This window comes from Sphingopyxis sp. OAS728, from assembly GCF_014873485.1.
In the GTDB taxonomy this organism is placed as follows: domain Bacteria; phylum Pseudomonadota; class Alphaproteobacteria; order Sphingomonadales; family Sphingomonadaceae; genus Sphingopyxis.
Map to the genome: position 1 here is coordinate 1 of NZ_JADBDT010000001.1, position 56,696 is coordinate 56,696.

The following is a 56,696-nucleotide window of genomic DNA, read 5'->3' on the forward strand; positions in this document are numbered from 1 at the left end:
GAAAGCCGGGGCCCAGAATTCCAACACTAACCTTGCGCTTTTCCGCACTGGGCCCCGGCTTTCGCCGGGGTGCACGGGAGGCAGCTTCCCACCCCTAAGCCGGCATCAGCGGATAAGCGCGGCGCGCGCATATTGCCTCTGGACCGCCCGGCGCCGCACCGCCTATAGGCCTCGCCAGCATTTTCGCCCCGGCCGGGGCAGCGGAAGGATCATCCAAGATGAGCGTAACGACGGTTCCATTGCGTCCGGTGAGCAAGGGCGGCCTGTGGCTGATGTGGTTCGGCCTCGCGGCGTTGCTGGTCGCGGGCGCGGCCTTTGCGTGGCACATGACCCCGCGCATCGGGTTCGAAGTCGTCAAGGAAGGCACGGGGCCGAGCCCGACCAAGGCCGACGTCGTGCTGGTGAAATATGAAGGCAAGCTCGACGACGGCACCGTCTTCGACGCGAACGAACAGGCGCCGATGCAGGTCGCGCAGGTCGTCCCGGGCTTCTCCGAAGCGCTGACCCGCATGAAGAAGGGCGGCGAGTACAAGATCACCATCCCGGCGCAGCTCGGTTATGGCGACCGCGCGGTCGGGCCGATCCCGGCGGGCAGCACGCTGCATTTCGACGTGACCTTGCTCGACTTCCGTTCGGAGGCCGAGGTTCGCGCGATGCAGCAGCAGATGCAGCAACAGCAGCAGATGATGCAGCAGCAACAGATGCAGGGCGGCCCGGGTGGCCCCGGCGGCCCGCCTCCGGGTATGCCGCCGCAGTAAGCCAGCGGACTTAGCGAAACAAATGCGGCGGTGGGCTCAGTTGCCCGCCGCCGTTTTCGTTTTGTCGGCGTTGCGTTCGGCCTCGCGTTCGAGCGCGACCTTGATCATCGCGACGATCGGGTCGGCGAGGAACAGGCCCATCAGGCCGAGCAGCGCGCCGAACAATATCTGCGCGCCAAGGACGAGCGCGGGGGCGAGGTCGACGGTCTTTTTCGCGACCATCGGGACGATCAGATAGCCGTCGACGGTCTGGACGATGAAATAGATGGCGATCGCCCAGAGCCCGGTATCGGTTCCGGCGGAAAAGCCGACAAGGACGAGCAGCACGCCCGACACGATCGCGCCGATATTGGGGATGAAGGCGAGCAGGCCGGTGAGCAGGCCCATCAGCGCGGCCATCGGGATGCCGACCGCCATGCAGGCGAGCCAAGTCCCGATGCCTTCAACCAGCATGCCGAGCAGGCGCCCCGCCATCAGGCGGCGCAATGTGAAGCCCATGCGCGCGGTGGTGATGTAGAAATTCTCGCGGCTCTTCATCGGCAGCATCCACGCGACGCCGCGTTCGTAAAGCCGCGGCTCGATCGCGATGAAGATGCCGAGGACGAGGATCATGACGAGGCTGGTGAGCCCGCCGAGTACCGTGCCGACCGCGGCAGTGACCCGGCCGACCGTGCCGGCGATGTTATCGGTGATCGTCTTGGTATCGAGCTGGAGATTGCCCATTCCATGCTCGCTCGCCCATGCGGCGATACGCTCGATCTGCGCCATCACGACGGTTTGCAGGGTCGCGGCCTGATCGGCGATCTGCGAGCCCGCGAACATGACGGTCCAGACGAGGAAGGCGAGCAACGACAGGCAGACGATGAGCAGGCGCCAGCCGCGCGCGATCGGCAACACACGGCCGAGCAGGCGTGTCCCGCCGTCGAGCATCGACGCCATCACGATGCCGGCGAAGATCAGCAGGATCGGCTGGATGAGGACGATGCACAGGCCGATGAGCAATGCGAGGCCGATCCACACGCCCGCCTTCAGCAGTTCGGCGCGGACGAGCTGGCTGCGGATTTCGGTGGGGCCGGGGGCTTCCTTGTGCGCCTCGGCCTTTGTGGCGGCGCTGGCGGCGGCTCGCGTTGCTGCCGGTTTTCGTGTCGCCGCCATGTCTTGTTCCCCGTTGTCTTAGCTGCCCTGACGTTCGGGGCGCAGGTCGGTTCCCGCGCGTCCCGAACGCAAGGCGTTAAACCAGCTCAATGGGTTATACCACTCGGCGGTTCCATCGGTCGAAAAACTGATGATCTCGGCGCGACCGGCGATCGCGTCGAAGGGGACGGGGCCGCCGAGCCCCTTCTGGTTCGTGTCGACGCGGCTGTCGGCGCTGCCGTCGCGGTTGTCGCCCATCAGGAAAACATGATCGGCGGGCACGGTGACCGGGCCATAATTGTCGGTCGTGTAGCCGGGCCCCATGTCGATCGTGTCGAATGTCGCGCCGCCGGGAAGTGTTTCGCGTACGATGGGAAGCTCCAGCACTTCCTTTCCATCGGCGCCGCGGTTTACGAAACGGAACAGGCTGCTGTCGGGGCCGGGGGTGTTGAGATCGACCGGGATCGCCAGCATCGGCTGGACTTCGCGCTTCACCGGCTTGCCGTTGATGCTGAGTTCGCCGTTGGTGAGCTCGATCGTATCGCCGGGCAGGCCGATCACGCGCTTGATATAGTCGATCCGCGTCACCGGATGTTCGAGCACGACGATATCGCCGCGTTCGGGCAGCTTGCCGAACAGGCGGCCTTCGACCTTGGGCGCGAGGTGGAAGCTCACGGAAGAATAGGACCAGCCATAGGGATATTTGCTGACGATCAGCCGGTCGCCATTGCGCAGCACCGGCATCATCGAATCGGAGGGGATGTAGAAGGGCTTGGCGACGCAGCTGTGGATGCCGAGCACGAGGAGAAGGATCACCACGACATCGCGGATCAGCTTGCCCCAGCTTTCGTCACCCTTTGCCTTGGTCTTGGCCATGCGATTTCAGTCCTTGATTGCTTCGATGATGACAAAGGCCTGCGCCCACGGATGGTCGTCGGTCAGCGTCAAATGGATATGTGCGGTGTGGCCGGCGGGGATCATCTGCGCGAGCCGTTCGGCGGCGCCGCCGGTCAATGCGAGCGTCGGGGCACCTGAGGGCGCGTTGACGACGCCGATGTCCTTCATGAACACGCCGCGCTTGAAGCCGGTGCCGACGGCTTTCGAGAAAGCTTCCTTCGCGGCGAAACGCTTGGCGTAGGTCCCGGCGCGGGTGAAGGGGCGCCGCGCGGCCTTGGCGCGTTCGACCTCGGTGAACACCCGATTTTCGAAGCGTTCGCCAAAGCGGTCGAGCGACGCCTGGATACGCTCTATATTACAGAGGTCGGAACCCAGCCCGATGATCACAGCGCGCCTCGCGCCTCGTCCATCAGCGCGCGCATCCGGCGCACGGCCGGGTCGAGCCCGGTGAAGATCGCCTCGCCGATCAGATAATGGCCGATGTTGAGCTCGGCGAGCTGCGGGATCGCGGCGACCGGCACGACATTTTCATAAGTGAGACCGTGGCCGGCATGCGGCTCGATGCCATTCTTCCACGCGAGCGCGGCGGCGTCGGCGAGGCGGCGGAGTTCGGCGGCGCGTTCCTCGCCCTCGACATGGGCATAGCGCCCGGTGTGGAATTCGACGACGGGCGCGCGGAGGCGCATTGCGGCCTCGATCTGGCGGGCGTCGGGTTCGATGAAGAGGCTGACGCGGATGCCCGCGTCGTTGAGGCGCGCCACGATCGGTGCGAGATGATTATGCTGTCCTGCCGCATCGAGTCCGCCCTCGGTCGTGCGCTCCTCGCGCTTTTCGGGGACGATGCACGCGGCGTGCGGTTTGTGGCGGAGCGCGATTTCGAGCATCTCGTCGGTCGCCGCCATTTCGAGGTTCAGCGGCAGGTCGGTCGCCGCCTGGATGCGCTTGAGATCGTCGTCGCGGATATGGCGGCGATCCTCGCGCAGATGCGCGGTGATGCCGTCACCGCCGACTGCCGCGACGATCTCGGCCGCGCGCACCGGATCGGGATGCTCGCCCCCGCGCGCGTTGCGGATCGTCGCGACATGGTCGATGTTGACGCCGAGCCGCAGGCGGGAGGGCGAGGCGCCGGTCAAGCCGCCTTGCTCCGGCTGCCGGGCTTCGCCGCTTCGGTTCCTGCCAGCTCTGGCGGCAGCTCGTCCTCGGCATAGGTCGGGAAGTTGATCGCGACGAGCGGATAGAAGGGGACGCCAAGTTCGACATTGCCCGCCGAGCGGTCGACGAGCGCGGCTTCGGCGATCACATCGCCGCCCGCGGCGCGGACCGCCTCCATCGCTTCGCGCGACGACAGGCCGGTGGTCACGACATCCTCGACCATGAGCACTTTCGCGCCCGGATCGATCGTGAAGCCGCGGCGGAGTTCGAAGGTGCCCGTCGGACGTTCGACGAAAATCGCAGGCTTGCCGAGCGCGCGGCCCATTTCATGGCCGATGATGACCCCGCCCATCGCGGGCGACACGACGACATCGATCGCCTGCTTCAGGTCGCGCGGCAGCTTGGCCGCGAGCGCGACGGCGAGGCGTCCGGCGCGCTCGGTATCCATGAGCACGCGCGCGCACTGCAGATAATATTCGCTGTGGCGGCCCGAGGAGAGCAGGAAATGGCCCTGCAGCAGGGCGTCGGCGGCGCGGAACTCGGCCAGGATTTCGTCATCGGTCATGGGAGATTTATTCTTTTGTCCTGTGCTTCGCCCGTGATGGGCGAGCGGGTTTGAGCGGCGAAGATTATCCAGCCGCAAAATAGTGTTAGAGATGCTTGAGGCAAGCGGCAAGCGGGTCTATAGCGCCCGCGAGATTCAGCCTGTCCGATGGCTGCGTGGACCTGTGTCCAGCAGTGGGGAAAGGCCGGCTGGGGCATCAATAAGAACAACAGGCAACGGGCGGCACTATCCTTATGAAGAGCTTGAAAACCCTTGTAATTGCGGCGGCTTTGTCGCTCGGCGCGATGGGCGCCGGCCATGCGCAGGCACCTGCTGCGGCTCCGGCCGAAGCACCTGCCGCAACGGCTCCGGCGAATCCGGCTCCGGCTGCCGCCGATGCGGCTGCTCCGGCAGCGGCGCCGGTCGCGACGACCGCAGCGGCTCCGGCTGGCGATGCGACCTATGTCCCGATGAAGCCGACCCCCGGGGTTGGCCAGCCGGTCGACGCAGGCATCGATTTCCAGCCGCAGGTCAGCCCGGTCGGCGAACAGGCTTACTGGTTCAACCATGTGATCCTGCTGCCCGTCATCACGGTGATCACGCTGATCGTCCTCGGTCTCCTGCTCTGGGTCGTGTTCCGCTTCCGCGCCAAGGCGAACCCGGTGCCGTCGAAGACGACGCACAACACCTTCATCGAAATCATCTGGACCGCCATCCCGGTGCTGATCCTCGCGGTGATCGCGGTTCCGTCGATCCGGCTGCTGGCCCAGCAATATGAGCCGCCGAAGAAGGACGCGCTGACGATCAAGGTCACGGGTTACCAGTGGTATTGGGGCTATGCCTATCCCGACCAGGGCATTGGCGAATATGTCTCGAAGATCCTGCCCGAGAAGGATGCCGTCGCGCGCGGCGAGCCCTATCACCTCGCCGTCGACAACCGCATGGTCGTTCCCGTCGGCCGTCAGGTGAAGCTGATCATCACCGGCGCCGACGTGATCCACAGCTTCGCGGTTCCGGCCTTCTGGACCAAGATGGACGCGGTCCCCGGCCGCGCCAACGAAACGACGTTCACCGCGAACAAGGTCGGCGTCTATTACGGCCAGTGCTCGGAACTCTGCGGCGTCGATCATGGCTATATGCCGATCGCCGTCGAAGTGCTCCCGGTCGACAAGTGGGAAGCCTGGGTCCGCTCGAAGGGCGGAAACCCGAAGGGCCCCGAGGCCGCCGCGCCTGCCGCCGCTGCTCCGGCACCTGCCGCCGCCGCTCCGGCTGCCGCACCTGCCGCGACGCCGGCTGCTGCCACGACCGAAGCTGCACCGGCAGCGGCGCCCGCCGCCGCGCCGGCCGCCAAGAATTAATAAGGGGTCCGACAGATGACCGATATCGCAGCGACTGCACCCGCGCACGGCCACGACCATGCGCACGATCATGACCATGATCACGACACGCCCGGCTTCTTTGTCCGCTGGTTCATGTCGACGAACCACAAGGACATCGGCACCCTCTACCTGATCTTCGCGATCGTCGCCGGCATCGTCGGCGGCGCGCTTTCGGGCATGATGCGCCTCGAGCTCGCGCATCCCGGCATCCAGTATCTGGGCAGCTGGGCGCAGGCGCTCGGCGGTGCGCAGGATCTGACCGCCGCCAAGCATTTCTGGAACGTGATGATCACCGCGCACGGCCTGATCATGGTGTTCTTCATGGTCATGCCGGCGATGATCGGCGGTTTCGGCAACTGGTTCGTGCCGCTGATGATCGGCGCGCCCGACATGGCGTTCCCGCGCATGAACAACGTGTCCTTCTGGCTGACGGCGGTTGCGTTCGTCATGCTCGTCGGATCGATGTTCGTTCCGGGCGGCAGCGGCAATGGCGCCGGCACGGGCTGGACGGTCTACGCTCCGCTGTCGACCAGCGGGTCGGTCGGCCCCGCAGTCGACATGGCGATCTTCTCGCTCCACCTTGCGGGTGCGGCGTCGATCCTCGGTGCGATCAACTTCATCACCACCATCTTCAACATGCGCGCGCCGGGCATGACCCTGCACAAGATGCCGCTGTTCGTGTGGTCGGTGCTGGTCACCGCCTTCCTTCTGCTGCTCGCGCTGCCGGTTCTGGCCGCGGCGATCACGATGCTGTTGACCGACCGCAACTTCGGCACGACCTTCTATGATGCGGCCGGCGGCGGCGACCCCGTCCTCTACCAGCATCTCTTCTGGTTCTTCGGTCACCCCGAAGTGTACATCATGATCCTGCCGGGCTTCGGCATCGTCAGCCAGATCATCTCGACCTTCAGCCGCAAGCCGGTGTTCGGTTATCTCGGCATGGCGTACGCCATGGTCGCGATCGGCGTCGTCGGCTTCATCGTGTGGGCGCACCACATGTTCACGGTCGGCATGAGCGTGAACCTGAAGATGTACTTCACCGCGGCAACGATGGTGATCGCGGTCCCGACGGGCATCAAGATCTTCAGCTGGATCGCCACCATGTGGGGCGGTTCGATGAGCTTCAAGACCCCGATGGTCTGGTCGCTCGGCTTCATCTTCATGTTCACCGTGGGCGGCGTGACCGGCGTCGTGCTCGCCAATGGCGGCGTCGACACCAACCTGCACGACACCTATTATGTCGTCGCGCACTTCCACTATGTGCTGTCGCTGGGCGCGGTCTTCTCGCTCTTCGCCGGCTTCTATTACTGGTTCCCGAAGATGTCGGGCCGGATGTACAGCGAGGCCCTCGGCCAGCTGCACTTCTGGATCTTCTTCATCGGCGTGAACGTCATGTTCTTCCCCCAGCACTTCCTGGGTCAGCAGGGCATGCCGCGCCGTTACCCCGACTATGCGGAAGCCTATGCGCATTGGCACCTGATCTCGTCCTACGGCTATGTGATCATGGGCGTCGGCATGCTCTTCTTCTTCGCGAACATCCTCTACTCGCTGTTCGCCGGCAAGAAGGCCGCCGACAATCCGTGGGGCGAAGGCGCGACGACGCTCGAATGGACGCTGTCGAGCCCGCCGCCGTTCCACCAGTTCAACGAACTGCCGCGTATCGCCTGATCGGTTTCGCCCCCTGCTGACATAAGGCAGGGGGCGTTTCCCTGATGGCTGGAGTGACCATGGCGCAGAGCCTGACCCACGGCGAAACGGCACTACCCGCCGATTGGCGCGACCTGTTCGCGCTGACGAAGCCGCGCGTCATGTCGCTGGTGGTGTTCACCGCGCTGTGCGGGCTGCTGGCGGCGCCGGTTAGTGTACCTCCCGTACTCGCTTTCTCGTCGATCCTCGCGATCGCGCTGGGGGCAGGGGCTTCGGGCGCGCTTAATCAATGGTATGAGGCGGGGCTCGACGCCAAGATGAAGCGGACCGCGGGCCGGCCGCTTCCCGCCGGGCGCCTCGACCCGCAGACTGCGTTGCAGTTCGGCGTCGGGCTCGCGGCTTTCTCGCTGTTCCTGATGCTGTTTGCGTCGAACTGGCAGGCGACGTTGCTGCTCGCCGTCTCGATCCTTTTCTATGTTTTCGTCTATACGATGTGGCTGAAGCCGCGGACGCCGCAGAATATCGTCATCGGCGGTGCGGCGGGTGCGTTTCCGCCGCTGATCGGCTGGGTCGCGGCGACGGGTTCGATCGCGCCGCTTCCGGTGCTGCTTTTCCTGCTGATCTTTCTGTGGACGCCGCCGCATTTCTGGGCGCTCGCGCTGTTCGTGCGGTCGGATTATGCCGCCGCGGGCATCCCGATGATGCCGGTCGTCGCGGGCGAGAAATCGACGCGGCGCCAGATTCTCTTTTACGCCGTCATCATGGCGGTCGGTGCCATCGCGCCCTGGCCGCTCAGCTATACCGGCGCGCTCTATGGCTGGACCGCGACGATCCTGTCGCTGGTCTTCGTGCTGATGTCGATCCAGGTCGGCACGCGCACGACGGGCGAGGGCGATATGATGCGCCCCGAAAAGCGCCTGTTCGCTTATTCGATCGCCTATCTCTTCATATTGTTCGGCGCGGTTGTCGCCGACCATTGGTGGCCGCTATGACCGACGAACCGACACAGGAACCCTTCGACGAGGCCGAATATCGCCGCCGTCAGCGCAGCCGCGCGAACATGATGGCGTGGATGCTCGGCGCCCTCGCGGTCCTGTTCTTCTTCATCACCATCGCAAAGATGCAGATTTTCTCGTGATCGGGCGCATGTCCCCGAACGCGAAGACCGCGAGTTTCGCTGCGCTGATCGCGCTCGCGATGACGGGTCTCGGGTTCGCGGCGGTGCCGCTCTACGATCTCTTCTGCCGCGTCACCGGCTTCGGCGGCACGACGCAGCGTTATGACCCGGTCGCCGCGGCGGCCGAGCCGCAGATATTGTCGGACACGATCTCGGTCCGCTTCGACGCCAATGTTTCGCCGAACCTGCCGTGGAAATTCTATCCCGAGCATCCGACCGATACGGTGAGCATCGGCGCGCGCGACATGGCGATCTTTATCGCCGAGAATAATTCGGCGCATCCGGTCGTGGGAACCGCCAGCTTCAACGTCACCCCCGATCAGGCGGGCAAATATTTTACCAAGATCCAGTGCTTCTGCTTCACCCAGCAACGGTTGGAGCCGGGGCAGCAGATGCGCATGCCGGTGCTGTTCTTCGTCGATCCGAAGATCAAGGACGACCCCGACGCGCGCGACGTGCAGGAAATCACCCTCAGCTACACCTTCCACCCTGTAGACGAGGGTAAAAAGGCGAGCTAAGGCCGCGAACAAGAGTCTAACAAGACCGGCAGACGATGGGGAATCGTCGTGCTGGGGCTGCTAAAAACGGGAAACACGCCATGTCCGGTGCGAAACATCATGACTACCACCTCGTAAATCCCAGCGTCTGGCCGCTCATCGGCTCGGTCGCGGCACTCGTGATGTTCTTCGGGCTCGTGATGGCGATGCACGCCGATCATTTCGGCGGCGTCGGCAAGTGGGTCCTCGGCCTCGGTTTCATGGGCGTGATTGCCACCTTCTTCAGCTGGTGGTCGGACGTCATCAACGAAGCGCATGCCGGCGACCATACCCCGGTCGTCCAGTTGCACCTGCGCTATGGCATGATCCTGTTCATCGCCTCGGAAGTCATGTTCTTCGTTGGCTGGTTCTGGGCTTGGTTCGACTTCTCGCTGTTCCCGGTGCCGATCGAATATGCCGAGGGCGCGGTCACGTCGCTCTTCGGGCAGGATGGCGCCGCCGCGATCACCATGTGGCCGCCGAAGGGCATCGAAGTCATCGACGCCTTCTCGCTGCCTTTGCTCAACACGCTGATCCTGCTCTGCTCGGGCACGACGATCACCTGGGCGCATCATTCGCTGATCCACGGCGACCGCGAAGGCCTCAAGAAGGGCCTGTGGCTGACGATCATCCTCGGCGCGATCTTCTCGGCGATCCAGGCCTATGAATATGCGCACGCGCCGTTCGGCTTCGGACAGAGCAACTATAGCTCGGCCTTCTACATGGCGACCGGCTTCCACGGTTTCCACGTGCTCGTCGGAACGATCTTCCTGATCGTCTGCCTCGTCCGCACCTACAAGGGTCACTTCACCCCGACGCAGCACTTCGGTTTCGAAGCCGCTGCCTGGTACTGGCACTTCGTCGACGTCGTGTGGCTGTTCCTCTTCATCATCGTCTATGTCTGGGGCGGCTGGGGCGCGCCGGTCGCCGCGCACTAAATTGCCGGCAGGCGACAACATCAAAAAGGGGCAGCCGCCGGTCTGGCGCGCTGCCCTTTTTGGTCTCTGCCCCGAATGCGGTGCGTCGACGCTGTTCGACGGGCCGGTGAAATTCGAGGAACGGTGCCGCGTCTGCGCGCTCGATTACAGTCGATATAATGTCGGCGACGGGCCTGCGGCTTTCCTGACGCTGATCATCGGGGCGTTGCTTATCGCGATTGCGCTGACACTCGATGCCGTCGTGCGCCCGCCTTTATGGGTGCATGTGATCCTGTGGGTGCCGCTGACTGCTGCCGCGGTCGTCTATGGCTTGCGCGTCGGCAAGGCCGCGCTGCTCGCGAGCGAGCATCAGCGGAAGGCGGCGGAGGGCCGCAAGGTGGAGGACAAAAATGACTGACCCCGCCGAATCCGTAGCTCCTGTGCGGCGCTGGCCGCTGATCCCGACGATCCTGGTGCTCGCCGCGGTTGCGACGATGATCGCGCTCGGCGTCTGGCAGCTCCAGCGCAAGAGCGAGAAGGAAGCGCTGATCGCGCTGTTCCAGCGCAACATGGCGATGTCGTCGCTGGTCGCCTATCCCGAGCTGCCGCCCGTTCCCGACGCTTTCCTGTATCGCAAGAGCAGCGTTGTCTGCCTCGAACCCGTACGCTGGGATCCGCGCAGCGGCACCGACCGCAAGGGCAAGTCGGGGATCCGCATGATCGCCGACTGCCGTACCGGCGCCGAAGGGCCCGGCGTGCTGGTCGATGTCGGCATCGGCGACGATTTCGCGCCGCCCAAATGGATGGGCGGAACGGTGCAGGGAACGATCGTTCCCGGGCCCGAACAGCCGACGGTGATGGAGCGCGTTATGGGCAAGGCCGTACCCGCGCGCGCGATGCTCATCGCCGACCAGCCCGCGGCGGGATTGCGCGCCAGCGCGGTGCCATCGGCCGACGATACGCCGAACAATCATCTTGCCTATGCCTTCCAATGGTTTTTCTTCGCGATCGTGGCGCTGATTATCTACGTCCTCGCGGTCCGCCGCCGCTTGCAGCCGTGACGACGCGCCGCTAGGCGCTGTGTCCGTCATGGAATATATCAGCACCCGCGGCTCTGCGCCGACCCTCGACTTTCGTGCAGCGACACTCGCCGGCCTTGCCAGCGACGGCGGCCTCTATGTGCCGGCGAAATGGCCGCGGATGTCGGCCGACGAAATCCGCGCGCTCGCGGGGCTCGACTATGCCGAGACTGCGGTGCGGATCATGCGGCCCTTCGTCGAGGGTGTGCTGACCGAGGACGAGATGCGCACCCTGTGCCGCGCCGCCTATGGCCGTTTCAGCCACGACGCAGTGACGCCGCTCGTCCAGCTCGATCATCGCCACTGGCTGCTCGAACTGTTTCACGGCCCGACGCTCGCGTTCAAGGACGTCGCGCTGCAACTGCTCGGCGAGCTGTTCGAGAAATTCCTCGCCGGCGGCGATACGAATATCACGATCGTCGGTGCGACCTCGGGCGACACCGGGTCGGCGGCGATCGAGGCGGTCGCGGGCCGCGAGCATATCCGCATCTTCATGCTCCACCCCGAGGGGCGCGTCAGCGACGTCCAGCGGCGCCAGATGACGACGGTGCTCGCGCCGAACGTGCATAATATCGCGATCGACGGCAGCTTCGACGATGCGCAGGCGATGGTGAAGCGATTGTTCGGCGACGCGGAAGCGCGTGAGCAAGTCACGCTGTCGGCCGTGAACAGCATCAACTGGGCGCGGCTGATGGCGCAGGTCGTCTATTATTTCTATGCTGCGGTGCGCCTCGGCGGTCCCGACCGCCCGGTCGCCTTCTCGGTACCGACGGGCAATTTCGGCGATGTGTTCGCGGGCTATGTTGCGGCGCAGATGGGGCTGCCGATCGCGAAGCTGGTCGTCGCGACCAACGTCAACGACATCCTCCACCGCGCACTGACGAGCGGGGACTATAGCGCGGGGACCGTTACGCCGACCGCGACGCCGAGCATGGACATTCAGGTCAGCAGCAATTTCGAACGGCTGCTCTTCGACCTCGCGGGCCGCGATGGTGCTGCGATCACCGGCATGATGGGCGAGTTCGATCGCAATCGCGCGATGACCATCCCCGCCGATATGCTGGCGGGCGCCAAAGACCTGTTTTCGAGCGCGAGCATCGACGGCGACACGATGGCGCTCGCGCTGCGCTGGGCGCAGGAAAAGGGCGGGCAGATCATCGATCCGCACAGCGCGGTCGGCCTCGCGGCCGCGCGTGCGCTCGAGATCGATGCCGATATTCCCGTCGTCACGCTCGCAACCGCGCATCCGGCGAAGTTCCGCGAAGCCGTCGAGCGTGCGACCGGGGTGCGTCCGCCACTGCCCGCACGGCTCGGCAATCTGTTCGACCGCGAAGAACGTTACGAGCGCCTGCCCGGCGATTATGATGCGGTGAAGGCCTTTGTCCTGGCGGAAGCGGCGCGTGGCTGATCTCCTGCCCCTCGTCACGCTGGTCGGTGAGGCGTGGGACGATTATGGGCTCGTCGACAGCGGGAACGGGCGCAAGCTCGAGCGTTATGGCCGCTATCGCTTCATCCGCCCCGAGCCGCAGGCGATGTGGGCGCCCGCACTGCCCGAGAGCGAGTGGGAAAAGGCCGACGGCGAATTCATTCCCGCTTCGGACGACGATGGTGGCGGGCGCTGGTATTATAACAAGCCCGTTCCGGCCGAAGGCTGGCCGCTTGGCTGGCGCGAAACGCGCTTCACCGCGCAGTGCACGCCGTTTCGCCACCTCGGCTTTTTTCCCGACATGGCGCCGGTGTGGGACTGGCTGCGCGAACGCGTCGCCGACAAGGCCGATCCCGCGTTCCTGAACCTGTTCGGCTATACGGGTGTGGGCAGTCAGGCGCTCGCCGCGGTCGGCGCATCGGTGACGCATGTCGACGCGTCGAAAAAGTCGGTGGGGCAGGCGCGCGAGAATGCCGCGCTCGCCGGAATGGCCGACAAGCCCGTCCGCTGGATCCTTGACGATGCGGGCAAGTTCACCGCGCGCGAGGTCCGGCGCGAGAAGCGCTATGACGCGATCCTGCTCGATCCGCCCAAGTTCGGCCGTGGTCCGACCGGCGAGCGCTGGCAAATCGAGGAGGGGCTTGCACCGTTGCTGGCCGACTGCCGCCAGCTGCTCGACGAAGACAGCCGCGCGCTGTTTTTGACCGTTTATGCCGTGCGCATGTCGGCGCTCGCGATCGGCGAACTCTTGGCGCAGCTTTTTGCTGACCTCCCGGGCAAGGTGGAGTGCGGCGAGCTTGCCGTGCGCGAAGAAGCGCGGGGATTGCTGCTGCCGACCGCGATTTTCGCGCGCTGGAGCCGCTGACGCCGTCGTCGGGCACTTTTGCTGCATACGTTTGCTGCGCAAAAAAGCGCAACATTGTGACCCAAATGCCACGGTCGATGCGTTGACAATGATAACGTTCCCATTTAGATAACGTTCACATTAAGCGAATGCCGCCATTAAAAGAGCGGCTGATCTGGGAGGAATGGGGATGCGGGCGTCTCAAAAGCAGTGGCTTGCCAAGTTTCTGGTCGGTACGTCGGCGCTGTCCTTGATGGGCATGGCGCAGGCGGCGGGTGCGCAGGAAGCGCCGGCCGAGGGTGAAGTGAACGGCGACGAGATCGTCGTCACCGGCATCCGTGCCAGCCTTGAAGCGTCCGCGGCGATCAAGCGCGAGGCGCAGGGCGTCGTCGATGCGATTTCGGCCGAGGACATCGGCAAATTCCCCGACACCAACCTCGCCGAATCGCTACAGCGCATCACCGGCGTGTCGATCGACCGCCAGAATGGCGAAGGGTCGCTGGTCACGGTCCGCGGCTTCGGACCCGAGTTCAATCTGGTGACCGTCAATGGTCGCCAGGTGCCGACGGCGGTGATCGGTGATGGCGGCAGCGCCCCGTCGTCGCGTTCGTTCGACTTCGCCAACCTCGCCTCCGAAGGCATTGCGGCGGTCGAAGTTTACAAGAGCGGGCGCGCCACGATCGAGTCGGGCGGGATCGGGTCGAGCATCAACATCCGCACCCCGCGCCCCCTCGACAATCCGGGCATGCGCGGCAGCCTTTCGGTCAAGGGCGTGTACGACACGTCGCGCAACTCCGGTGATACGATCACACCCGAAGTGTCGGGCATTTTCAGCACGACCTTTGCGGACGATACGATCGGCATCATGGTCGCGGGTTCGTACCAGAAGCGTAAGTCGAGCACGAACACCGCGAACGTCGGCTGGCGCGACGGTTATCTCGGCAACGAGAACAACTGGGGCTCGCTGGCTAATCCGACCCGCATCGTCAACGGGGTCGAGGAGCCCGATCCGCGCTACCAGAATATCATCAACCGGCCCGAAGCGGGCGATGTCTATCAGGTGCCGCAAAACGCATCCTATGACCTCAACGACATCAATCGCGAACGCATCAATGGTCAGGCGGTGCTGCAATTCCGTCCGAGCGACGCCTTTACCGCGACGGTCGACTATATCTATTCGCGCAACACCGTCGAAACGCGGAACAGCAATGTCGGCGTGTGGTTCAACCACGACGATACGTCGAGCGCCTGGACCGACGGTCCGGTCGCCGGCCCGCTCTTCTACAGCGAGCGTTTCGGGGCGCCCTCGGGCGTTCCCGGGCCGAACGCGCTCTACGGGGGCAAGGACCTCTCGTACAGCGGCGCGCTGATCGAAAACCGGGCCGAGAATAACTCGCTCGGCGTCAATCTGGAATGGAAGGGCCCGGGCGGCGTCACGTTCGAGCTCGACGGGCATCATTCGACCGCCGAGGTCAATCCGGTCAACCGGTTCGGGTCGAGCATGTCGCTGGGCAACGCCGTTTTCGGTGTCCAGACCCAGACGATCAATTTCGAGAACGACCTGCCGATCATTTCCTATGGCATGTACCCCGGCATCGATCCGCTGAACGCGTCGCTGATCACCCCGACGGGCAACGCGTTCCGCAACGCCTATTTCCGGAACCGGATCAACCAGCTTCAGCTGCGCGGTCAATATGACCATGACGGCGGCTTCCTCGACAGCATCGATTTCGGCGTATCCTATGTCGACAGCAAGGTGCGCTCGGCATTCGGCACGATCCAGAATGACGACACATGGGGCGGCGCAGGGCCGGCATCGAGCATTCCCGACGACATTTTCACGCTGGTGACGCTTCCCGACAAATTCCCTGGTCTCGCCCAGGACGGGATGATCCAGAGCTTCTACAGCTTCGATTTCGAGCGCATGGCCGATCTGGTCGAGCAGAATTTCCAGACATGCAGCAATCCCGCGACGGGATCGGCGCAGCCGGGAACCTGCCTTGCAAACTTCAACACAGATCGGCGCATTACCGAAAAGACGCTGGCTCCCTATCTGCAGGTGGCGACTGTTTTCGACCTGTTCGAGAACCCGGCGCATCTGGTCGCGGGCATTCGCTACGAGACGACCGATATCGCCTCGGCCGCGCTGGTGCCGGTGCCGGTGACGACGACCTGGGTCGGCGACAATGAGTTCAACGTCGTCTTTTCCGGGGAAAGCGATTTTACGCGGTTCAAGGGGTCCTATGACAATTGGCTGCCGGCGGTCGATTTCGACATCTCGCCGATGGAGGACATCAAGCTTCGCGCATCCTACAGCCATACGATCACGCGCCCCGACTATGCGAGCATGCAGGGCGGGCGGACGATCGACACGCTGTTCCGGGTCGGCGGCGGCACTGGCGCGCAGGGCAATCCGGGGCTGGTCCCGTACAAGTCGAAGAATATCGACCTGTCGGCGGAGTGGTATTACGCGCCCGACTCCTATCTGTCGGTGGGCTATTTCCACAAGGATGTGAAAAACTTCATTTCCTCGACGCGGATCGATTCGAACGCCTTCGGGCTGACGACGCCGGTCGGTGGGCCGCGCTGGAATGCCGCGATCGCCGCGATCGGGTCGAGCGCGACCGCGTCGCAAATCCGGCAGTATATCTTTCAGAATTTCCCCCAAACGACGACCATCACGGGGGGCGGGGGCGGCCAGCCATTTACCGGCATCATCAATGCCGCACCGGGCGATCCGCTGGTCAATTTCGAGATCGCGACACCGATCAACAGTGATCAGAAGGCTTCGATCAATGGCTGGGAGTTTGCGGTCCAGCACAGCTTCTGGGATACGGGCTTTGGCGTGATCCTGAACTATACGATCGTCAACGGCGACGCGACGTACGACAATACCCAGCCATCGTCGGTGCCGCAGTTCGCGCTGACCGGCCTCAGCGACAGCGCCAACGCCGTGGCCTTCTATGACAAAAATGGCCTCCAGGCGCGTGTCGCATGGAACTGGCGCGACGAATTCCTCGCCGGAACGGGGCCCAACCCCTTCTACACCGAGGAATATTGGCAGATCGACGCGAGTGCGAGCTACGAGTTCATCCCGGGCTTCACAGCGTTCGTCGAGGCGATCAACCTGACCGGTGAGGGGCGCCGCGGGCACCTTCGTCACAAGAACAACGTCACCTTCGTGCAGCCGGGCTTCGCCCGCTACGCGGCAGGGGTCAGGTTCAGCTTCTAAGGCGGGTGGGCACTTCCGCCGGGTCGCAGGCAAAAGGGTCGCGTCCTCCCCGGGCGCGGCTCTTTTGCGTGACGAGGGCGGTTTCACGGCCTAGGATCGACGGCAATGAATAGCGCGATCGAGAGGATTGTCATCGTGGGCGGCGGCACCGCCGGCTGGCTCGCCGCGTCGCGGCTGGCGAGCTCGCGCCGGGCCAAAGCGGGACGGCTTTCGGTTACCTTGATCGAGGCGCCCGACATCCCGACGATCGGCGTTGGCGAGGGAACCTGGCCGACGATGCGCGCGACGCTGGCGGCGATCGGGATCGGCGAGGCCGAATTCCTTGCCGCGTGCGACGGATCATTCAAACAGGGATCGCGGTTCGACGGCTGGGTGACGGGCGCTGCAGGTGACCGCTATCTGCACCCGTTCACCGCGCCCCCCGCCGCACCGACGACCGAGCTGCTCGCCGCATGGCAGGCGGGGGCGCCTGACCTGCCGTTCGCGGCGGCGATGACCGCACAGGCGCATGTGTGCGATCTCGATCTTGCGCCGCGGCAACGCGCGATGCCCGACTATCAGGGCGCGGCGAATTACGCCTATCACCTCGATGCAGGGAAGTTTGCGGCATTGCTCGCGTCGCACGCGGTGCAAAAGCTCGGCGTGCGGCATGTCTCGGATCATGTCGTTGCGGTGGCGCGCGATGCCGGGGGCGGCATCGCCTCGGTCGCGACGCGAAATAATGGCGATATCGCGGGCGACCTGTTCATCGATTGCAGCGGCCATGCGTCGCTGTTGATCGGCAATCATCTGGGCGTCGAGTGGATCGACCGCAGCGACACATTGTTCAACGATCGCGCGCTAGCGGCGCAGGTGCCGGTCGTGCCCGGCAGTCCGATCGCGTCGCAGACGGTGTTGACCGCGCACGCGGCGGGCTGGATATGGGATATCGGATTACCGGGCCGGCGCGGCATCGGCTGCGTCTATGCCAGCCACTTCATGGACGATGACGCAGCAGAGGTAACGTTGCGCAGCTATATCGCGCGCGTCCTGCCCGACGCGCCCGAGGTGCCGGTCCGCCGCCTGACCTTCCCGACAGGGCACCGCGCGCGGTTCTGGGAAGGCAATTGCATCGCGATCGGCCTGTCGGCGGGGTTCATCGAGCCGCTCGAGGCGTCGGCGATCGTGATGATCGAATTGTCGCTGAACGCCCTCATTGACAATTTTCCGGCGAGCCGCGCGGCGATGCCCATTCACGCCGACCGCTTCAACGAACTGTTTCGCTATCGCTGGGATCGCATCGTCGAGTTCCTCAAGCTCCATTATGCACTCAGCCGCCGCGAGGAGCCCTATTGGATCGCGCAGCGCGATCCGTCGCATGTACCGCCGCGGCTTGTCGAGATGCTGCAACTGTGGCGCGACCAGCCGCCGTCGGCGTGGGATTTCCCGCGCGTCGACGAGATTTTCTCGGCCGAAAGCCACCAATATATCCTCTATGGCATGGGCCATCCGGTGCCGACCGATCTGCCGTCAGGCGAACGCGCCGCGGCGTTGCTCGCCGAGAACCGGCAGCGGGCCCGCTCGCTCGCCGCGGCATTGCCCGCCAATCGCGATTATCTCGACGCGCTTCGCCCCGATGCCAATGCCGCGGCCGCGCGATAGGAAAGGAATTTGATGACCCGCCACGCCGTCCTCGACAACAAGACCCACCGCGACCTGCGCATAAGGACCGATGCCGGCGCGGAGCTGGGCGACGACATCATGGCGACGCTGACGGTGCCGAGCGAGTTCCGGCGCGTGCAGGCGCATTTCCCGATCCTGTTCCGCCGCGAAACCGGGCGCGAGGAGTTCACCGCGCTGGCGATGTTCGGGTTCCAGAATGGCGAAAATCTGTTCCTCGACGGTGATCGCTGGGATGCCCGCTATCGCCCGCACTCGGTTTCGATCCAGCCGTTCCTGATCGGACGTCCGGCGGGCGGCGACGGTCCGGGACAGATCCATATCGACATGGATCACCCGCGCATCGCGGCAGCGAGCGAGGGCATCCGGCTGTTCGATGCCGAGGGCGCGGCGACGCCCTATCTCGACGAGATCGCCGAGCGGCTTGGCGACCTCGACGAAGGCTATCGCGAGAGCGGCGCCTTTTATGACGCGCTGCTCGCGTACGACCTACTCGAGCCGTTCAGCCTCGAAGTCACGCTCGACGACGGATCGCTGCATTCGCTCGTCGGGTTCCACATCATCGACGAGGCGAAGCTGCGCGCGCTCGATGGCGAGGCGCTGGGTAGCCTGCATGCGGCAGGGCATTTGATGCCGATGTTCATGGCGCTGGCGTCGCTTTCGCAGCTGTCGGTGCTCGTCGCGCGCAAGAACCGCAGGCTGGGCGGTGGCTGAAGCCGACCCCGCCATTTACGACCGCTTGGCGCCCGTGGCCGAGCGCGAATGGAATAAGGGGGCGGGGCTCGACGCGTTGCTGGAAGGCGCGCGCGAGCCCTTTGTCCTGCGCGGCCTCGCCGCCGATTGGCCGCTGGTCGAAGCGGGCAAGGCCAGCGCGCAGGAGGCCCGCCGCTATCTGCTCGACCGCGCGCGCGATCGGCCGTTCAAGGTGTCGATCGGTCCGCCGGGGCACGACGGGCGCCTGTTCTACGACTCCGATATGGAGATGAATTTCCGCGTCGGCACGGGCAAGCTCGCCGACATCTTCGCGGGGATCGACAAGGCCGAGGAACTGGGTGAAAGCCGCACCGTCTATCTGGCGTCGATCGATATTCCTTCGCATTTCGACGGGCTCGACGAGGCGAACGCGATCGACCTCGGCGACCGCGACCCGATCAAGAGCATCTGGATCGGCACGCGCACGCAGATTGCCGCGCATAACGACTTTCCCGACAATCTGGCGTGCTGCGCGGTCGGACGCCGCCGTTTCACACTGTTTCCGCCGCACCAGTTCCGCAACCTCTATCTGGGGCCCATCGACAACACTCCCGCGGGCCGCGTCGTCAGCATGGTCGATTTCGATGCCCCCGACCTCGCCGCGCATCCGCGTTTCGTCGATGCGATGGCCGAGGCGCAGACGGCCCTGCTTGAACCTGGCGATGCGATCTTCATCCCGTCGATGTGGTGGCACCATGTCGAGGGGCTCGAAGCGTTCAATATATTGGTCAATTACTGGTGGCGCCGGACACCCGATTGGCTTGGCCAGCCGCAGGCGGCGCTCAACCATGCGATCCTCGCGATCCGCGACCTGCCGCCCGAAGACAAGGCGATCTGGCGCGAGCAGTTCGACCATTATGTTTTCGATAATGACGCGAGCGTCACCGACCATATTCCCGAAACCGCGCGCAGCATCCTCGCCCCGCTCACGTCCGAGACGGCAGGGCGGCTGCGCGCCTTTTTGCTGAGGGCTTTGAGTAAATGAGCGACAAGAAACAGGTCCAGCGCGTCGTCATCGCGGGCGGCGGCACCGCCGGCTGGATGATGGCGGCGGCGATTGCGCGCACGATGGGCCCGACCGTCGACCTGACGCTGGTCGAATCCGAGCAGATCGGCACGATCGGCGTCGGCGAGTCCACCATCCCGCCGCTCGTCAATTTCAACCGCATCCTCGGCATTCCCGAACCCGAGTTCATGCGCGCGACCCAGGCGACCTTCAAGCTCGGCATATTGTTCGACAATTGGAAGCACGACGGCGACAGCTATTTCCACAGCTTTGGCCTCAGCGGGAAGGATCACTGGTCGGCGGGTTTCCAGCATTTCTGGCTCAACGCACGCGAACGCGGGCACGAACAGCCGTATAGCGACTACTGCCTCGAACTCGTCGCTGGGATGGAGGGCAAGTTCGCGCACCTGCCCGAAGAGCGCATGAATTACGCCTATCATGTCGATGCGACGCTTTACGGGCGCTTCCTACGCAAGCTGGCAGAGGCCGACGGTTGCAAGCGCGTCGAAGGGAAGATCGCGCGCGTCGAACTGAATAGCGAAACGGGCGATATCGCGGCGCTGCATCTCGACGGCGACCGGCGGATCGAGGGCGACATGTTCGTCGACTGCACCGGCTTTCGCGGGCTGCTGATCGACGGCGCGCTCCATGCGGGGTTCGAGGACTGGAGCCACTGGCTGCCCAACGACAGCGCGATTGCGGTGCAGTCGAAACATCTCGGGCCGCCGCAACCCTATACGCAGGCGATTGCGCACGATGCGGGATGGCAATGGCGCATCCCGCTGCAACATCGCATGGGTGCGGGGATCGTCTATTCGAGCGGCTACCTGTCGCGCGACGAAGCCTATGACCGGTTGATGAGCAGCGTCGGCGAGCCGCTGATCGAACCCTTCGACATCAAGTTCAAAGGCGGCGTGCGGCGCAAGCAATGGTTCCGCAACTGCGTCGCGGTCGGGCTGGCGGGCGGCTTCGTCGAGCCGCTCGAGGCGACGACGGTGCACCTGATCCAGCGCGCGGTGCTGCGCTTTATCCGCCTGATGCCGAACGGCCGCGTCAGCGAACGCGACGCGCAGGAATTCAACGACCAGCAGCGGCTCGACATCGAACAGATCCGCGACTTCGTCGTGCTGCATTACAAGGCGACCAACCGCCGCGACAGCCCGTTCTGGCGCCATGTCGCGAACATGCCGATCCCGGATTCGCTCGAGCAGAAGATCGAGCTGTTCCGCGAAACCGGCCGCGTGTTCCGCAAATATGAGGAATTGTTCGCCGAGAATAGCTGGGTGCAGGTGATGATGGGGCAGGGGATCGAACCGCAAACCTATCACCCGATCGCGGAAAAGCTGCGCGACGACGAGGTCGAGCGGCTGTTCCAGTCGATCCGCGACAATATTGCGCAGACGGTTTCGACGTTGCCCGAGCATCACGCCTATGTCGCACGCTATTGCGGCGCCGAGGAACCCAAGGCGGCATGATCCGCTCTGCGGCGATCCTGATGCTGGCGACGGCGTTCGGCGGCAGTGCGGCGGCGCAGCAGCCGGCCGAGGACGGTTGGCGGCTCGCCTGGGCCGACGAGTTCGACGGCGCGGCGATCGACCTCAGCAAATGGGATTTCGACGTCGATTGCTGGGGCGGCGGCAACAACGAACGGCAATGCTATACCGACAAGCGCAGCAATGCCGCAGTCGCGGACGGCAAGCTGGTCATCACGGCGCGCAAGGAGCAGGCGACCGGCCCGGCGTTCCCGCTGTCGCAGCGCGGCGATCCCGCCAAGGCGAAGGCCGAGGCGAGCCGCAACTTCACCTCCGCGCGCCTCGTCACGCGCGGCAAGGCGGCGTGGACCTATGGGAAGATCGAGGTGCGCGCGAAGTTGCCGCAGGGGCAGGGGACATGGCCCGCGATCTGGATGCTGCCCGAAACGAGCCACTATGGCACCTGGGCGGCCTCGGGCGAGATCGACATTTTGGAGGCGGTCAACCTTGGCGTGCGCTGCGAAGCCTGCGCGGGTGGGATCGAGAACCGCATTCTCGGCACGCTCCATTTCGGAGGACAGTGGCCCGCCAACAAGCATAAGGGCGACGAGACCGCGCTACCCGCGCCGCTCGACGGTTTCCATATCTTCGGCATCGTCTGGGAGAAGGGCAAGATCGTCTGGACGGTCGATGGCAAGCCCTATGCGACGCGCGTCGCGAGCGAATGGAGCAGCAGCGGATCGAGCGATCCCGCTGCACCGTTCGACCGCCCCTTTCACCTGATCCTGAACCTCGCGGTCGGCGGCGGGCTGGCCGAAGATCGCGGGCTGAAGGGCGTGGATGAAAGCGGATATCCGAAAAAGATGGAAATAGACTGGGTTCGCGTCTGGCAATGCGACGGCGAAGCCGTTAGCGGTTGCAGAAACACGGGGGATCAGACGAAATAATGGGGCGTCGGCGGCAGTCGGTAACGATCAAGCATGTTGCAGCCGACGCGGGCGTGTCGCTGCAGACGGTGAGCCGCGTCATCAACAATGAGCCCAACGTCCGCCCCGAAATGAAGGAACGGGTACAGGCGTCGATCGACAAGCTGGGCTATGTCCCGTCGATCGCCGCGCAGCGGATGAGCGGGTCGCGGTCGTACCTGATCCTTGCGATCAACGATCGCGAGCGCACGATTGCGGACTGGCGCGGGCGGCAGGGGGTCGACTGGGTCGACCAGATGCTGCTCGGCGGGATGCTGAAATGCGCCGAATATGGCTATCGCATGATTTTCGAACTCGTCGACACGCACAACGACCATGTCGAACGCGAACTCGGCGCGGCGATCGCCGCGTTGCAGCCCGATGGCGTGATCCTGACCCCGCCGCATTCGGACAATCCACTGATCGTCGGGCTGCTCGACGAGCAGAAGATACCCTTTGCGCGCATCGGTTCGCGCGGAGGCCCGGCGGGCATCGCGCTGACGATGGACGATGAAGGGTCGGCGCGGCGCGCGACGCGGCACCTGATCGACCTCGGCCATGAACGCATTGGCTTCATCGCCGGCTCGCACGAATATAGCCTCAGCCGCTGGCGCATCGACGGTTGGGAAGCCGAGATGGCGTCCGCGGGTTTGACGACTGACGGGCTGCTTGCCGAAGGTGATTTTACCTATGGCTCGGGCGCTGTCGCGGCGCGCAAGCTGCTGGGTGGCGCGAACCCTCCGACCGCGATCATCGCAAGCAGCGACCAGATGGCACTCGCGACGCTCGAGGTTGCGCGCGAGATGGATTTCGACGTGCCCGGCCAATTGTCGATCGTCAGTTTCGACAACACCCCGGTCGTCCGCTTTACGCAGCCTGCGTTAACCGCGGTCGACCAGCCGGTCGCCGAAACCGCGTCGCGCGCGGTCGAACTGATCATCGCGGCGCAGCGCGGCGCCCCGCGCCAGGCCGAACCGACGCGCGTGCAGGGCGGCCTCGTCGCGCGCGGCTCGACCGCAGCGCCGCCCGTCGCCGTCCATGGTTGAAGCGGGCGCGGCACGCCGCCAGTCCACGGGTTTCCTGCTGCTCTATGCGCTGGCTTCGGCCGGCGGCGCGATGGCCTATGTGCCCTTCCTCACGATCTGGCTGCCGGGCCGGATGACGCAATTGGCGGGCACGGCGGATGTGCAGATGCTCGGCTATGTCACCTTCTTCGGCGCGATCGCGGCGAGCCTCGGGGGCATCGGCTTTGGCTGGCTCAGCGACCGCACCGGCAACCGGCGCGGCTGGGTCCTGACCGGGCTGGCGCTGACCATCGCCTTGCTGCTCATGGTGCCGCTGGCGCACGACATCTGGACCTTGGTCGCGCTCATCGTCGGGTGGCAGCTGACGCTCAACATGATGCTCGGGCCGCTCGCGGCGTGGGCAGGCGATTGTGTCCCCGATGAGCAGAAGGGGCTGCTCGGCGGGCTGCTCGCCTTTTCACCCGCGCTCGGCGCCTGGTCGGGGTGGCTTGTCACCTGGCCTGGGCTGGTGTCGGCGGAGCAGCGGCTCGTGGTCATTGCGCTGCTAGTGGCAAGCGCCGTCCTGCCGGTGTTGCTGCTTGGCCGCCCGCGCGCGTTTCCCGATCTCACTGCACCCCCGCCTGCGCGCGCCTCCGGAGAACGGCCACAGCGTCCGACCGGCCCAGCGGTGCGGATGTGGCTCGCGCGTTTGCTCGTCCAGATCGCCGAGGCGGCACTGTTCGCCTATCTCTATTTCTGGTTCCGTTCGATCGACCCCGGCATGCACGATAATGAGAAGGCGCGCATTTTCGGGCTCGCGCTGACGCTGGCCGTGCCCATCGCGCTGCTCAGCGGGCGCTGGGCCGACCGCAACGACCGGCCCTTTCTCCCGCTCGTCGCCAGCGCGGCGGTCTCGGGCATCGGGATGATCGGAATGGCGTTTGCGGCGGGGCTCGACGCCGCAAAGGCGAGCTACCTTGTCTTCGGTGTTGCGACGACGGTGTTCCTGTCGCTCCATAGCAGCCAGACGCTGCGGATCCTGCCGCGCTCGGACCGGCGCGGGCGCGACCTTGGCATCTTCAACCTCACCAATACCGTGCCCTCGCTGATCATGCCCTGGCTGACGATCTCGCTCGTCCCCGGCTTTGGTTTCGACGCGCTTTTCCTGCTGCTCGCAGGGCTCACCGGCATCGCCGTTCTCCTGCTCGCGACGATGCCGCGATCGCACGCGGCCGCCTGAAAACAGAGCGCTTGATTTCATCCATCCACTATGCGAGAGCGAAGTTTGATAACGTTCACATTGAGGGATGGGAGAGACGATGCGCCGACAGGCAATGGTTATGGCGACCGCGCTGCTTTTGGCAGGAACCGCGGGCGCCGCCGCACAAACCACCGGTTCCGACGCGGCCGCGGTTCATCCCGAACTATGGCCGGCAGCGAAAAGCCCGGCGACGATCACCGACGCGGCGACCGAAAAGCGCATCGACGCGCTGATCAAGAAGATGACGGTCGAGCAGAAGGTTGGCCAGCTGATCCAGGGCGACATCAGCACGATCACGCCCAAGGATCTCGAAACCTATCCGCTCGGGTCGATCCTCGCGGGCGGCAACAGTGGGCCGAACGGCAATGAACGCTCGACCGCCGCCGACTGGGCGAAGCTGGTCGGCGATTTTCGCGCGGTGTCGCTGCGTCCGCAAGCGAATGGTGTCGCGATCCCGATCATCTTTGGCGTCGATGCCGTCCACGGGCATAATAATATCCCGGGCGCGACGCTGTTTCCGCACAATATCGGCCTCGGCGCCGCGCGCGATCCCGAGCTGATCCAGCGCATCGGTGCGGTCACCGCCGCCGAAATCGCCGGCAGCGGGATCGAATGGACCTTTGCCCCGACGCTGGCGGTGCCGCAGGATCTGCGCTGGGGCCGCAGCTATGAAGGCTATGCGTCGGACCCGAAGCTGATCGCAGACTATGCGAAGGCGATGGTGCTCGGTCTGCAAGGCCCGCTGGTCGCGGGCAAGACGGTCGGTCCGCAACATGTCGCAGCGACCGCGAAGCATTTCCTTGCCGACGGCGGCACGTTCGAGGGCAAGGACCAGGGCGATGCCAAGGTCGACGAAAAGACCCTGATCGCGAAGCATGCGATGGGGTATCCCGCCGCGATCGACGCCGGCGCGCTGACCGTGATGGCGAGCTTCTCGAGCTGGCAGGGCGTCAAGCATCACGGCAACAAGGGGCTGCTCACCGACGCGCTCAAGGACAGGATGGGCTTTGCGGGCTTCGTCGTCGGCGACTGGAACGGGCATGGGCAGGTCGCGGGATGCAGCGTCACCGATTGCGCGCAGTCGATCAACGCCGGGCTCGACATGTTCATGGCGCCCGACAGCTGGAAGGGGCTTTACGAGACCACGCTGAAACATGCGAAGGACGGCACGATTTCGGCGGCGCGGCTCGACGATGCGGTGCGGCGTATTTTGCGCGTGAAATACAAGCTCGGCCTGTTTCCTGAAGGGCATGTCGACCGCAGCGTGGTGAAGGCGGTCGGCACGCCCGAGCATCTCGCCATCGCGCGCGAAGCGGTCGCGAAGTCGCTCGTGCTGCTCAAGAACAATGGCAGCGTGCTGCCGATCAAGCCGGGCGCCCGCGTGCTCGTGACCGGGCCTGCGGCCGACAGCATGGCGATCCAGTCGGGCGGCTGGACGATCAGCTGGCAGGGGACCGACGTCACCCACGCCGACTTCCCCAATGGCCAGACGATCTGGGAAGCGCTCAACAAGTCGGTGCGCGATGCGGGTGGTGTTGCGACGCTATCCGAGGGCGGGGTGTTTAAGGAGAAGCCCGACGTCGCGATCGTCGTGTTCGGCGAAAATCCCTATGCTGAATTCCAGGGCGATGTTGCGACGCTCGACTATCAGCCGACCGAGGCCACCGATCTCGCGACGCTCAAGAAGCTGAAGGCCGCGGGCATTCCGGTGGTCGCGCTGTTCCTGTCGGGGCGGCCGATGTTCACCAACCCCGAAATCAACGCTTCCGATGCGTTCGTTGCAGGCTGGCTGCCGGGGTCGCAGGGCGTGGGTGTCGCCGACGTGCTCGTCGCGGGCAAGGACGGCAAGACGCCGCGCGCCTTCACTGGCACCCTGCCTTTCGCCTGGCCCGCCGATGCGCGCTCGCCCGTTGAAAAGCCACAGTTCGCGGTCGGTTATGGCTTGAAATATGGTGCTACCACCACCGTTCCGCAGCTGTCCGAAGAATTGGGCGTCGACATCGCCGCAGCGTTGAATGTCGAGAATTTCTTCTCGGGTGGCCGCGCACGCGCGCCGTGGGTGCTCTCGATCACCGACGCGGGCGGCAAGCGCCCGGTCGAATCCGGGCCGATCACGAGCCCCGGCGGCATGATCGCGGCGCGATCGGTCGATGTGCGCGCGCAGGAGGACGGCAAGTCCTTCACCTGGACTGGTCCGGCGACACTCGAATTGACCGGCCCCTATGCGGACCTGTCGCGCCAGCTCAACAACAGCTTCGCGCTGCGCGTCGACTGGCGGATCGATGCGGCCGGCGGCGCGCCAGTCAGCCTTGCGCTCGGCGGCAAGGCGTTCGACATCTCGGCATTGGTCAAAGCCGCGCCGAAGGGACAGGTGTCGACGATCAAGGTGCCGCTGCGCTGCTTCGCCGACGCGGGCGCCAATCTGAAGCAGGTCGATTATGCCGTCTCGATCGCCGGCGACAAGGGCTTCGCGGCCACGCTGCTGAATACGAATGTCGAGGCTGTTGGAGAGAATCTGCCTTGCCCGCCCGCGGCCAAATAACCAAACCCGCAAACGGGTTGGCTCGATAAAAATATAGGGAGAGAGACATGGCATTGGCTCCGAACGTCGCGACGGGCGTAGATCCGAACGCGATCGAACAGCCGGGCAGGGGCGGCGGTGGCACGAAACTGGTGCTGATCCTCGCGTTCGCAGTGTTTTTCCTGCTTGGCGGGGTGACGAACATCAACGACCTTCTAGTCGGCAAGTTCAAGCCGATGTTCCACCTGACGCATGCCGAAGCGAACCTCGTGCAGATGGCGTTTTTCATCGCTTATGGGGCCTTTTCGATCCCGGCCGGCATCGTCATGTCGAAGCTCGGCTATATCCGCACCTTCGTGCTCGGCTTCATCATTGTGGCGGCCGCGGCTTTCCTCTTTATCCCGGCTTCGGCTGCGGCGTCCTATCCCGGTTTCCTTGCCGCGCTCTTTTGCATCGGTGCGGGGATTACGGTGCTGCAGGTCGCGATGAATCCGGTGATCACGACGCTGGGCCCGGTCGAAACCTCGCACAGCCGGCTGACCTTCGCGCAGGCGTTCAATTCGATCGGCGTGTTCCTGATGGTCTATGGCGGGGCGACCTTCCTGCTAGGCGATTCGACGCCGATCGATCCCGAGACTTCGACCGAGGCGCAGATCCAGGCGTATCGCGTTGCCGAGGGCGCATCGATCGGCACCGCCTATATGTGGCTCGGGGTGCTGATGCTGGTGATCGCGGCGATATTCTGGATGTACCGGTCGGCGATCGACCATGCGAAGACCGACGATGTGAAGCTGGAGGGCACCTGGGGCCTGTTGACCCATAACCGCCGCGTCCAGTTCGGCGCTCTTTGCATCTTCGTCTATGTCGGCGCCGAAGTGGCGATCGGCTCGAACCTCATGGCCTATCTCGCCGAGCCGAGCGTGATGGGGCTGGGGCTCCAGGCGGCGGGCAAGCTCGTCGCGATGTACTGGCTCGGTGCGCTCGTCGGCCGCTTGCTCGGCGGTTTCATCCTGCGACTGGCCAAACCGGGACGCGTGCTCGCGACCTTTGCGGCGGGTGCGATTTCGCTGATCATCCTGTCGGCAGTGACGACGGGTGCGCTGTCGGGTTGGGCGCTGATCCTCGTCGGCTTCTGCAATTCGCTGATGTTCCCGACGATCTTCAGCCTCGCCACCGAAGGGCTCGGCGAACAGACGCCGCAGGGATCGGGTATCATGTGTACCGCGATCATCGGCGGCGCGATCGTCCCCTTCCTGTTCGGAACGGTGGCCGACCTCAGCGGTGACATCCGTATCGCGCTGGCGGTGCCGCTCATCTGCTATGCGATCATCGCAAGTTTCGGACTGTGGGCGGCGCGCCGGGCGACGGCGTAACGGTCAAGCGGAATAAAGCCGCGGACGGTCGCGCTCTGGTGCACGATCGCCCGCGGCTACCCGCCCCCTCGCGGGAAGTCTGTTAGGCCGGGTTGGCGATCTCGACGCGGTTTCGCCCGCCTGCCTTGGCTTTGTAAAGGGCCTCGTCGGCCGCCTTCAGCGCCGCGCGCGTGTCGCCATAACCAAAGACATCGGCAACCCCGCCCGAGAAGGTGATCTGGCCGAAAGGTTCGTCGGTCTTGCGATTGATCAGCCGCCGGTCGGCCAGTGCCTCGCGCGCATCGTCAAGCTTTTCGGCCGCTTGCGACGGGGTCAGCCCGCGGAACAGCATGACGAATTCTTCGCCGCCGTGACGCGCGACGTGGCAATGGTCGTTCGAAATCCGTGCCAGCGTATCGGCGATCGCCTTGATCACGCGGTCGCCGGCCTCATGGCCGTGGAGGTCGTTGACCTTCTTGAATTCGTCGATGTCGCAGAAGGCGATGCTGAGCGGTTCGACCGCCGCGCGCGCTTCCTTATAGTGGCGATCGAGCAGGATTTCGAACGCGCGGCGGTTGGGCAGCCCCGTCAGATAATCGAGCTCGGCATCGCGTTTGGCGCGATCGAGGCTGCGGCGAAGCGCCTTCGCCTCATCCTCGCTCTTGCGCATATCGTCCTCGGCCTTGCGCGTGCGTTCGAGCATGACCTTGGCAAGATCTGCAAGGCTGGAGACGATGCGCCCCGTTTTCTCGAGCTGTTCGAGGTCGACGACATGCTGTTCGAGCTCGGTGCCATAGTCGCTCGTGACGGCCCGGGCTTCCTTTGTATTCGCCTGAAAAGCTTCGATATTGGTTTCGAGCCGCGTCATCAGCCGGTCGAGTTCGACGCGGTCGGGCTGACCGCTTTCCTGTTGGTCAAGCTCGTTGAGCCATGTCTGGTTGATGCCTTCGGCCGTCTGCGCCTGTGCGACGATCTGCCGTGCGAGCCGGGGATTGCGGCCCGAAAAGGCGCTATGCGCGAGCAGCAAATTGGTCGGCGACACATCGAGGTCGTTATCGACGAGGAAGGAGGTGATCGATGCCGCAAGCTCATATCGCACCTGCCGCGCGAAGCTGCGCGCTCCCCCCTCATCGGGCGGTACATCGCCGTCGTCCGGGGAGGCATCGCGCGCGCCGCGAAGCCCCAGCCAACCCAAAAGCCGTCCTACCGGCTCGTTCGATTGTGTTGCTTTGGTGGTCATGCGACAATTAACGATCCGCGCGGGGGAGATTTAAGCCCGTATCCTGTCCGCTTCGGAGCAATCGCCCGATCGGAACGCCAAAACAGAAACTTAGGCCCGTTCGCCGCGTGAGTGATTGCCTTGCGGGGACGTTCTCTGGCACTGTGCGGCAGCGCTCGAGCAGATATTCGAAGGAGCCGATTGTTGCTGGGCTGGATTTTCTTTGGACGGGATCTCGACCCGGCGCTTCCCGAAGTGCCCGAGATTCTGCGATTTCAGGAAGCCGCGGCGGAACGCGGGATCGAGCTTCACGTCCTGAAGCCGCATAATTTCGACATCGTCGCCGCGCCGGTTGACGGCTGGTCGGTGCATTATGAGGGGCATTCGCTCGCCCGGCCCGACTTCATCCTGTGCCGGACGGGTGCCGAGACCGATTATTTCACCCTCGCGGTGCTTCGCCATTTCGAGCGCCGCGGCGTGCGGCTGATCAACGGGCCCGAGGCGATCGACCTCGTTGCCGACAAGCTGCACACGATGCAGCGGCTGGCGCGCGCCGGGCTACCGATCCCCGCGACGATCCTCGGCAAATTCCCGATCGGGGTCGATGTCGTCGAGGAGGAGCTCGGTTTCCCCGTTATCGTCAAGACGCTGCGCGGGACGCGCGGCACGGGGGTCCTCAAATGCGAGGACCGCAGCCAGTTCGAGGATCTGGCGGGGCTGCTCGAAAGCGCCGACGCCAAGGCCGATTTCCTGTTCCAGCATTATGTGCGGTCGAGCCACGGCCGCGACGTGCGCGTGCTCGTGATCGGCGGGCGCGTGATCGCGGCGATGGAGCGGCGCTCGCCTGCGGGCCAGTTCAAATCGAACGTGTCGCTGGGCGGGGTCGGTATCGCTTACACGCCGACGGGCGAAATGGCCGATCTCGCGGCGCGCGCCGCCGATACGCTGGGGCTCGAGGTCGCAGGGATCGATATCTTGTTCGACGATGAGGGATACCGGATCTGCGAGGCGAATAGCGCCCCGGGATTCCAGGGATTGGAGCGCGCGTGCAGCATCGACGTGCCCAATGCGATCTTCGACTGGATCGAGGCGAGCCACGAGGTACAGGACCGGCCGATCAAGGCGGTGACCGGCGAGGCGCTGATCGATCTGGTGTTCGGCGGGCGGCTCAGCCTGCGCGCGGTCGGCGACCGGCTGGAGGAGCCGCGCGCCTTTGCGCGCGCGGTCGGCGTGCGGCTGGTCGGCGCGGGCGTGGGGTCGGTGCTGTCGTCGTTGATGCCGGGGCGCCGCGCGGCGCCGCACAGCCCGGTCGCGCGGCGTCTGGAGGCATTGCGCGCCGACGCGCGCGGCGTGCCGCTCGCGGTCGCGACCGATATCGATCAGGAACAGACTTTGCTGACCGTGCTCGGCGTGTCGATCTGGGCCGCGGTGCTGCCGTGGCTCGCGGGCGGCGAGCCGATCTTCGCCGGGGCGCTGTCGCTGATCGCGCTCGGCTTTCCCGCCGTGTTCCTGTTCACGCGCCGCACCCCGAAGGCGACCCGCGCGCGGCAGGCGGCGCGATGACGGCGTTCGACGGGCTCACGCTCTGGGCACTGCTGCCCTTCATCCTCGTCGGATTTGCCGCGCAGCTGATCGACAGCGCGCTCGGCATGGCGTTCGGCGTCATCGGGACCGCATTGCTGCTCACGCTGGGATTGCCGCCGGTATCGGCGTCGGCGGCGGTGCATCTTGCCGAAAGCTTTACCGGCGGCGTGTCGGGGCTCGCGCACGCGATGCAGCGCAACGTCGACTGGCGGCTGTTCCGCCGACTCGTCGTTCCCGGCATCGTCGGCGGCCTCATCGGCGTCTGGGTGCTGACGAACATCGACAACAGCATCGCGCGGCCGATCGTGCTCGCCTATCTCGGCGCGGTCGGCATCTACCTGCTCTGGCGCGGGGCGCGGCGTCCGCAAACCTATCGCAGCATCAAGTTCGTCGGGCCGCTCGGGCTGGTCGGCGGGATCGCCGACGGGTCGGGCGGCGGCGGCTGGGGACCGATCGTCAGCGCGAACCTGCTCGCGCAGGGTGCCGAGCCGCGCACCGTCATCGGGACGGTGAATGCCTCCGAATTTTTCGTCACCGTGACGATTGCTGCGGGTTTTCTCGGCGCGATCGGATGGCAGAGCTTCAGCACCGCCGCGATCGGCTTGCTCATCGGCGGAGTGATCGCCGCGCCGATCGGTGCCTGGCTAGCCCGCCGCCTGCGCGCCGACTGGCTGGTCGGCGCCGCGGGCGTGCTGTTGCTGCTCGCGAGCGCCTATGGCTTCATCGCCTTGATGTTTGCGCCGGCGCCGTCGTTCCGGGGTTTCTAGACGCAGCGCATCGCAAAGGCCCAGAAGAGCGCTTTCTGCTTATATTCGCTCTTGAGGTCGGCGCTGCCCTGATGGCCGCTGTCCATGTCGGTGTGCAGCAGCGCGGGGTTGCCGCTCGTCGAGCGGCGGCGCACCTCGGCGACGAGCTTTGCGGGCTCCCAATAGGCGACGCGGTCGTCCTTGAGGCCCGCGGTGCAGAGCAGGGGCGGGTAGGCGGCCGCCCGAACATTTTCATAGGGTGAGATCGAGGCGATATAGTCGTAGGCCTTGGGGTCGGCGAGCGGGTCGCCCCAGTCCGGGCGGAACAGCGGAACAAGCGGATGCGCGCCGTCGCTCATCGTGTTGAGCATGTCGACGAAAGGCACCTGTGCGATCACGCCGCTCCACAGGGTCGGGGCGATGTTCATGCTGGCGCCCACCAACAGCCCACCGGCCGAGAGGCCATAGGCGACGACTTTGCCCTTTGCGGTATAGCCTTCGCTGGCGAGATATTCGGCGCAGGCGATGAAATCGGTGAAGCTGTTGCGCTTGGTGAATTTGCGCCCGCCGAGGAACCAGCGGCGGCCTTTCTCCGATCCGCCGCGGACATGCGCGATCGCGTAGCGCCAGCCGCGGTCGACGAGAGCGAGCGCGGGGATCGAAAATTCGGGATCGCTCGGCACGCCGTATGAACCATAGCCATATTGGAGGAGCGGGGCCCTGCCATCCTTCTGCGCGCCTCGGCGCGAGAGCAGCGTGATCGGTACCATTTCGCCGTCGGGAGCGGGGGCGAGCAGCCGCTCGACCTCATAATCGTCGGGGTCGAAGTTCGCCACCGTCTGTTGCTGGACGATGCTCTGCTGGCCGCTCGCCAGATCGACGCGAATCCAGCGCCGCGGCGATTTGGGCGATTGATGGACGATCATCACCGATACGGCGTCATAGCTTTGTTCGGGCATCAGTTCGATCGCATAGGCGGGGTCGTCGAAAGCGACCGTCTGCTCCGAGCCGTCGGGATGCAAGATGACGAGACGGTGGAGGCCATCGACGCGCTCGAGCCGGACGAGCGCCTGCTTGAACGGCAGGAGATGGAGGATCGGCGTTCCCGCGCGGTGCGGGACGAGCGTTGCCGTCGTGCGAAAACTCTTCGGATCGAGGCGCAGCAGCGCCATGTCGAACGCGTCGTCGGCGTCGGTCAGCGCGATCAGGCCACCGTTCCATTCGTCGATGTCGTAGAGCACCCCTGTCTTGCGCGGCCAGACGACGACGGGCGCGCCCGTTTCGTCGGCCGCGGGCACCAGCCGCACTTCGGCGGTTTCGGGGCCCGCGAGAGTGAGCGCGACGAAACCGTCGGCGGCGGTGCGCTTGACCTGCATGAAGATTGCGGGGTCCTGTTCCTCATAGACGAGGTCGGTGACCTTGCCGTCGACCGAGGTGCGATAGAGGCGCGTCGGACGGTTACGCGCATCGCGCCAGATCCAGAACAGCCAGCGCGACGAGGGCGCGAAGACGAGCCCACCATAGCCATAGGCGTCCTTGTCGACGATCGTGCGGACCTCGCCGCTGGCATTGTCGCGGATGACAATACGGTGGCGGTCGTTGCCAATGACATCCTCGGCCCAGGCGAAATAGCGGTGATCGGGGCTCGGCTGATGCCCGGTGCTGCGGAAATAGGGCTGATCCTTCGCGCGCGACGCCTCATCGACCAGCTGCTCGGGCTTCCCGCCCTTCCGGCTGCGGGTGTAGATCGCGTGCGCCGCGCCGGCGGGCCGCGCCGATCCATAGTCCCAGCCGTCCTTTTCGAGCGCCGGGGCGGCGACATCGCCCGATGCACGGGCGAGCATCGCATCGAGCAGCTTCGCGCGCTCGTCCGCGAGCGGCGCGAGGATCGCGTCGGCATAGTCATTCTCGGCCTTCAGCATCGTGCCGACCGCCTCGGGCAGATTGTCGCGCGACCGCTCGCCGCTCGCCGGGATGAATTTCATCCAGCTATAGGCATCGTCGCGCTGGCGGCCCAATTGATCGATCACATGCGAAATGCGCGGCGATTGCGGCGGCGCAATCTTGGGCCAGCGTCCGGGAGACGCCTGTTCGAATGCCCAAACCGCGCGATTTCCCAGCAAGAGCGCCGCAATTGCGGCGCTGCCCATAAATGCTCGCCGCCCCTTGTTTTCGATGTTCTGCATGCGACCCTCTCTCGCCCGGTGGGGATGTGGCGTCCAGTGTATGGCGCGGCGATTGGCTTACTGCACCGATCAGGCCGCCCAATCCATTGATCGGGCAAATTGGCGGCAAGTCCCCACGAAACGGCTGTTTCCTGCGCGAACCGCTGGCCCGATCCGGCTGGAATATGGCCCGACCATCGCCGCCACGCCAGTTTCGCATGATAGCTTGAGCATCGGATTTTCCTACCGATAGGCAATCTCAATTAGGGAGGCAAAAATGGGGTGTGCATCGTTCAGGCGCGTCGTGGCGTGCGGCATTTCGATACTGGCGCTGGGTCAGGCATCGCATGCGCTGGCACAGGAGGTCGACGACAGCGAAATCGTCGTCACCGCCGCGAAGCGCGAACAGTCGGCGCGCGATGTCACCGGGTCGCTCACTGCGGTCAGCGAAGCGACGTTGCAGAAGCTCAACGCCCAGAGCCTGTCCGATTATATCACGCGCGTCCCCGGCGTGGTTTTCAACGACTATCAGCCCGGCGTCTCCGAGGTGGTCATCCGCGGCGTCGCGTCGTCGACCTATCATGAGGCGAACCAGGCGACGACCGGCTATTATCTCAACGAAATCCCGTTGATCGAGCCCGGCTTTCCCGTTGTCATCCCCGACGTCGACAGCTTCGATGTCAGCCGCGTCGAAGTGCTACGCGGGCCGCAGGGCACGCTCTTCGGCTCGTCGTCGCTGGGCGGCGCGGTCAATTATGTCGTCAACGAAGCCGATCCCGCGCGGTTCGACGCCGGCTTCGAGGGCATGGTGTCGACGACCAAGCGCGCCGACGGCGATGTCGGCTATGCGGTGAAGGGCATGGTCAACCTGCCGATCGCGACCGACAAGCTGGCGGTGCGCCTCGTCGCGCTGCAACGCGTCGATGCGGGCTATCTCGACAATACGCTGCTGGGCGAGAAGGGCAGCAACGATCTGCGCGTGCGCGGCTTGCGCGGTTCGATCGTCTTCACCCCGACCGAAACGACCCGCATTTCGGCGATCAGCATGTATCAGGAATATGATCTCGACGATCAGACCTATGTCCTGTTCGGTCCCGAGAAGACCTATGAGCGCGCGACGAACCTCGCCGAGTTTCAGGACACCGACTTCATGCTGCACAGCCTGCGTTTCGAGCAGGATCTGGGCTTCGCGACGCTGACCGCGCTCGGCAGCCATATCGAGAAAAATGCCGAAGTGCTGTTCGACTATTCGATCTTCGGCGGCAATGATCCGCGCACGAACACGCCGCTGCTCGATCGCGGCCGCTCGAAATCGAAGACCGACTATGTCGAAGTCCGGCTGGCGTCGCCCGACGAGGGGCCGTTCAAATGGCTGATCGGTGCCAACTATACCAAGATGCGGTCGACCGGGAACGGGCTGCTCTATATCGAGGGGATCAGCGACTATATCGACGCCAATCCCGGAGAATTCGGCGGGCAGACGGGCGAGCAGCTCGCCCCCGGCGATTTTTCGGAGCGGACCTTCAGCCGCAACCGCGTGACCGAAAAGGCGCTGTTCGGCGAAGTGTCCTATGATCTCATCGACTCGCTGACGCTGACGCTCGGCGGCCGATTGTTCGAATATCGCACCCGCCCGCAGGCCGAATTGCTGCCGAACGCGGCGCAGGTTCCAGCCTATAATTTCGAGGCGGATGCCGAGAAGCACTCGGACTTCATTCCGAAGGCGTCGCTGACCTTCAAGCCGAGCAAGGATTTCATGCTCTATGCGCTCTACTCGGAGGGCTTCCGGATCGGCGGGCTCAACGTCTTCGCGCTGCCCTATCCCGAACTGCCGCTGACGTTCGGCAGCGACACGACGAAGAATTTCGAGATCGGGACGCGCTTCGACGTGATCGACAATACGCTGTCGGTCGACCTTACCGTCTATCATATCGACTGGAATAACATTCAGGCGCGGCTCTTCACGCCCGACGTCCGGGCGTACACGACGAATGGCGGCGGCGCCGACATCGACGGGATGGAACTGAGCCTGACGCTGCGTCCGACGCGCAACCTGACTTTCCAGTCGAACGTGTCGTACAACGATGCCCGCCTGTCCGAGCTGCTGCCCGACACCTTCGCGCCCGGTGGGGGCTATGCGAAGGGAACGCGGCTGCCCGGCGCATCCGAGTGGATCCTTGCGAACAGCATCGACCTGAGCTTCCCGGCCTCGAAGCTGAAGCCGCGCTTCGGCATCGCGCACCGCTATCTGTCGAGCGCGCCGGTCGATTTCGCCGGTTCGCTGGAGAAGGGCGATTTCCATATCGTCGACCTGAACGCGTCGATCGCGGTGACCGAGCAGATCGAACTCGGGCTATTCGCGAAGAATCTGTTCGACCAATATGGCATCTCGAACGCGCCCTTTGCGTTCGCGGGTTCGGTTGCGCGGCCGCGCACGATCGGCGCGACCGTGCGCTTCAGCCTGAACTGAGGAACATGAAAGGGCCGCACCGCTCGACCGAGCGGTGCGGCCCTTTCTATTTGTCTTTAGAAGCCCGAGAGAAACGCGGCGACATTCTTGCCAAGATCGCCGACGGCATAGCCGCCTTCCATCACGATCAGCGTCGGAACACCAAGCGCCGAGATGCGCCCCGCCAGTTCGGCATAATCGTGGCGTTCGAGCGCGAAGCTGGAAATCGGGTCACTGCTGTGCGTGTCGGCGCCGAAGGACAGGATCAGCAACTTCGCGCCCCAATTCGAAATCGCCGCGAGCGCGGTTTCGAGCGCGGGCGCATAGCTTCGTCCATCGGTGCCGCGGGGCAAGGGGAGGTTGAGCGTTGCTCCTTCGCCCGCGCCTTCGCCGGTCTCGTCGGCATGGCCCCAGTAAAAGGGGTAATCGGTGCGCGGGTCGGCATGGATCGAGACGAAGAAGATGTCCGGATCTTCGTAGAAGATATCCTGCGTGCCATTGCCGTGGTGATAGTCGATGTCGAGCACCGCAACCGGACCGAGGCCGCGCGCGTGCGCCTCGCGCGCGGCGATTGCGGCGTTGTTGAGGTAGCAATAGCCGCCCATATAGTCGCGGCCGGCATGGTGGCCGGGCGGGCGGCACAAGGCGAAGGCATGCGCCTCGCCGCTGGTCGCGAGATGGTCGAGCGCGGTGAGCGCGCCCTGCGCGGACCAATAGGCCGATTCCCAGGTTCCTGCCGCAATCGGCGTTCCCGCGTCATAGCTATACGCGCCAAGGTCGGCATCGATGCGCCCGAAGCTCAACGGACGGCGGCGCCGGACCGGGAAGGTGTAGCCGATCGCATCGCCGCTGCGTCCCGCCGCGAGCCAGTCGCGATGCGCGCGTTCGAGGAAGGCGAGATAGCCGGCGTCATGCACCGCGAGCAGTGGCGCCATGCCGAAATCGCGAACCGGACGCCAATCGCTGAAGGCTTCGACGATCGAGCGCGGGCGTTCGACATTTTCCGCATAAGGCACCCAGTCGCCATTGTGCAGTTCGCGCAACGGCGCGTGGACGGTCTGGCGGTGGTCGAAGAAATGCTTCACCTCTTGGCCTGTCCTTCCATCCATTTCGCGAGCGTCCGGTCGCTATGGCCGGCGACGATCTCGGCAAAGACCTGCGCGCTCTCATCCTGCCCCAGCTTGAAACTGTGTTCGGTCGAGCGGACATGGGCGCGAAAGGCGATGATCTGATCGAGCATCGCCTCATAGCGCGCGCCGAGGCTGGCTGTCGACCAGGTGCCGCCTTCCGTTTTCGCGACCAGCTGCTCGACCGCCTCGCGCGTTTCGGCGCCGACGAACTCGACTTCGACGATAAAGCGGAGCACCGCATAATTCCACGTCGGCGCCCAGTCGGACTTGGAAACCAACGCCGTCGGAACATGGCCCGCCGGGCCGTTGAACAGGATCAGGCCGCCGGGGTTCGCGCGGAAATCGGCGACTAGCGCATTACGCAGCGCGCAATGGCCAATCAGCGCAATCACCCTGCCTTCATCGTCGGTCTCGGCGATCAGCGGTAACGGGCTGGCATGGAACGCGCCCGATATCACCCATGCGAGCGGATATTCGGCGATCAGCCGGCCGATATCCGGTGCGCCGCGCGGTTCGTACAGACTGGTCATACCCCTATGATCTCACCTATCCATGTCGCCTGATGGTCGAGCGCCCGCGCCGCGATGGGCGCAATCGATACTGCCTCCAGAAAGCTGTGTGTCGCGCCCTGATAGGTGACCGCGCGCGTCGGCACGCCGGCTTCCTCAAGCTTGCTTGCGAAGCCATGGTTGCAATCGGCCAATATGTCGCACTCGGCAATGGCGAGGAAGGCGGGCGGCAGGCCGGTCAGGTCGGCGCGGAGCGGCGCGACCAGAGGGTCGGTGAGCTGGTCGGGGCCATCGACATAGGACGCCCAAAAGGCATCCATTTCGTCGGCTTCGAGCGAATAGTCGCCGTCGCCGAAGCGGGCATAGCTTGGCGTTCGCTCGGGCGCGAAGGCGCCGTAATTGAGCAGCATCGCGGCGGGTAGCGGGCGACCGCGCTGACGCTGCAGCAGGCAGGTCGCGACCGACAGGTTGGCGCCGGCGGAATCGCCGCCGATCAGCACGCGGTCCGCGTCGAGGTCCAGCGCATCCGCCTGCGTTGCGATCCAGTCGAGCGCCGCGGCGCATTCCTCCAGCGCGACGGGGAACTTGTTTTCGGGAGACAGGCTGTAATCGATGCCGAGCACTGCGATGCCCGCGCGCGCGGCATATTCGCGCATCAGCCGGTCGTGCGTGTCGATGCTGAACAAGGTCCAGCCCCCTCCGTGGATATAGAGCATGACGGGCAGCTTTGCGCCCTCGACGGGGCGGTGGAGGCGCAGCCGCACGCCGCCCATGTCCATTTCGCGGCTCTCCGCCATTATCGGGCCACCTTCGCGCCACGGCGTACGCACCTTTTCGGCGACTTGGCGGCGGACCGCCATGCTCGCACCCGCCGGTGCACCATGTTCGACGTAGGCCGCGTTGATCGCATCGACAAAGCGCCGGACATCGGGGTCGGCCATGTCGTCCTGCACGGAGCTCAAGCCCTTGGGCATATAAGGTATATCCTTCTCGAAACGATCCTTGCTCGCCTGATAGCTTTTACACGTCCGCATCTATCGCCCAATCGGGCCAATCACCGCACCGGACAGGCCAGTGGGCGCATCTTGACTGGTCAGTGGGGAGTGCGGCCTATATTGTGCGATTGTCTGATACTTGTAAGGATTGGGCCGTGAAGCATAGCGTCGATGTCCTGACGAACGAACGCCCGGTCATGGCGCTGCAGGATGAATATCCGGCCGGCTTCATCGATCCGATGCACAGCCACGACCATATCCAGATCCTCTATGCCTCGGCCGGCGTGATGTCGGTTCGGACCCCCGAGACGAGTTTCGTGATCCCGCCGCAGCGCGCAGTGTGGCTCCCCGCGGGGACGCGGCACGAGGTCGCGTGCCGCGGCCCGGTGTCGCTCCGGACGCTTTATATGCCGTGCGAAGACCGAAAACATGAGAAGGAATGCCGCGTCTTCGAGGTGTCGAACCTCGTCAAATCGCTGATCCTCGAAGTTGTCGATTTCCCCGCGCTGTACGACATCAACGGGCGCGAGGGGCGGATCATCACGCTGTTGCTCGACGAGATCGGACGGATGCCCAACGCGCCCTATCAGGTGTCGATGCCATCGAACCCGCGCCTGCTCCGCGTTTGCAACGCGATCATCGCCGACCCGTCGGACCCGCGCGACATCGACGACTGGGCGGCGCTCGCGGCGATGGGACGGCGGACCTTCACCCGCAGCTTCAAGCAGGAAACGGGGATGGGGCTTGCGGTGTGGCGCCAGCAGGTGCGGTTGATGGAGGCGCTCTCGCTGCTCGCTGCGGGGGCGTCGATTACGCAGGTCACTTATGACGTCGGTTACGACAGCCCGAGCGGGTTCGCCGCCATGTTCCGCCGCGCCTTCGGTGTGCCGCCGAGCCAATATCTGAAGCACTGACCGAGCGGCCGTGACCCGCTAGTTCGCGCGGGTCCAGATTTTTGTACGGCAGAAAAAGGCAACGCAGCCTTTCAGTTCGAGCTTGCCGTTCGGGAGCAGCTTCAGCTGTCCCTTTGACGCGCCGTCGCCCGATTCCGGGTCATAGACCGGCCCGCCTTTCCACTCGGTCGGACCGCCGGTGAAGCCGTTGAGCACCACAAGGCCTTTCAGCTTGCGCTGGCGCAGCTTCGCGTCCGAATTGCGTTCGTCGCGAAGGTCGGGGTTCGCACGGAGCCGCTTGGCGTCGATGACCCGGCCGCACAGTGCCTTGCCGCAGCGATAGATCTCGACGCGCCCACCCTCGCTGCCCGTCGCCCAGATGCCGGTAATATCGGCCGCAAAGGCCGCGCCGGGCATGGCGAAGGCCGCCGCCGTAACGAAGGTGAGGGCGAACCGCTTCATACGGCGATCGCCTTCGGCTTTGCGGCTTCGAGCAAATGCAGCGCCTCTTCGAGCAGCCCTCGGTCGTCGACTTCCCATGGATGGAATCCCGGCTTCATGTAGGTGAAGACGCCACGTAATAGCGCGCGCATCAAGCCGTGACGACCATAAAGCCAGGCGAGCAGCACTTTCCACGTCGCCCAGTCGTTGCGCCCGTCCTGGCGCAGCAGGTCGGCGGTGTTGCGAAAGATGACATAGTGGAAACGCATCGTCGTGACGCACATCACCGTGCTGCGCTTGAGCCAGCGGCGCAGCGGGGTCATCGCGCGCGCGGCGTGAAGATAGGTGTCGAACGCCACCGCCTTATGCTCGATTTCCTCGATCGCGTGCCAGCGCCACAGTAGCTGCGCTTCTTCCGACGCGCCGCCGAGATGCTCGGGGTTCGCGAGCGCATCGTGCGCGAGCGCCGCGGTGAAATGTTCGAGCGCGCAGGTTGCGGCGAGCTGCTGGATCGGCGAGCGGCGCTTTGCCCAAGCGATGGTGCGGCGCGCGCGATCCTCGGCCGACGCGATATCGAAACCCGCATCCTCGGCTTGGCGGTTGAACACGACATGCTCGCGGGTGTGCATCGATTCCTGATACAGAAAATCGTCGATCTGCCCGCGCAGCGGCTGCGGCGTGCCCTCGCGATAATGGCGGACCGCGGTCATGAAGAATTTCTCGCCGACCGGGAAGGTTGACGATAGCGCGTTGAAAAAGGCGGTGCGGCCGGGGTCGCCGCTGTGCCACCAGCGCGGCGGCGGCGTCTCGCGACCGAATTTCAGGTCGCGCTTTTCGATCCGGATATCGGCGGGCGTGTGGAGGGGCGTGGGCATCGTGCAACCTTTCAGCGACTCAAGTTACATTAACATCAATGTATATATAGCTACGCGATGCGGGCTGCAAGCTCCGATAGATTGGTGACAATTCGCGGCGTTCGGCTAAGGCTTTTTCGGCAGAAGGCTTCGCGGGGCGCGACAGCCGCCAAGGCGCGAACGCCAAGGGACGAACGCATGTATAAACAAGCGCGGCCGCACCAGAAGCGGCGCAAGCGATCGGGCGCGGAGGTGCGCGAGGAGGGGCTCGCCGCGGCGCGGCGCCTGCTTCTCGATGGCGGCCCCGCGGCGGTGACGCTGGCCAATGTCGGCCACGAAATCGGGATGTCGCACGCGAATGTGCTGCACCATTTCGGATCGGCGGCGGGATTGCAGTCGGCGCTGATGGGATCGATGGTGAGCGACCTCACCACCGCGCTCGACAATGTCGTCGAGCTTCTCAAGACCGATGCGGCGGCACCGCGCACCGTCGCCGACCGCGTGTTCGACGCATTCGACAAGGGCGGCGCCGGCCAGCTTGCCGCGTGGATCATCCTGTCGGGCGATGTCGAACATCTCGAACCCGTGCGCGAAGCGGTGCGCGGGCTGGTCGCCGCGATTGTCGGCCAATCGACCGACGATGCGGCGCCCGACCGCGTGCGCGCCGCGGTGCTGATGATGGCGGTCAGCGCCTTCGGCGATGCGCTGATCGGGCCGCATGTCCGCGAAATGCTCGATCAGCGCGAAGATGCGATGCGCGACTTGGTTGCGCGCATCCTGCCGTTGTTCCTGATCCCGACCGGAATCCCGCCCGCCGCTGCCTGAACGGCTGCGCTATTCGTTAGCCGGCGCGGCCACGGCCCTCGGTCGTCCGCGCCCATTCGGCGAGATCGCCGTGGCGCTTGATCGTCTTGAGGCACACCACGGTCTTGAGCCGCTGGACGCCCGGCAGCTTCGAGAGATTGTGGCGCAGCAGTTCGTCGAGATGGTCGGCCGACCGCGAAAAGATTTTGAGCAGATAGTCGCTCTCGCCCGCAGTCGTGTGGCACTCGACGACGGCGGGATGCGCGAGCACCGCGGCCTCGAAATCGGTATGCGCATCGAAGCGGATTTGCACTTCGACGAAGCTTTGGACGGCGAGGCCGATCGCGAGCGGATCGATCCGCGCGGCATATCCTTCGATGACGCCGCTTTCCTCGAGATTTTTCACGCGCGACCAGCAGGGCGATTTGGACAGGCCGACCTGCTCGCCCAGATCGGCGAAGGATTGCCGCCCGTCGCGTTCGAGTTCGGCGACGATTTTCCAGTCGAGCTTGTCCATGCGTTCCGTCCTGAATCGGGTTCCGGCCCTAAAGGGAATGGCGCTTCTTAATTCGCGGAACATTATCCTGCAAACTCGTTCTTATGTGGAACGATTGTGGGTTTTCGACGATCTCTTGGCGCGAAATCCGCACAATGTTCGCGCAGTGCCGCGCTATCTCTTGCGCCGAAGGGTTTGGAGAGAGACCTATGGCCGCGACACATATTTTCGACGCACCGCCCGAAGGTGTCGCGGCCAATTGGACGATGCCGCAGAACTGGGCTGCCTTCACCGCCAAGCAGCATGAAACTTGGCGGACCTTGTTCGATCGACAGTCGGTCGCGTTGGAGGGGTATGCGTGCCGGTCGTTTCGCGATGGCCTTGGCATTCTGCATAAGCTGAAGCCCGGCGTTCCCGATTTTGCCGAGCTCAACGCGCTGCTGAAGCCGGCGTCGGGGTGGGAAGTCGTCGCGGTACCCGGCTGGATCCCGAACGAGCCATTCTTCGAGCACCTTGCGAACAAGCGCTTTCCTGCCGCGAACTTCGTCCGCCCGCCCGAACAGATCGCTTACAGCGAAGAGCCCGATATGTTTCACGACATATTCGGTCATATCCCGATGCTCACCGACCCGGCCTTTTCGGATTTCCTCGTTGCTTATGGCGAAGCGGGATTGCGCGCAGAGAAGCTCGGGGCGTCGGACTTTCTCGGGCGCCTGTGGCTCTATACGGTCGAATTCGGCCTCGTGGTCGAGGACGGCGAGCTCCGCGCCTTTGGCGGTGGCCTGATGTCGAGCTTCGCCGAGACGATATCCGCGCTGACCGCACCCGGACCGCAGCGCATCTGGCTCGATATCGAGCGCGTGATGCGCACACGGTATAATTTCGACGAATATCAGCAGACCTATTTCGTCGTGGCGGGTTTCGAGGATTTGCTGCGCGCGACCGAGGAAACCGATTTCGCCAGCATCTACCGGAAAATCGCTGGCGAACCCGCGCTCGAACCGGGGGATGTCTGGTGCGGCGATGTCGCTTATGAAGGACGCCTGCCGGCCGCGCCGGCAAGCGGAGAGGCGCTTCTATGATCAGGCAGACAAGCGACGGCGGCACCGAAATTTTCGAGACCGAGATCGACGGCGAAACGATCCAGTGGGACAATGGCCTGACCTATGCGCGGCATTTGCAGACCGCGCAGCTTCTCTCGGCGCAGGTGCCGGTGTCGGACAAGCCCGACGAAATGCTGTTCATCATCATGCACCAGACGATGGAGCTGTGGCTGAAGCTGGTACTCCACGAGGGGCGGTTGGTTTATGATGCAATCAAGGCCGACCGGCTCGAGATCGCGGGCAAGGGGCTCGACCGCATCGCGACGATCCAGCGGCACATGATCCATAGCTGGGAAGTGCTCGCGACGCTGACCCCGCACGACTTCCTGACCTTTCGCGGCTTCCTGCGCCGCGCGTCGGGCTTCCAGTCGCAGCAGTATCGCGAGCTGGAATATCTGCTTGGGAACAAGCGTGAGGATATGATGATCGTCCATAAGGACGACCCACAAGCCACTGAAAGGCTGCGCGCGTCGTTCGAAGCGCCGTCGCTTTATGACGAGTTGCTGAAGCTACTCGCGCGGCGCGGTTTCGACATTCCTGCCGATCATCTGGAGCGCGACTGGACCAAGCCTTACGAGGCGTCGGAAGCGGTCGAGAAGACGTGGCTCGCGATCTACACCCATCCCGAGCGGCACTGGGATCTCTACACGCTCGCCGAGAAGATCACCGCGCTCGAATATTATTTCCAGGAATGGCGCTTCAAGCACATGAAGACCGTCGCGCGTGTGATCGGGCACAAGCCGGGAACGGGCGGGTCGTCGGGGGTCAATTATCTCGTCAAGGCGCTGAGCCTCAGCTTCTTCCCCGAACTCTGGTCGATGCGCACCGAGATGACCGCACCGCGTGAAGGCGGCGACTATGCCGAAGGGAAGGGCGCATGAGCCGGATCTGGGACATTTCGCAGCCGCTGCACGCTGCGGTGCCGGTGTGGCCAGGCGAGCCGGCCTTCGCGCTCCACAGCCATGCGGTGATCGGCGACGGTTGCCCGGTCAATGTCGGGGGCATGTTCACGCCTTTGCACGCGGGCACCCACGGCGATGCGCCGTTGCATTACGCCAATGACGGCGCATCGTCGGCCGACTGCGATCTCGACGCCTATATCGGGCCGTGCGTGCTGCTCGACATGCGCCATGCGCGCGGGCGGGTCGAGATTACCGATATGAATTGGGATGCGATCAAGGGCGCCGAGCGCGTTTTGCTGCGCACCTATGACCAATTTCCGCACAAGCAATGGGACAGCGATTTCACCGCTATTGCCAGCGATGTCATCGCGCGGCTTGGATCTATGGGCGTGCGGCTGATCGGCACCGATGCCGCCTCGCTCGATCCCGAACAGTCGAAGACGCTCGACGCGCATCAGGCGGTGAAGGCAGCCGATATGCGGATATTGGAGGGACTCGTGCTCGATGACGTGTCGCCCGGACGGTACGAGCTTGTCGCTTTGCCGCTCCGCATCGTCGGCGGCGACGCCAGCCCGGTTAGGGCTATCCTGAGGGAAATCGCATGACCGACACGCTTCTTGCCAACGATGTGTCGGCGCTCGACACCGCCGACCCGCTCGCGCATTTTCGCGGCCGTTTCCAGCTTCGCGAAGGCCTGATCTACCTTGACGGCAATTCACTGGGCGCGCTGCCCAAGGCAACCGGCCACCGGCTCGCCGAGGTTGTCGGAAGCGAATGGGGCGAGGGGCTGATCACCTCATGGCTCGGCGCCGAATGGTCGACCGCGCCGCGGCGGATCGGCGACAAGATCGGGCGGCTGATCGGCGCGAAGCCGGGAGAGATCGTCGCGACCGATTCGACTTCGGTGAATATCTTCAAGGCGTTGACGGCCGCGCTTTCGTTGCGGCGTGAACAGACGGTGATCCTGTCCGAGGCGACGAACTTCCCGACCGACGTCTATATGATGCAAGGGATCGAAGCTTTCTCGGGGGGGCGCGTCAAAGCCGTAACCGTGGCGCCCGACGCCATCGTCGAGGCGCTGAACGAGGATGTCGCGGTGCTGCTGCTTACGCAGGTCCACTACAAGTCGGGCCGCGTCCGCGACATGGCGGCGATCACGCGAGCCGCGCATGAGGTTGGCGCGCTTGTCGTCTGGGATCTCAGCCACAGCGCGGGCGCGATCGCCGTTGACCTGAATGGCGCGAACGCCGATTTCGCCATCGGCTGCGGCTACAAGTTCCTCAATGGCGGACCCGGCGCGCCCGCCTATCTGTTTGCGGCGGCGCGGCACCATGCCGCCACGCCTGTGCTGTCGGGCTGGTTCGGGCACGCGCGGCCGTTCGACTTCGAGGAGGATTACGACCCCGCCGCAGGGATCGAGCGCTTCCAGTGCGGAACGCCGCCGGTGCTCGGCCTGTCCGCGCTCGAAGTCGGTGTCGACCTGATGCTCGAAGCCGACATGGCCGAAATCCGGCGCAAATCGCTCGCACTCGGCGACCTGTTTATCGAGCAGATGCGGCCGCTGTGCGACGCCTATGGGTTTGAGCTGGTGAGCACGCAGGGGCATGCCGAGCGGGGCAGCCAAGTCGCCTATGCGCATCCGCAGGGCTACCAGATCGTGCAAGCGCTCAAGGAATATGACGTAATCGCCGATTTCCGCGCGCCGGACATTTTGCGTTTCGGGCTGACGCCGCTGTACCTGCGCTATCGCGACATCGTCGAAACGGTCGAGCGCCTCGAAAGGGTCTGCGCAACGCGCGCATGGGACAAGCCGCAATATCATCAGCGGGCAGCGGTGACATGAGCGACGTGTCGGCACCTTTCCTGCCCAGATCGCGCGTCGCTGCGGTACAGGCCGCGCCGGTCTTCCTCGACACGGCGCGCACGGTCGACAAGGCGTGTGCGCTGATCGCAGAGGCTGCGAATAACGGCGCACAGTTCGTTGCTTTCCCTGAAGTTTTCGTTTCGGCCTATCCCTATTGGAACTGGCTGATGACGCCGATCGAGGGCGCCGAGTGGCACGAGCGCCTGTATCGCGCGTCGCTCTTGATCGACGGCCCCGAGGTTGCCGCACTCTGCGCCGCCGCACGCGACCATGGCTGCACCGTCGTCATCGGCATCAACGAGCGCGATCCCGTGAGCGTGGGGACGCTCTACAACACCAACCTGATCATCGGTGCCGACGGCAGCCTGCTCGGGCGCCATCGCAAGTTGGTGCCGACCTGGGCCGAAAAGCTGACTTGGGCGGGCGGCGACGGCAGTTCGATCCGCGTCTACGACACGCCGGTCGGGCCGCTCGGGACCCTCGCTTGCGGAGAGAATACCAACACGCTGGCGCGTTTCGCGCTGCTGTCGCAGGGCGAGCTGGTCCATGTCGCCAATTATATCGCGCTGCCCGTCGCGCCTTCGTCATACAATATGGCCGCGGCGATCAAGATCCGCGCCACCGCGCACAGTTTCGAGGGCAAGGTCTTCACCATCGTCGCCTGCTCGGCGGTGAGCGAGGAGATCATCGCGGCGATGTCCGAAGGGCGCCCGCAGAACCGCGAGCTCTTGTCGCGGCCGAACAGCGCCTTTTCGGGCGTGATCGACCCGCACGGCAACCTCGTGGGCGAGGCGCTGATCGACGAAGAGGGCATTGTCTACGCCGACATCGACCTTGGCGACTGCATCCGCCCCAAGCTGATGCACGACATCATCGGCGGCTATAACCGCTTCGACATCTTCAACCTGACGGTCGACCGGACTCCCCGCGCGTCAGCCCTGTTCGTCGACGAGCCGCAGCCCGCCGACCCCGATGAGGAGACGCCCTGATGGCAGAAGGCAGCACGATCATCGACCCGCGCGACGATGTGCTCGGGCGCGCGCGGGTCACCGATACGCCCGAACTCGAGGCCTTTTATCAGGAGCTTGCTGCACGCAATGCAGGTGCATTCTGGAAGCGGGCGAATGCGATCGAGCCGTGGGAGCCCGAGACGCGCTATCGCCCGACGCTGTGGCACTATGCCGATATGCGCGACATGTGCCTGCGTGCGCTCGATCTGGTGAAGCCCGAGGAAGCGGGGCGCCGCGTTGTGACCCTGCTCAACGACAGCGATGCGGGGCGCGAGAATGTCGCCGTCTGCGGCTGGCTGTTCAGCGGCATGCAGGCGATGCGCCCCGGCGAGATCACTCCCGCGCACAAGCACACCGCGTCGGCGCATCGTTTCATCATGGAGGGGAAGGGCGCCTATACCGTCGTCGACGGGCATCACATCACCTTGGGCGCCAACGATTATGTGCTGACCCCGAACGGCGCCTGGCACGACCATGGCGTGGTCGCCGAGGGCGAGGTGTCGATCTGGCAGGACGGGCTCGACATCCCGCTGATGAACAGCCTAGAGACCAATTTTTACGCAGTCTACGACCAGCCCGCGCAGACGGCGGCCTTTCCCGCCGACGACTTGCCGCTGAGCTACGGCGGCGCGGCGCTGCGGCCCGAGGGCGTGCCAGCGTGGGAGAAGCCCTATTCGCCGGTGATGGTCTATCGCTGGGAAGCGACGCGCGACGCGCTGTGGAACCTCGCGAAAGTGTCCGACGGCACACCATTCGACGGGCATATGGTGCGCTATTCGAACCCGCTCACCGGCGGCTGGGCGCTGCAGACGATGGGCGCGCATATGCAGATGCTTAAAGGCGGCTTTCGCGGCAAGGCGCAGCGCCACACAGGCAATGTCGTCTATAATGTCGCGGGCGGCCGCGGCTATTCGATCATCGGTGGCGAGCGCTTCGACTGGGGCACGCACGACATTTTCTGCGTGCCCGCATGGATGTGGCACGAGCATGTCAATCTCGACCCATCCGAAGAAGCCTTCCTCTTCTCGTTCAACGATTTCCCCGTGATGGAGGCGCTCGGCGTCCGGATCGAGGAAGCCCTCCAAGAAAATGACGGACATCAAAAATGCGCTTTGTGACGTATCGCACGGTCGAGACCGAACCGCGGCTCGGCCTTCTCCACGACGGGCTCGTGATTGACGTCGAATATTTTGGCGATGCGATCGGCAATGACATGCCTTCGACGATGCTCGATTTCATCGATCTGGGCCCGATCGCCGTGCGCTTCCTGCAGGAAGCCGTGGCGGCGGCGACCACCGCCGACTTGATCGGCACCTCGCTGCCTGCGGGCAACGTTAGCTTGCTTGCGCCGATCCCGCGGCCGCGCAAGAATATATTCGGAATTGGCCTCAACTATACCGAGCATGTTGCTGAATCTGCACGTTCTCTCGACACCTCGAACGAACTGCCGCAGCAGCCGGTAATTTTCTCGAAACCGCCGACGGCGGTCGTCGCGTGGAACGACCCGATCCGCCACAATGCGAAGGTGACGCAGCAGCTCGACTGGGAAACCGAGCTGGCGGTGGTCATCGGCAGCACCGCGCGGCATGTCGCCGAGGCCGACGCGCTGAACCATGTGTTCGGCTACACCGTGATCAATGATGTGTCGGCGCGCGATTGTCGTCGCGCGGGACAATGGATCGTGTCGAAGGGGCAGGACAGCTTTGCGCCCATGGGGCCGTGCATCGTGACCCCCGACGAGATCGGCGATCCACATGATCTGAACATCAGGACGCATGTGAACGGCGTCGAGAAGCAGAACAGCAACACGCGCTTCATGCTGTTCAATATCAATCAGTTGATCGCCGACATTTCGAGCGTGATGACGCTCGAGCCCGGCGACATCATCGCGACGGGTACCCCCGCGGGCGTTGGCGCGGGACGCACGCCGCAAGAGTTCATGTGGCCGGGCGATGTGGTCGAATGCACCGTCGAGGGCATCGGCACGCTCCGCAATCCGATCGTCGCAGTCTGAGGACGGCGCGATGACGAGACCGATCCGCATCGGGCAGATCGTGCCCAGCTCGAACGTCACGATGGAGACCGAGATCCCGGCTCTGCTCCGCGCGCGCGAGGGCATCGCGCCCGAACGCTTCACCTTTCATTCGTCGCGCATGCGGATGAAGAAGGTGACGAAGGAGGAACTCGCGGCGATGGACGCAGATTCCGACCGTTGCGCGCTCGAACTCTCCGACGCGGCGGTCGATGTGCTCGGCTATGCCTGCCTCGTCGCGATCATGAGCATGGGTGAGGGTTATCACCGTGTATCGGAAGCGCGGCTGCACCAGCGCACGGTCGAGAATGGTCATGCCGCGCCGGTGGTCACGAGTGCCGGCGCCCTGGTCGAGGGGCTGAAGACGCTGAAGGCCAAGCGCATCGCGCTCGTCGCGCCCTATATGAAGCCGCTGACCGAGATGGTCGTCTCCTATATTCGGAATGAAGGTATCGAAGTAAGCGATTGGCTTGCACTCGAAATTCCTGACAATCTGGAAGTGGCCGCGCAGGATCCCGCGAAGTTGCTCGAGCATTACAAGAGGCTCGACCTGACCGGTATCGACGCGCTGGTGCTGTCGGCCTGCGTCCAGATGCCGTCGCTGCCGTCGGTGCAGAAGATCGAGGATGCAATCGGTTTGCCCGTCGTGTCGGCGGCGATCTGCACCGCGCACCAGATGCTCACGCGGCTGGGGCTGCGGGCCGAGGTTCCGGGCGCCGGGGCTTTGCTGTCGGGCCGTTATTGAGGCGGCGCGATGGCCGCTGCCGCGGCGACATCGTGTGTCACATTGGCGACCGTGCGGAACATGTCGGGAATCACGTCGATCGCGAGCAGGATCGGTAGCAGTTCGAGCGGCGCCCCGAGTGCGATTGCGGTCGGCGCGACCGATGCATAGAAGCTGATCTGCCCGGGCATCCCGAGGATCGCGAGCGACGACAGCACGGCGAGCGGCAGCGCGACCGCAAGCTGTAGCGGCGAAACGTCGACCCCCGCCATCCACGCGAGCGCCAGTGCCATCATCACCGTGTTCGACGGCGCGGTGATCTTGAAGGTTGCAACCGCCATGGGCAGGATCGCTGCGGCATTGCGTTCCTCGATGCCGACGCGCTCGGCGCTCACCATCATCGCGGGCAGCGTCGCAATCGACGATTGGGTGCTCGCCGCGATGGCCTGTGCAGGTGTCATGGCGCGTGCAAACCTTCCCAAGGGGACGCCTCCGGCAAAGCGCGCAATGGCATAGCCGAGAACGATCAGCACCAGCGTCACCGCGATCGAGATAGCAAGATATTGGGCGAGGATCTTGAGTACCGCGGTTCCGACGGTCGCGCCGATCGCGAGCGCGAGCGCGAAGATGCCGATTGGCGCGACGCGCAGCACCCAGCCGACGACGACGATCATCGCATCGGCAAGCCCACGCAGCGGCTGAAGGACGGCTTCGGCGCGGTCGCGGTCGATCTTGCCGACCGCGAGGCCGAGGACGAGCGCGAAGATGACGAGCGGCAGCACCGCGCCCTCGGCGGCCGATGCGACGACGTTGGTCGGGATCATCGCGCGCAGCGTTTCGGCTGCGCCGGGAACCGCGGGTGCGGGCGGTGCTGGGAAGAGGCTGCGCAGCGCGGCGATATCGGCGGGCGCGATGGTGACTGCGCCGAGCAGCGGCGGGACCATCAGGGCGCCGATGATCGCCGAGACGATCAGCAGGCCGATCAGTATGAGCGGCAAGCGCCGCCCGAGCCGCGCGGCCTCATGATGGTCGCCCATGCCGAGGCTGGCGACGCCGGTCGCGACGAGCGCGAAGATCAGCGGGACGATCGTCATTCGGAGTCCGTCGAGCCAGATGCCGCCGACGAGCTGTGCCGCCTCGACCGCGGGCGAGGATGACGCGACGAAGGTGCCGATCGTGAAGCCCGCGATGAGCGCGACGATCATCCAGCCCGATCCGGGCATGCGCGTGGCCCAGGCCCGTGCGCGCGAAATTACCATGAGTCCAAATCCCCCTGACCCCAGCATGCCGATGCATGCCGGGGCGGTCAAAGCCTTTGCTGTGTTTCGGTAGCCGAGCGTCAGTGCGTCTGTGGCACGCCGAGCTCGGCGAGCAGCGTATCGCGCAGCGCGTCGAACTCTTCGCCCCCGGCACGGCGCGGATGCGGCAGGCGGACGCGCGTGTCATACCCGATCTGTCCGCCCTTGAGCACGAGGATGCGGTCGGCGAGCAGGATCGCTTCCTCGACGTCGTGCGTGACGAGCAGGGTCGCGGGGCCATGCGCCTGGCACAGCTCGCCGATCAGCCGCTGCATCTTGAGCCGGGTGAGCGCGTCGAGCGCTGCAAAGGGCTCGTCGAGCAGCAACAGGCGCGGCTCGCGCACCAACGCCCGCGCCAGCGCCGCGCGCTGTGCCTCGCCGCCCGATAGCGTTGCGGGCCAGGCATCGGTGCGGTGACCCAGCCCGACCTCGGCGAGTGCCGCCTCGGCGCATTCGCGCGACGCCTGCTTGCCCGACAGACCGATCACGACATTCTTCCATACGCTCTTCGACTGGACGAGGCGCGGTTCCTGAAACACCACGGTGCGCGCCTCGGGCACCCACGCTTCGCCGCCGTCCGGCGCGTCGAGACCCGCGAGGATGCGCAGCAGGGTCGTCTTGCCGCTGCCCGATGCGCCGAGCAGCGCGACGAACTCGCCGCTGTGGATCGTGAGGTTCAGGCTGTCGAGGACATTGGTGCCGGTGAAATTGCGGTTGACGTCGCTGACCTCGACCGCGACGGGGCGGTGCGAAAAGTCGGGCGCGGCGACGCGCTCGGCGGCGGCGAAGTCGATCGAAAGGACGGCGGACATCGATAAATCTCCTATCGGATGGCGACGCCCGCGCGCCACGGCATGAACAGCCGTTCGAGCGAGCGGACGATCAGGTCGGCGCTGAGGCCGAGCACGGCGTAGATGGCGATGCAGATCAGGATGACGTCGACCTGCTGGTACATTTGCGCGCTGTTGAGCAGGTAACCGAGCCCCGCCGAGGCGTTGATCTGTTCGGCGGCGATCAGCACGAGCACCGAGACGCCCAGCGCGAAACGCAGTCCGGTGAAAATCTGCGGTAGCGCGAGCGGCAGCACGACCTCGAGGATCAGGCGGCGGCCGCCCAGCCCGAAGCTGCGCATCGCCTCGATCACCTTGCGGTCGACGTTGCGCACCCCGGCATAGGTGTTGAGATACATCGGGAACATTGTCGCGAGCGCGATGAGGAGGAGCTTGGGCACCTCCCCGATCCCGAACCAGACGATAAACAGCGGGACGAGTGCGAGGAAGGGGACGGTGCGTAGCATCTGGAGCAGCGCGTCGAACAGCTCCTCGCCCAGCTTTGACAGGCCCGCGATCGTCCCGAGGATCAGTCCGAAGACGATGCCGACCGTGCCGCCGACGAGTGCGCGCGTCAGCGACGTCGCAATCTGCGACGCGAGCGCCTGTTCGGTCCAGAGTTGCTGCCACCCCGCGACCAGCCCGGCGGGCGAGGGGAGGATCGATGGATCGATCCATCCCGCGCTCGTCGAGATCGCCCACAGCGCGACGATGATAAGCGGCCCCGTCGCGCGGCGTGCGAAGGAGAAGCGGTCGGATCGGCCTGCGGCCTTGCGGACCACGGGTTGCACCAGCCGGCCGGGGTCGCCCGCGAGCGCGATCGGGGTCGGCACGTTCACTTGGCCACCTCCTGCGCCGCGACGATGGCGTCGTAGCGCTTGTCGAAGATCCGCGACGCGTCGAGCTTCTTGCGGATCAGCCCTTCCTTGAAGAACAGATCGGCCTCGTCCTGATGTGCCGCGACGATCGCATCGCTGATCGGCGCATAGCTGGCGGGTGCGCGCGTGATGATCTTTTCCGCGACCTTCGCGTCGACATTATAGCGTTTGGCGAGCGCAGGCGCGGCCTTAGCCGGATTTTCGCGCTGCCAGCGCGTCGCCCGCGCCGCGCGCGCGACAAGGTCGCCGATCGCCTTTGCCTTCGCCGGATCGGCGAGCGCGGCGTCCGAGGCCACCAGATAGAAGAAGCCCGGCGTGTTCGGCGGCGCGCCGCTCGCGAGGACGCGCACCTTCCCAGCATCGAGCGCCTGAGTCAGATAGGGCTCGCCGATCGTGATCGCGTCGGCCGACCCTTTGTCGAGCAGCCCGGTCCCGAAACCCGTCGCCTGCACCGGCTTGATGTCCTTGAGCGACAGCCCTTGCTTGTCGAGCAGCCGCGCGACGAAATAATGCAGCACCGTGCCCTTCATGAACGACACCGACTTACCCTTGAGGTCTGCGATGCTGCGGATCGACGAATCGGGTTTGACGACGAGCGCATAGGGCGAGCCGCCGCCGTCGACCGTCTTGCTCACCGCGACGACCTTCACCGGGCTGCCCGCGGCCTGCGCAAAGATCAGCGGGGTTTCGGCCATCCAGCCGACATCGAGCGACCCGCCCGTCTGTGCCGCGATGATCGGCGGCCCGCCGACGAAATTGGCCCATTCGATCTTGTAGCCGCTGGGCTGGCCTTCGCCCGATACGTCGAGCGACGATTTGAGCGCGTGGAGCTGGTCGCCGATCTTGATCGTCGTGCCGCTGTCGGGCGCGCCGCCGCACGCAGCGAGCGAAAGGAAGGCTCCGGCTGCGAGCAAGCGCAGCCGACCGAGAGAGAATATCATGGAAGCGCCTGTCGTTCTGGATCAGGCGAAAAATGCGTCGGGGCGGCGCCCCGGGGTACGTCTGGAGCTTGGTCGGAAGATGTGCATCGTATCGCCTCGTTGCTGAGGGGAACACGATACCTGGCGCTGTCGCCTGAGCATCGCGCGCTTTAGCTGTTGGTAACGCGGAGCAAGCTGCTTCCCGGTCAAAAGCCGCGGATCCCGCTAAATATGCGTCGCCGGTCGGGATCAGGGCCGGTAACTCAACTTGATCAGTAGAGTTGTCGGCGTCAAGCGTAGTTTCGCTTTCATGCGGCAAAGCGTTGCTCGGTTCGACCGGCCTGACGCGCCGGGGCGAAAGGCCTCGTCCCGGTCGCCCGAAAGGCGTCATTCTGGCACTTAATCCCAGCGGAATCGCGCCGTAAATTGTGTAAAATACGAAAACTTCGCTGTCTAACGACCAGACGGGCCGCGCGCGCACTCGTATTTTTCGACTGAGGCAACGTTAACTATGACCCGCACTGTCATTGAATTATATGCTAAATTCAAGTAATGCAGCCGGGTGGGGATTGTGTATTTCGCAGTATAGACAGGAGGCTATGCTTCCGTTCCGTGCTGCTTCGATAAGGTATGTGACATGAACCAACGCCCCCTCTCCAATCCGGTAGAGGAACAGGAAAGCGCCGCCGACACCGATCGTCGTGGCGGCGACCGCTATCGCACGGTCTGGCGGATCGCCAAGGTGATCCGCAATGGCGACGCGGGTCTGTGGCGAGTCCGTAATATTTCGGACAAGGGCATGATGCTTGCCGCCGACGTTCCGATCGCGGTCGGCGAAAAGCTGGAGATCGCGCTTTCGGACACGGTTGTTATCCGTGGCGAAGTCGTGTGGTCCGACGCGGGCCGTTGCGGCGTGTCGTTCGACAAGGAAGTCGACGTCGCCGATGTGCTGAAGCAATTGGCCGCCGAACAGCGCGCCACCGGTTATCGCCAGCCGCGCCTGCCGGTCAGCACGCAGGCGCAAGCGGTCACCGACGACGGCACCACCGGCATCGAACTCGTCGACTTGTCACAGAACGGCGCCGGATTCATCCACGACGGCCATCTGGAGGTCGGCAAGGAATTCGACCTGATCCTCGCGGGCGACGTCAAGCGCCGCGCGATCGTTCGCTGGTCGCGTGCCGGGCGCGGCGGCCTGTGGTTGACGCAGCCGCTTGATCGCACCGACCTCGAAAGCATCCACCGCTTCGAAAGCTGATCTCAGCCGCCGCGCGCGATCTTCGCCCAAGGGTTGAGATCGGGCTCGGCGATTTTTACCAGCTTGTTGCGGTCGCGATGGAGGAAAGGCTCCTCCCGACCTTTCACGACCAGCGTCGTGTCCGACACATAGCTCCACGATCCGTCGTCGTGAAAATCGATCGTCAACTGATAGGCGTCGGTCCGAAAGGCGAGGTCGAGAAAGGTCGTCGAGCATATGCCATATTCGGTCTCGCCGCGCGTCGCCTTGACGACGAGCCGCTTGGCATCGGGTTCGGCATGACCCGACGCAATCGCGATCTGGCCGCGCGGGATCGCCAATGTTTGCAAGATCAGGCCGGTCGCGGCTTCGTAGAGCCAGTAACCGACCTGGTCGTGAAAGGCGATGTCCTCTTCGCGCGTGTTGACGTGCAAATGATAGCGCAGCCCATAGAATAGTTGCGGGCCGTTCGCCTGCGGGTCGATCGGCTGCAACTCGATCCGTTCATAATATTGGCGCGTCTCGGGGCCGTCGGCCTTGGGGTTGATATCGACCCCGCGCTGGCCCTCCCACACGCCGGCAAGGCGGCGGAGCGGGCCGAGGTTGGCGAGCGTTTCGGGATCGACGTCCTCGGGCTCGGTGAAAATATCGTCCGGAATGTCCATGTCGTTCCCCGCTCTTGCTTTCATCCGCTATTGCCCGCGCCCGTCGCGAAAGCAAACCAAACCAAGGTTTGGGTTCGCGGGTCCGTTGCCGTCATCTATGCTGCGCGTATCGATCAAGCTTCGGGAGAGAGGCCATGATGAACCGCCGTGATTTTTCCGCCGCCCTCATCGCCGGTACGGCCGCCCCGCTTCTTGTCGGCGCCGCGCAGGGTGCAACGCCACCCAGGGTCAAA

The 56,696-nt window shown here is 64.7% G+C and carries 54 protein-coding genes (1 of these 54 running past the window's edge); 36 read left to right on the forward strand and 18 right to left on the reverse strand.

From position 1 onward, the window contains the following. Window positions 1-218 precede the first annotated feature (218 nt). Complete coding sequence (locus GGC65_RS00005; protein WP_192645284.1) at window positions 219-758, forward strand: FKBP-type peptidyl-prolyl cis-trans isomerase; 540 nt, start codon at window positions 219-221, stop codon at window positions 756-758. Between the two features lie 36 nt (window positions 759-794). Here GGC65_RS00005 and GGC65_RS00010 read toward each other — a convergent pair whose 3' ends face one another. The 5 genes from GGC65_RS00010 to pyrE are packed head-to-tail and all read right to left on the reverse strand — an operon-like array spanning window position 795 to window position 4,506. After that, window positions 795-1,913 (reverse strand): AI-2E family transporter, encoded by a 1,119-nt coding sequence (locus tag GGC65_RS00010; RefSeq protein ID WP_192645285.1) that lies wholly within the window; start codon window positions 1,911-1,913, stop codon window positions 795-797. An 18-nt stretch (window positions 1,914-1,931) separates the two neighbouring features. Then, the gene (lepB, locus tag GGC65_RS00015; protein ID WP_192645286.1) at window positions 1,932-2,768 is read right to left on the reverse strand and encodes a signal peptidase I; all 837 of its coding nucleotides are present in this window, start codon (window positions 2,766-2,768) and stop codon (window positions 1,932-1,934) included. Window positions 2,769-2,774: 6 nt separating this feature from the next. Further along, window positions 2,775-3,176, reverse strand: a complete 402-nt coding sequence (gene acpS / locus GGC65_RS00020) for a holo-ACP synthase (RefSeq protein WP_192645287.1) — start codon at window positions 3,174-3,176, stop codon at window positions 2,775-2,777. Continuing rightward, entirely contained in the window at window positions 3,173-3,922 is a 750-nt protein-coding gene (locus GGC65_RS00025) for a pyridoxine 5'-phosphate synthase (RefSeq protein ID WP_192645288.1), read from the reverse strand. Before GGC65_RS00025 ends, acpS begins: the two co-directional genes overlap by 4 nt. Further along, window positions 3,919-4,506, reverse strand: coding sequence for an orotate phosphoribosyltransferase (gene pyrE / locus GGC65_RS00030; protein ID WP_192645289.1), 588 nt, complete (start codon window positions 4,504-4,506; stop codon window positions 3,919-3,921). The genes GGC65_RS00025 and pyrE overlap by 4 nt, the downstream gene beginning before the upstream one ends. 233 nt (window positions 4,507-4,739) lie before the next feature. Between pyrE and coxB the strand changes: the two genes are divergently transcribed. From coxB to GGC65_RS00130, 20 genes are all read left to right on the forward strand, one after another. After that, the gene (gene coxB, locus GGC65_RS00035; protein ID WP_192645290.1) at window positions 4,740-5,843 is read left to right on the forward strand and encodes a cytochrome c oxidase subunit II; all 1,104 of its coding nucleotides are present in this window, start codon (window positions 4,740-4,742) and stop codon (window positions 5,841-5,843) included. A 15-nt stretch (window positions 5,844-5,858) separates the two neighbouring features. Beyond that, entirely contained in the window at window positions 5,859-7,532 is a 1,674-nt protein-coding gene (ctaD, locus tag GGC65_RS00040) for a cytochrome c oxidase subunit I (protein ID WP_192645291.1), read from the forward strand. A gap of 44 nt (window positions 7,533-7,576) precedes the next feature. Further along, window positions 7,577-8,503 (forward strand): heme o synthase, encoded by a 927-nt coding sequence (locus tag GGC65_RS00045; protein WP_413052710.1) that lies wholly within the window; start codon window positions 7,577-7,579, stop codon window positions 8,501-8,503. After that, entirely contained in the window at window positions 8,500-8,649 is a 150-nt protein-coding gene (locus GGC65_RS00050; RefSeq protein ID WP_192645292.1) for a hypothetical protein, read from the forward strand. The genes GGC65_RS00045 and GGC65_RS00050 overlap by 4 nt, the downstream gene beginning before the upstream one ends. Before the next feature lie 8 nt (window positions 8,650-8,657). Further along, window positions 8,658-9,206 carry a cytochrome c oxidase assembly protein gene (locus GGC65_RS00055; RefSeq protein ID WP_192645293.1) on the forward strand — a complete coding sequence of 183 codons (549 nt, stop codon included), beginning with the start codon at window positions 8,658-8,660 and terminating at the stop codon, window positions 9,204-9,206. Between the two features lie 80 nt (window positions 9,207-9,286). After that, the gene (locus tag GGC65_RS00060) at window positions 9,287-10,162 is read left to right on the forward strand and encodes a cytochrome c oxidase subunit 3 (RefSeq protein WP_192645294.1); all 876 of its coding nucleotides are present in this window, start codon (window positions 9,287-9,289) and stop codon (window positions 10,160-10,162) included. Window position 10,163: 1 nt separating this feature from the next. Next, entirely contained in the window at window positions 10,164-10,559 is a 396-nt protein-coding gene (locus tag GGC65_RS00065) for a DUF983 domain-containing protein (RefSeq protein WP_225940605.1), read from the forward strand. Continuing rightward, window positions 10,552-11,202, forward strand: coding sequence for an SURF1 family protein (locus tag GGC65_RS00070; RefSeq protein ID WP_192645296.1), 651 nt, complete (start codon window positions 10,552-10,554; stop codon window positions 11,200-11,202). The genes GGC65_RS00065 and GGC65_RS00070 overlap by 8 nt, the downstream gene beginning before the upstream one ends. Window positions 11,203-11,230: 28 nt before the next feature. Beyond that, window positions 11,231-12,628: a threonine synthase gene (gene thrC, locus GGC65_RS00075; RefSeq protein ID WP_192645297.1), complete on the forward strand. Its 1,398-nt coding sequence runs from the start codon at window positions 11,231-11,233 to the stop codon at window positions 12,626-12,628. A 4-nt stretch (window positions 12,629-12,632) separates the two neighbouring features. Further along, entirely contained in the window at window positions 12,633-13,511 is an 879-nt protein-coding gene (locus GGC65_RS00080) for a class I SAM-dependent methyltransferase (RefSeq protein ID WP_192649320.1), read from the forward strand. A gap of 169 nt (window positions 13,512-13,680) precedes the next feature. Then, the gene (locus tag GGC65_RS00085; protein WP_192645298.1) at window positions 13,681-16,722 is read left to right on the forward strand and encodes a TonB-dependent receptor; all 3,042 of its coding nucleotides are present in this window, start codon (window positions 13,681-13,683) and stop codon (window positions 16,720-16,722) included. 105 nt (window positions 16,723-16,827) lie between these two features. Then, a complete protein-coding gene (locus GGC65_RS00090; RefSeq protein WP_192645299.1) occupies window positions 16,828-18,363 on the forward strand; it encodes a tryptophan halogenase family protein in 1,536 nt (511 codons plus the stop codon). A gap of 12 nt (window positions 18,364-18,375) precedes the next feature. Continuing rightward, window positions 18,376-19,095, forward strand: a complete 720-nt coding sequence (locus GGC65_RS00095; RefSeq protein WP_192645300.1) for a SapC family protein — start codon at window positions 18,376-18,378, stop codon at window positions 19,093-19,095. Continuing rightward, window positions 19,088-20,119 (forward strand): cupin-like domain-containing protein, encoded by a 1,032-nt coding sequence (locus tag GGC65_RS00100; RefSeq protein WP_192645301.1) that lies wholly within the window; start codon window positions 19,088-19,090, stop codon window positions 20,117-20,119. The genes GGC65_RS00095 and GGC65_RS00100 overlap by 8 nt, the downstream gene beginning before the upstream one ends. Continuing rightward, window positions 20,116-21,615 carry a tryptophan halogenase family protein gene (locus GGC65_RS00105; protein ID WP_192645302.1) on the forward strand — a complete coding sequence of 500 codons (1,500 nt, stop codon included), beginning with the start codon at window positions 20,116-20,118 and terminating at the stop codon, window positions 21,613-21,615. The genes GGC65_RS00100 and GGC65_RS00105 overlap by 4 nt, the downstream gene beginning before the upstream one ends. Further along, entirely contained in the window at window positions 21,612-22,559 is a 948-nt protein-coding gene (locus tag GGC65_RS00110) for a family 16 glycosylhydrolase (RefSeq protein WP_225940606.1), read from the forward strand. The genes GGC65_RS00105 and GGC65_RS00110 overlap by 4 nt, the downstream gene beginning before the upstream one ends. Beyond that, window positions 22,559-23,623 carry a LacI family DNA-binding transcriptional regulator gene (locus GGC65_RS00115; protein WP_192645303.1) on the forward strand — a complete coding sequence of 355 codons (1,065 nt, stop codon included), beginning with the start codon at window positions 22,559-22,561 and terminating at the stop codon, window positions 23,621-23,623. Before GGC65_RS00110 ends, GGC65_RS00115 begins: the two co-directional genes overlap by 1 nt. Further along, the gene (locus GGC65_RS00120) at window positions 23,616-24,821 is read left to right on the forward strand and encodes an MFS transporter (protein WP_192645304.1); all 1,206 of its coding nucleotides are present in this window, start codon (window positions 23,616-23,618) and stop codon (window positions 24,819-24,821) included. The genes GGC65_RS00115 and GGC65_RS00120 overlap by 8 nt, the downstream gene beginning before the upstream one ends. 79 nt (window positions 24,822-24,900) lie before the next feature. Then, complete coding sequence (locus GGC65_RS00125; protein WP_192645305.1) at window positions 24,901-27,384, forward strand: glycoside hydrolase family 3 protein; 2,484 nt, start codon at window positions 24,901-24,903, stop codon at window positions 27,382-27,384. A 47-nt stretch (window positions 27,385-27,431) separates the two neighbouring features. Further along, complete coding sequence (locus tag GGC65_RS00130; RefSeq protein WP_192645306.1) at window positions 27,432-28,736, forward strand: sugar MFS transporter; 1,305 nt, start codon at window positions 27,432-27,434, stop codon at window positions 28,734-28,736. Window positions 28,737-28,818: 82 nt separating this feature from the next. Here GGC65_RS00130 and GGC65_RS00135 read toward each other — a convergent pair whose 3' ends face one another. Then, window positions 28,819-29,955, reverse strand: a complete 1,137-nt coding sequence (locus tag GGC65_RS00135; protein WP_192645307.1) for a diguanylate cyclase — start codon at window positions 29,953-29,955, stop codon at window positions 28,819-28,821. Between the two features lie 183 nt (window positions 29,956-30,138). Between GGC65_RS00135 and GGC65_RS00140 the strand changes: the two genes are divergently transcribed. Together GGC65_RS00140 and GGC65_RS00145 are read left to right on the forward strand one after the other, a co-directional pair. Next, a complete protein-coding gene (locus tag GGC65_RS00140) occupies window positions 30,139-31,497 on the forward strand; it encodes an ATP-grasp domain-containing protein (RefSeq protein WP_192645308.1) in 1,359 nt (452 codons plus the stop codon). Beyond that, on the forward strand, window positions 31,494-32,285 hold the full coding sequence (locus GGC65_RS00145; RefSeq protein ID WP_192645309.1) for a sulfite exporter TauE/SafE family protein: 792 nt from the start codon (window positions 31,494-31,496) through the stop codon (window positions 32,283-32,285). Before GGC65_RS00140 ends, GGC65_RS00145 begins: the two co-directional genes overlap by 4 nt. On the opposite strand, the gene GGC65_RS00150 is transcribed toward GGC65_RS00145, so the two are convergent. Then, window positions 32,282-34,450, reverse strand: a complete 2,169-nt coding sequence (locus GGC65_RS00150) for a S9 family peptidase (RefSeq protein ID WP_225940607.1) — start codon at window positions 34,448-34,450, stop codon at window positions 32,282-32,284. The genes GGC65_RS00145 and GGC65_RS00150 overlap by 4 nt on opposite strands. 256 nt (window positions 34,451-34,706) lie before the next feature. Between GGC65_RS00150 and GGC65_RS00155 the strand changes: the two genes are divergently transcribed. Next, window positions 34,707-36,899, forward strand: a complete 2,193-nt coding sequence (locus GGC65_RS00155; protein ID WP_192645310.1) for a TonB-dependent receptor — start codon at window positions 34,707-34,709, stop codon at window positions 36,897-36,899. Window positions 36,900-36,955: 56 nt separating this feature from the next. Here GGC65_RS00155 and GGC65_RS00160 read toward each other — a convergent pair whose 3' ends face one another. From GGC65_RS00160 to GGC65_RS00170, 3 genes are read right to left on the reverse strand one after another with little or no spacing between them, the layout of a single operon-like run. After that, the gene (locus tag GGC65_RS00160; protein WP_318780098.1) at window positions 36,956-37,963 is read right to left on the reverse strand and encodes a histone deacetylase family protein; all 1,008 of its coding nucleotides are present in this window, start codon (window positions 37,961-37,963) and stop codon (window positions 36,956-36,958) included. Then, the gene (locus tag GGC65_RS00165) at window positions 37,960-38,538 is read right to left on the reverse strand and encodes an FMN-binding negative transcriptional regulator (RefSeq protein ID WP_192645312.1); all 579 of its coding nucleotides are present in this window, start codon (window positions 38,536-38,538) and stop codon (window positions 37,960-37,962) included. The genes GGC65_RS00160 and GGC65_RS00165 overlap by 4 nt, the downstream gene beginning before the upstream one ends. After that, on the reverse strand, window positions 38,535-39,491 hold the full coding sequence (locus GGC65_RS00170) for an alpha/beta hydrolase (protein WP_192649323.1): 957 nt from the start codon (window positions 39,489-39,491) through the stop codon (window positions 38,535-38,537). The genes GGC65_RS00165 and GGC65_RS00170 overlap by 4 nt, the downstream gene beginning before the upstream one ends. 176 nt (window positions 39,492-39,667) lie before the next feature. Between GGC65_RS00170 and GGC65_RS00175 the strand changes: the two genes are divergently transcribed. Then, window positions 39,668-40,426, forward strand: a complete 759-nt coding sequence (locus GGC65_RS00175) for a helix-turn-helix transcriptional regulator (RefSeq protein WP_318780099.1) — start codon at window positions 39,668-39,670, stop codon at window positions 40,424-40,426. Between the two features lie 18 nt (window positions 40,427-40,444). On the opposite strand, the gene GGC65_RS00180 is transcribed toward GGC65_RS00175, so the two are convergent. Next, complete coding sequence (locus tag GGC65_RS00180) at window positions 40,445-40,867, reverse strand: DUF2147 domain-containing protein (protein ID WP_192645313.1); 423 nt, start codon at window positions 40,865-40,867, stop codon at window positions 40,445-40,447. Further along, window positions 40,864-41,721: a metal-dependent hydrolase gene (locus GGC65_RS00185; RefSeq protein WP_192645314.1), complete on the reverse strand. Its 858-nt coding sequence runs from the start codon at window positions 41,719-41,721 to the stop codon at window positions 40,864-40,866. Before GGC65_RS00185 ends, GGC65_RS00180 begins: the two co-directional genes overlap by 4 nt. Window positions 41,722-41,898: 177 nt before the next feature. Here GGC65_RS00185 and GGC65_RS00190 point away from each other — a divergent pair, with 177 nt between their 5' ends. Beyond that, the gene (locus GGC65_RS00190; protein ID WP_192645315.1) at window positions 41,899-42,525 is read left to right on the forward strand and encodes a TetR/AcrR family transcriptional regulator; all 627 of its coding nucleotides are present in this window, start codon (window positions 41,899-41,901) and stop codon (window positions 42,523-42,525) included. Window positions 42,526-42,541: 16 nt separating this feature from the next. Here GGC65_RS00190 and GGC65_RS00195 read toward each other — a convergent pair whose 3' ends face one another. Further along, a complete protein-coding gene (locus GGC65_RS00195; RefSeq protein WP_192645316.1) occupies window positions 42,542-43,021 on the reverse strand; it encodes an Lrp/AsnC family transcriptional regulator in 480 nt (159 codons plus the stop codon). A 188-nt stretch (window positions 43,022-43,209) separates the two neighbouring features. Here GGC65_RS00195 and phhA point away from each other — a divergent pair, with 188 nt between their 5' ends. From phhA to GGC65_RS00235, 8 genes are read left to right on the forward strand one after another with little or no spacing between them, the layout of a single operon-like run. Then, window positions 43,210-44,082 (forward strand): phenylalanine 4-monooxygenase, encoded by an 873-nt coding sequence (gene phhA, locus GGC65_RS00200; protein ID WP_192645317.1) that lies wholly within the window; start codon window positions 43,210-43,212, stop codon window positions 44,080-44,082. Next, window positions 44,079-44,984, forward strand: a complete 906-nt coding sequence (locus GGC65_RS00205) for a tryptophan 2,3-dioxygenase (protein WP_192645318.1) — start codon at window positions 44,079-44,081, stop codon at window positions 44,982-44,984. Before phhA ends, GGC65_RS00205 begins: the two co-directional genes overlap by 4 nt. Further along, the gene (gene kynB, locus GGC65_RS00210; protein WP_192645319.1) at window positions 44,981-45,610 is read left to right on the forward strand and encodes an arylformamidase; all 630 of its coding nucleotides are present in this window, start codon (window positions 44,981-44,983) and stop codon (window positions 45,608-45,610) included. Before GGC65_RS00205 ends, kynB begins: the two co-directional genes overlap by 4 nt. Continuing rightward, window positions 45,607-46,848, forward strand: a complete 1,242-nt coding sequence (gene kynU, locus GGC65_RS00215; protein ID WP_192645320.1) for a kynureninase — start codon at window positions 45,607-45,609, stop codon at window positions 46,846-46,848. Before kynB ends, kynU begins: the two co-directional genes overlap by 4 nt. Next, complete coding sequence (locus tag GGC65_RS00220) at window positions 46,845-47,858, forward strand: carbon-nitrogen hydrolase family protein (RefSeq protein ID WP_192645321.1); 1,014 nt, start codon at window positions 46,845-46,847, stop codon at window positions 47,856-47,858. Before kynU ends, GGC65_RS00220 begins: the two co-directional genes overlap by 4 nt. Then, window positions 47,858-48,997, forward strand: a complete 1,140-nt coding sequence (locus GGC65_RS00225; RefSeq protein ID WP_192645322.1) for a cupin domain-containing protein — start codon at window positions 47,858-47,860, stop codon at window positions 48,995-48,997. Before GGC65_RS00220 ends, GGC65_RS00225 begins: the two co-directional genes overlap by 1 nt. Then, complete coding sequence (locus GGC65_RS00230; protein WP_192645323.1) at window positions 48,985-49,893, forward strand: fumarylacetoacetate hydrolase family protein; 909 nt, start codon at window positions 48,985-48,987, stop codon at window positions 49,891-49,893. The genes GGC65_RS00225 and GGC65_RS00230 overlap by 13 nt, the downstream gene beginning before the upstream one ends. A 10-nt stretch (window positions 49,894-49,903) precedes the next feature. Beyond that, a complete protein-coding gene (locus GGC65_RS00235) occupies window positions 49,904-50,656 on the forward strand; it encodes an Asp/Glu racemase (RefSeq protein WP_318780100.1) in 753 nt (250 codons plus the stop codon). On the opposite strand, the gene GGC65_RS00240 is transcribed toward GGC65_RS00235, so the two are convergent. The 4 genes from GGC65_RS00240 to GGC65_RS00255 form a co-directional block, all read right to left on the reverse strand. After that, entirely contained in the window at window positions 50,650-51,894 is a 1,245-nt protein-coding gene (locus GGC65_RS00240) for a dicarboxylate/amino acid:cation symporter (protein ID WP_192645324.1), read from the reverse strand. The genes GGC65_RS00235 and GGC65_RS00240 overlap by 7 nt on opposite strands. A gap of 80 nt (window positions 51,895-51,974) precedes the next feature. Next, window positions 51,975-52,745 (reverse strand): ABC transporter ATP-binding protein, encoded by a 771-nt coding sequence (locus GGC65_RS00245; protein ID WP_192645325.1) that lies wholly within the window; start codon window positions 52,743-52,745, stop codon window positions 51,975-51,977. A gap of 11 nt (window positions 52,746-52,756) precedes the next feature. Beyond that, window positions 52,757-53,602 (reverse strand): ABC transporter permease, encoded by an 846-nt coding sequence (locus tag GGC65_RS00250; protein WP_192645326.1) that lies wholly within the window; start codon window positions 53,600-53,602, stop codon window positions 52,757-52,759. Next, window positions 53,599-54,582, reverse strand: a complete 984-nt coding sequence (locus GGC65_RS00255; protein ID WP_192645327.1) for an aliphatic sulfonate ABC transporter substrate-binding protein — start codon at window positions 54,580-54,582, stop codon at window positions 53,599-53,601. The genes GGC65_RS00250 and GGC65_RS00255 overlap by 4 nt, the downstream gene beginning before the upstream one ends. Before the next feature lie 616 nt (window positions 54,583-55,198). Between GGC65_RS00255 and GGC65_RS00260 the strand changes: the two genes are divergently transcribed. Then, window positions 55,199-55,819 carry a PilZ domain-containing protein gene (locus GGC65_RS00260; RefSeq protein WP_192645328.1) on the forward strand — a complete coding sequence of 207 codons (621 nt, stop codon included), beginning with the start codon at window positions 55,199-55,201 and terminating at the stop codon, window positions 55,817-55,819. A 2-nt stretch (window positions 55,820-55,821) separates the two neighbouring features. Here the strand turns inward: GGC65_RS00260 and GGC65_RS00265 are convergent, their stop codons facing one another. Further along, window positions 55,822-56,463 (reverse strand): FABP family protein, encoded by a 642-nt coding sequence (locus GGC65_RS00265; protein ID WP_192645329.1) that lies wholly within the window; start codon window positions 56,461-56,463, stop codon window positions 55,822-55,824. A gap of 134 nt (window positions 56,464-56,597) precedes the next feature. On the opposite strand from GGC65_RS00265, the gene GGC65_RS00270 reads away from it, so the two are divergent. Then, a protein-coding gene (locus GGC65_RS00270; RefSeq protein ID WP_192645330.1) for an alpha/beta fold hydrolase crosses the window boundary here: on the forward strand, window positions 56,598-56,696 show its beginning. The gene runs 675 nt beyond the window's last position; only the first 99 of its 774 coding nucleotides appear in the window; its start codon is at window positions 56,598-56,600; its stop codon lies off the right edge, out of view.

Excerpts from the sequence above, each read along its gene's own strand:
- GGC65_RS00005 (WP_192645284.1), top strand. The coding sequence starts at position 219 with ATGAGCGTAACGACGGTTCCATTGCGTCCGGTGAGCAAGGGCGGCCTG.
- GGC65_RS00010 (WP_192645285.1), bottom strand. The coding sequence starts at position 1,913 with ATGGCGGCGACACGAAAACCGGCAGCAACGCGAGCCGCCGCCAGCGCC.
- lepB (WP_192645286.1), bottom strand. The coding sequence starts at position 2,768 with ATGGCCAAGACCAAGGCAAAGGGTGACGAAAGCTGGGGCAAGCTGATC.
- pyrE (WP_192645289.1), bottom strand. The coding sequence starts at position 4,506 with ATGACCGATGACGAAATCCTGGCCGAGTTCCGCGCCGCCGACGCCCTG.
- coxB (WP_192645290.1), top strand. The coding sequence starts at position 4,740 with ATGAAGAGCTTGAAAACCCTTGTAATTGCGGCGGCTTTGTCGCTCGGC.
- ctaD (WP_192645291.1), top strand. The coding sequence starts at position 5,859 with ATGACCGATATCGCAGCGACTGCACCCGCGCACGGCCACGACCATGCG.
- GGC65_RS00045 (WP_413052710.1), top strand. The coding sequence starts at position 7,577 with ATGGCTGGAGTGACCATGGCGCAGAGCCTGACCCACGGCGAAACGGCA.
- GGC65_RS00050 (WP_192645292.1), top strand. The coding sequence starts at position 8,500 with ATGACCGACGAACCGACACAGGAACCCTTCGACGAGGCCGAATATCGC.
- GGC65_RS00055 (WP_192645293.1), top strand. The coding sequence starts at position 8,658 with ATGTCCCCGAACGCGAAGACCGCGAGTTTCGCTGCGCTGATCGCGCTC.
- GGC65_RS00060 (WP_192645294.1), top strand. The coding sequence starts at position 9,287 with ATGTCCGGTGCGAAACATCATGACTACCACCTCGTAAATCCCAGCGTC.
- GGC65_RS00070 (WP_192645296.1), top strand. The coding sequence starts at position 10,552 with ATGACTGACCCCGCCGAATCCGTAGCTCCTGTGCGGCGCTGGCCGCTG.
- thrC (WP_192645297.1), top strand. The coding sequence starts at position 11,231 with ATGGAATATATCAGCACCCGCGGCTCTGCGCCGACCCTCGACTTTCGT.
- GGC65_RS00085 (WP_192645298.1), top strand. The coding sequence starts at position 13,681 with ATGCGGGCGTCTCAAAAGCAGTGGCTTGCCAAGTTTCTGGTCGGTACG.
- GGC65_RS00090 (WP_192645299.1), top strand. The coding sequence starts at position 16,828 with ATGAATAGCGCGATCGAGAGGATTGTCATCGTGGGCGGCGGCACCGCC.
- GGC65_RS00095 (WP_192645300.1), top strand. The coding sequence starts at position 18,376 with ATGACCCGCCACGCCGTCCTCGACAACAAGACCCACCGCGACCTGCGC.
- GGC65_RS00105 (WP_192645302.1), top strand. The coding sequence starts at position 20,116 with ATGAGCGACAAGAAACAGGTCCAGCGCGTCGTCATCGCGGGCGGCGGC.
- GGC65_RS00110 (WP_225940606.1), top strand. The coding sequence starts at position 21,612 with ATGATCCGCTCTGCGGCGATCCTGATGCTGGCGACGGCGTTCGGCGGC.
- GGC65_RS00115 (WP_192645303.1), top strand. The coding sequence starts at position 22,559 with ATGGGGCGTCGGCGGCAGTCGGTAACGATCAAGCATGTTGCAGCCGAC.
- GGC65_RS00120 (WP_192645304.1), top strand. The coding sequence starts at position 23,616 with ATGGTTGAAGCGGGCGCGGCACGCCGCCAGTCCACGGGTTTCCTGCTG.
- GGC65_RS00125 (WP_192645305.1), top strand. The coding sequence starts at position 24,901 with ATGCGCCGACAGGCAATGGTTATGGCGACCGCGCTGCTTTTGGCAGGA.
- GGC65_RS00130 (WP_192645306.1), top strand. The coding sequence starts at position 27,432 with ATGGCATTGGCTCCGAACGTCGCGACGGGCGTAGATCCGAACGCGATC.
- GGC65_RS00135 (WP_192645307.1), bottom strand. The coding sequence starts at position 29,955 with ATGACCACCAAAGCAACACAATCGAACGAGCCGGTAGGACGGCTTTTG.
- GGC65_RS00145 (WP_192645309.1), top strand. The coding sequence starts at position 31,494 with ATGACGGCGTTCGACGGGCTCACGCTCTGGGCACTGCTGCCCTTCATC.
- GGC65_RS00150 (WP_225940607.1), bottom strand. The coding sequence starts at position 34,450 with ATGCAGAACATCGAAAACAAGGGGCGGCGAGCATTTATGGGCAGCGCC.
- GGC65_RS00155 (WP_192645310.1), top strand. The coding sequence starts at position 34,707 with ATGGGGTGTGCATCGTTCAGGCGCGTCGTGGCGTGCGGCATTTCGATA.
- GGC65_RS00165 (WP_192645312.1), bottom strand. The coding sequence starts at position 38,538 with ATGACCAGTCTGTACGAACCGCGCGGCGCACCGGATATCGGCCGGCTG.
- GGC65_RS00170 (WP_192649323.1), bottom strand. The coding sequence starts at position 39,491 with ATGCCCAAGGGCTTGAGCTCCGTGCAGGACGACATGGCCGACCCCGAT.
- GGC65_RS00180 (WP_192645313.1), bottom strand. The coding sequence starts at position 40,867 with ATGAAGCGGTTCGCCCTCACCTTCGTTACGGCGGCGGCCTTCGCCATG.
- GGC65_RS00185 (WP_192645314.1), bottom strand. The coding sequence starts at position 41,721 with ATGCCCACGCCCCTCCACACGCCCGCCGATATCCGGATCGAAAAGCGC.
- GGC65_RS00190 (WP_192645315.1), top strand. The coding sequence starts at position 41,899 with ATGTATAAACAAGCGCGGCCGCACCAGAAGCGGCGCAAGCGATCGGGC.
- GGC65_RS00195 (WP_192645316.1), bottom strand. The coding sequence starts at position 43,021 with ATGGACAAGCTCGACTGGAAAATCGTCGCCGAACTCGAACGCGACGGG.
- phhA (WP_192645317.1), top strand. The coding sequence starts at position 43,210 with ATGGCCGCGACACATATTTTCGACGCACCGCCCGAAGGTGTCGCGGCC.
- GGC65_RS00205 (WP_192645318.1), top strand. The coding sequence starts at position 44,079 with ATGATCAGGCAGACAAGCGACGGCGGCACCGAAATTTTCGAGACCGAG.
- kynB (WP_192645319.1), top strand. The coding sequence starts at position 44,981 with ATGAGCCGGATCTGGGACATTTCGCAGCCGCTGCACGCTGCGGTGCCG.
- kynU (WP_192645320.1), top strand. The coding sequence starts at position 45,607 with ATGACCGACACGCTTCTTGCCAACGATGTGTCGGCGCTCGACACCGCC.
- GGC65_RS00220 (WP_192645321.1), top strand. The coding sequence starts at position 46,845 with ATGAGCGACGTGTCGGCACCTTTCCTGCCCAGATCGCGCGTCGCTGCG.
- GGC65_RS00225 (WP_192645322.1), top strand. The coding sequence starts at position 47,858 with ATGGCAGAAGGCAGCACGATCATCGACCCGCGCGACGATGTGCTCGGG.
- GGC65_RS00230 (WP_192645323.1), top strand. The coding sequence starts at position 48,985 with ATGCGCTTTGTGACGTATCGCACGGTCGAGACCGAACCGCGGCTCGGC.
- GGC65_RS00235 (WP_318780100.1), top strand. The coding sequence starts at position 49,904 with ATGACGAGACCGATCCGCATCGGGCAGATCGTGCCCAGCTCGAACGTC.
- GGC65_RS00240 (WP_192645324.1), bottom strand. The coding sequence starts at position 51,894 with ATGGTAATTTCGCGCGCACGGGCCTGGGCCACGCGCATGCCCGGATCG.
- GGC65_RS00245 (WP_192645325.1), bottom strand. The coding sequence starts at position 52,745 with ATGTCCGCCGTCCTTTCGATCGACTTCGCCGCCGCCGAGCGCGTCGCC.
- GGC65_RS00255 (WP_192645327.1), bottom strand. The coding sequence starts at position 54,582 with ATGATATTCTCTCTCGGTCGGCTGCGCTTGCTCGCAGCCGGAGCCTTC.
- GGC65_RS00260 (WP_192645328.1), top strand. The coding sequence starts at position 55,199 with ATGAACCAACGCCCCCTCTCCAATCCGGTAGAGGAACAGGAAAGCGCC.
- GGC65_RS00265 (WP_192645329.1), bottom strand. The coding sequence starts at position 56,463 with ATGGACATTCCGGACGATATTTTCACCGAGCCCGAGGACGTCGATCCC.